45 protein-coding genes, 2 tRNA genes, 2 pseudogenes, 1 riboswitch and 1 other annotated feature (2 of these 51 only partly in view) are annotated in these 57,671 nt (G+C 34.1%); of the genes and pseudogenes, 22 read left to right on the top strand and 27 right to left on the bottom strand.

Going from position 1 to position 57,671, the window contains the following annotated elements; all coding sequences use genetic code 11:
- The 6 genes from walK to KA900_RS10435 all read right to left on the bottom strand — a co-directional run.
- On the bottom strand, positions 1 to 755 hold the beginning of the coding sequence (walK, locus tag KA900_RS10460) for a cell wall metabolism sensor histidine kinase WalK (RefSeq protein WP_103373107.1). The gene continues 1,078 nt to the left of window position 1, outside the view; the window shows 755 of its 1,833 coding nt (coding positions 1–755); the start codon lies at positions 753 to 755; its stop codon lies beyond the left edge, outside the window.
- Between the two features lie 13 nt (positions 756 to 768).
- Positions 769 to 1,470, bottom strand: coding sequence for a response regulator YycF (gene yycF, locus KA900_RS10455; protein WP_210139568.1), 702 nt, complete (start codon positions 1,468 to 1,470; stop codon positions 769 to 771).
- A gap of 343 nt (positions 1,471 to 1,813) precedes the next feature.
- Positions 1,814 to 3,220 (bottom strand): DHA2 family efflux MFS transporter permease subunit, encoded by a 1,407-nt coding sequence (locus KA900_RS10450; protein ID WP_210139567.1) that lies wholly within the window; start codon positions 3,218 to 3,220, stop codon positions 1,814 to 1,816.
- Between the two features lie 392 nt (positions 3,221 to 3,612).
- Positions 3,613 to 4,074 (bottom strand): MarR family winged helix-turn-helix transcriptional regulator, encoded by a 462-nt coding sequence (locus KA900_RS10445; protein ID WP_210139565.1) that lies wholly within the window; start codon positions 4,072 to 4,074, stop codon positions 3,613 to 3,615.
- Positions 4,075 to 4,393: 319 nt separating this feature from the next.
- A tRNA-Asp gene (locus tag KA900_RS10440) sits at positions 4,394 to 4,466 on the bottom strand.
- Positions 4,467 to 4,473: 7 nt separating this feature from the next.
- Positions 4,474 to 4,548, bottom strand: a tRNA-Glu gene (locus KA900_RS10435).
- A gap of 661 nt (positions 4,549 to 5,209) precedes the next feature.
- On the opposite strand from KA900_RS10435, the gene KA900_RS10430 reads away from it, so the two are divergent.
- Positions 5,210 to 6,430: a macrolide family glycosyltransferase gene (locus tag KA900_RS10430; protein WP_096807956.1), complete on the top strand. Its 1,221-nt coding sequence runs from the start codon at positions 5,210 to 5,212 to the stop codon at positions 6,428 to 6,430.
- Between the two features lie 108 nt (positions 6,431 to 6,538).
- Here the strand turns inward: KA900_RS10430 and KA900_RS10425 are convergent, their stop codons facing one another.
- The 10 genes from KA900_RS10425 to hutH all read right to left on the bottom strand — a co-directional run bounded on the left by KA900_RS10425 (position 6,539) and on the right by hutH (position 18,980).
- A complete protein-coding gene (locus KA900_RS10425; protein ID WP_096807955.1) occupies positions 6,539 to 7,822 on the bottom strand; it encodes an adenylosuccinate synthase in 1,284 nt (427 codons plus the stop codon).
- A gap of 291 nt (positions 7,823 to 8,113) precedes the next feature.
- A complete protein-coding gene (dnaB, locus tag KA900_RS10420) occupies positions 8,114 to 9,517 on the bottom strand; it encodes a replicative DNA helicase (protein WP_096807954.1) in 1,404 nt (467 codons plus the stop codon).
- Between the two features lie 30 nt (positions 9,518 to 9,547).
- Positions 9,548 to 9,994, bottom strand: a complete 447-nt coding sequence (gene rplI / locus KA900_RS10415) for a 50S ribosomal protein L9 (protein WP_096807953.1) — start codon at positions 9,992 to 9,994, stop codon at positions 9,548 to 9,550.
- The gene (locus tag KA900_RS10410) at positions 9,991 to 11,958 is read right to left on the bottom strand and encodes a DHH family phosphoesterase (protein WP_096807952.1); all 1,968 of its coding nucleotides are present in this window, start codon (positions 11,956 to 11,958) and stop codon (positions 9,991 to 9,993) included. Before KA900_RS10410 ends, rplI begins: the two co-directional genes overlap by 4 nt.
- Positions 11,959 to 11,972: 14 nt before the next feature.
- Positions 11,973 to 12,884 (bottom strand): DUF2232 domain-containing protein, encoded by a 912-nt coding sequence (locus KA900_RS10405; protein ID WP_103373112.1) that lies wholly within the window; start codon positions 12,882 to 12,884, stop codon positions 11,973 to 11,975.
- 297 nt (positions 12,885 to 13,181) lie between these two features.
- The gene (metX, locus tag KA900_RS10400; RefSeq protein ID WP_103373113.1) at positions 13,182 to 14,150 is read right to left on the bottom strand and encodes a homoserine O-acetyltransferase MetX; all 969 of its coding nucleotides are present in this window, start codon (positions 14,148 to 14,150) and stop codon (positions 13,182 to 13,184) included.
- A gap of 61 nt (positions 14,151 to 14,211) precedes the next feature.
- Positions 14,212 to 14,310, bottom strand: a riboswitch (SAM riboswitch).
- Positions 14,311 to 14,445: 135 nt separating this feature from the next.
- Positions 14,446 to 14,775, bottom strand: coding sequence for an AzlD domain-containing protein (locus KA900_RS10395; protein ID WP_096807949.1), 330 nt, complete (start codon positions 14,773 to 14,775; stop codon positions 14,446 to 14,448).
- On the bottom strand, positions 14,772 to 15,467 hold the full coding sequence (locus tag KA900_RS10390; RefSeq protein WP_107643876.1) for an AzlC family ABC transporter permease: 696 nt from the start codon (positions 15,465 to 15,467) through the stop codon (positions 14,772 to 14,774). Before KA900_RS10390 ends, KA900_RS10395 begins: the two co-directional genes overlap by 4 nt.
- Positions 15,468 to 15,859: 392 nt before the next feature.
- Positions 15,860 to 17,143: a serine--tRNA ligase gene (gene serS, locus KA900_RS10385; protein WP_210139563.1), complete on the bottom strand. Its 1,284-nt coding sequence runs from the start codon at positions 17,141 to 17,143 to the stop codon at positions 15,860 to 15,862.
- Positions 17,144 to 17,208: 65 nt separating this feature from the next.
- Positions 17,209 to 17,410, bottom strand: a binding site (T-box leader).
- 61 nt (positions 17,411 to 17,471) lie between these two features.
- Positions 17,472 to 18,980, bottom strand: coding sequence for a histidine ammonia-lyase (gene hutH, locus KA900_RS10380; protein WP_210139561.1), 1,509 nt, complete (start codon positions 18,978 to 18,980; stop codon positions 17,472 to 17,474).
- A gap of 379 nt (positions 18,981 to 19,359) precedes the next feature.
- On the opposite strand from hutH, the gene KA900_RS10375 reads away from it, so the two are divergent.
- The gene (locus tag KA900_RS10375; RefSeq protein ID WP_318270733.1) at positions 19,360 to 20,175 is read left to right on the top strand and encodes an NAD(P)H-hydrate dehydratase; all 816 of its coding nucleotides are present in this window, start codon (positions 19,360 to 19,362) and stop codon (positions 20,173 to 20,175) included.
- Between the two features lie 186 nt (positions 20,176 to 20,361).
- On the opposite strand, the gene gyrA is transcribed toward KA900_RS10375, so the two are convergent.
- The 6 genes from gyrA to dnaA form a co-directional block, all read right to left on the bottom strand.
- Complete coding sequence (gene gyrA, locus KA900_RS10370) at positions 20,362 to 23,043, bottom strand: DNA gyrase subunit A (protein ID WP_210139559.1); 2,682 nt, start codon at positions 23,041 to 23,043, stop codon at positions 20,362 to 20,364.
- 35 nt (positions 23,044 to 23,078) lie between these two features.
- Positions 23,079 to 25,010 (bottom strand): DNA topoisomerase (ATP-hydrolyzing) subunit B, encoded by a 1,932-nt coding sequence (gene gyrB / locus KA900_RS10365; protein WP_174221775.1) that lies wholly within the window; start codon positions 25,008 to 25,010, stop codon positions 23,079 to 23,081.
- A gap of 12 nt (positions 25,011 to 25,022) precedes the next feature.
- Positions 25,023 to 26,138, bottom strand: a complete 1,116-nt coding sequence (recF, locus tag KA900_RS10360) for a DNA replication/repair protein RecF (RefSeq protein WP_103373116.1) — start codon at positions 26,136 to 26,138, stop codon at positions 25,023 to 25,025.
- Positions 26,135 to 26,368 carry a S4 domain-containing protein YaaA gene (gene yaaA, locus KA900_RS10355; protein WP_174221760.1) on the bottom strand — a complete coding sequence of 78 codons (234 nt, stop codon included), beginning with the start codon at positions 26,366 to 26,368 and terminating at the stop codon, positions 26,135 to 26,137. The genes recF and yaaA overlap by 4 nt, the downstream gene beginning before the upstream one ends.
- Positions 26,369 to 27,023: 655 nt before the next feature.
- Positions 27,024 to 28,154 (bottom strand): DNA polymerase III subunit beta, encoded by a 1,131-nt coding sequence (dnaN, locus tag KA900_RS10350; protein ID WP_096807941.1) that lies wholly within the window; start codon positions 28,152 to 28,154, stop codon positions 27,024 to 27,026.
- A 242-nt stretch (positions 28,155 to 28,396) separates the two neighbouring features.
- The gene (gene dnaA, locus KA900_RS10345; RefSeq protein ID WP_096807940.1) at positions 28,397 to 29,764 is read right to left on the bottom strand and encodes a chromosomal replication initiator protein DnaA; all 1,368 of its coding nucleotides are present in this window, start codon (positions 29,762 to 29,764) and stop codon (positions 28,397 to 28,399) included.
- Positions 29,765 to 30,483: 719 nt separating this feature from the next.
- Here dnaA and rpmH point away from each other — a divergent pair.
- The 15 genes and pseudogenes from rpmH to KA900_RS10270 all read left to right on the top strand — a co-directional run bounded on the left by rpmH (position 30,484) and on the right by KA900_RS10270 (position 47,130).
- Positions 30,484 to 30,621: a 50S ribosomal protein L34 gene (gene rpmH, locus KA900_RS10340; protein ID WP_000240855.1), complete on the top strand. Its 138-nt coding sequence runs from the start codon at positions 30,484 to 30,486 to the stop codon at positions 30,619 to 30,621.
- 151 nt (positions 30,622 to 30,772) lie between these two features.
- Positions 30,773 to 31,117: a ribonuclease P protein component gene (gene rnpA / locus KA900_RS10335; RefSeq protein ID WP_096811182.1), complete on the top strand. Its 345-nt coding sequence runs from the start codon at positions 30,773 to 30,775 to the stop codon at positions 31,115 to 31,117.
- Positions 31,118 to 31,276: 159 nt separating this feature from the next.
- The gene (gene mnmE, locus KA900_RS10330; RefSeq protein ID WP_096823969.1) at positions 31,277 to 32,656 is read left to right on the top strand and encodes a tRNA uridine-5-carboxymethylaminomethyl(34) synthesis GTPase MnmE; all 1,380 of its coding nucleotides are present in this window, start codon (positions 31,277 to 31,279) and stop codon (positions 32,654 to 32,656) included.
- A gap of 15 nt (positions 32,657 to 32,671) precedes the next feature.
- Complete coding sequence (gene mnmG / locus KA900_RS10325; protein ID WP_096811181.1) at positions 32,672 to 34,549, top strand: tRNA uridine-5-carboxymethylaminomethyl(34) synthesis enzyme MnmG; 1,878 nt, start codon at positions 32,672 to 32,674, stop codon at positions 34,547 to 34,549.
- 1 nt (position 34,550) lies between these two features.
- Entirely contained in the window at positions 34,551 to 35,276 is a 726-nt protein-coding gene (gene rsmG, locus KA900_RS10320; protein ID WP_096811180.1) for a 16S rRNA (guanine(527)-N(7))-methyltransferase RsmG, read from the top strand.
- 35 nt (positions 35,277 to 35,311) lie between these two features.
- Positions 35,312 to 36,151 carry a ParB/RepB/Spo0J family partition protein gene (locus KA900_RS10315; RefSeq protein WP_210139557.1) on the top strand — a complete coding sequence of 280 codons (840 nt, stop codon included), beginning with the start codon at positions 35,312 to 35,314 and terminating at the stop codon, positions 36,149 to 36,151.
- 245 nt (positions 36,152 to 36,396) lie between these two features.
- Positions 36,397 to 37,851, top strand: a complete 1,455-nt coding sequence (locus KA900_RS10310) for a carbon starvation CstA family protein (RefSeq protein WP_096811178.1) — start codon at positions 36,397 to 36,399, stop codon at positions 37,849 to 37,851.
- Positions 37,852 to 38,125: 274 nt separating this feature from the next.
- Positions 38,126 to 38,694, top strand: a pseudogene (locus KA900_RS10305) (helix-turn-helix transcriptional regulator).
- A 262-nt stretch (positions 38,695 to 38,956) separates the two neighbouring features.
- Positions 38,957 to 40,315, top strand: a complete 1,359-nt coding sequence (glpT, locus tag KA900_RS10300; protein ID WP_096811177.1) for a glycerol-3-phosphate transporter — start codon at positions 38,957 to 38,959, stop codon at positions 40,313 to 40,315.
- A 268-nt stretch (positions 40,316 to 40,583) separates the two neighbouring features.
- Positions 40,584 to 41,564 (top strand): tripartite tricarboxylate transporter substrate binding protein, encoded by a 981-nt coding sequence (locus tag KA900_RS10295; RefSeq protein ID WP_096811176.1) that lies wholly within the window; start codon positions 40,584 to 40,586, stop codon positions 41,562 to 41,564.
- 13 nt (positions 41,565 to 41,577) lie between these two features.
- Positions 41,578 to 42,021 (top strand): tripartite tricarboxylate transporter TctB family protein, encoded by a 444-nt coding sequence (locus tag KA900_RS10290; RefSeq protein WP_096811175.1) that lies wholly within the window; start codon positions 41,578 to 41,580, stop codon positions 42,019 to 42,021.
- Between the two features lie 12 nt (positions 42,022 to 42,033).
- Complete coding sequence (locus KA900_RS10285) at positions 42,034 to 43,533, top strand: tripartite tricarboxylate transporter permease (protein ID WP_174221774.1); 1,500 nt, start codon at positions 42,034 to 42,036, stop codon at positions 43,531 to 43,533.
- Positions 43,534 to 43,841: 308 nt separating this feature from the next.
- On the top strand, positions 43,842 to 44,516 hold the full coding sequence (locus KA900_RS10280) for an MgtC/SapB family protein (RefSeq protein ID WP_096811174.1): 675 nt from the start codon (positions 43,842 to 43,844) through the stop codon (positions 44,514 to 44,516).
- Between the two features lie 265 nt (positions 44,517 to 44,781).
- Complete coding sequence (locus tag KA900_RS10275) at positions 44,782 to 45,213, top strand: universal stress protein (protein WP_096811173.1); 432 nt, start codon at positions 44,782 to 44,784, stop codon at positions 45,211 to 45,213.
- Between the two features lie 321 nt (positions 45,214 to 45,534).
- Positions 45,535 to 47,130, top strand: a complete 1,596-nt coding sequence (locus tag KA900_RS10270; protein WP_411756584.1) for a BCCT family transporter — start codon at positions 45,535 to 45,537, stop codon at positions 47,128 to 47,130.
- A gap of 214 nt (positions 47,131 to 47,344) precedes the next feature.
- Here KA900_RS10270 and KA900_RS10265 read toward each other — a convergent pair whose 3' ends face one another.
- From KA900_RS10265 to KA900_RS10255, 3 genes and pseudogenes are all read right to left on the bottom strand, one after another.
- Positions 47,345 to 47,494, bottom strand: coding sequence for a FeoB-associated Cys-rich membrane protein (locus KA900_RS10265; RefSeq protein ID WP_096811171.1), 150 nt, complete (start codon positions 47,492 to 47,494; stop codon positions 47,345 to 47,347).
- Between the two features lie 12 nt (positions 47,495 to 47,506).
- Positions 47,507 to 49,497: pseudogene (feoB, locus tag KA900_RS10260) on the bottom strand (ferrous iron transport protein B).
- Positions 49,490 to 49,726, bottom strand: coding sequence for a FeoA family protein (locus KA900_RS10255; RefSeq protein WP_096811169.1), 237 nt, complete (start codon positions 49,724 to 49,726; stop codon positions 49,490 to 49,492). The pseudogene feoB and the gene KA900_RS10255 overlap by 8 nt, the downstream one beginning before the upstream one ends.
- Positions 49,727 to 50,096: 370 nt before the next feature.
- Between KA900_RS10255 and KA900_RS10250 the strand changes: the two genes are divergently transcribed.
- The 3 genes from KA900_RS10250 to KA900_RS10240 all read left to right on the top strand — a co-directional run bounded on the left by KA900_RS10250 (position 50,097) and on the right by KA900_RS10240 (position 52,652).
- Positions 50,097 to 50,393 carry a hypothetical protein gene (locus tag KA900_RS10250; protein ID WP_096811168.1) on the top strand — a complete coding sequence of 99 codons (297 nt, stop codon included), beginning with the start codon at positions 50,097 to 50,099 and terminating at the stop codon, positions 50,391 to 50,393.
- A 613-nt stretch (positions 50,394 to 51,006) separates the two neighbouring features.
- Entirely contained in the window at positions 51,007 to 52,428 is a 1,422-nt protein-coding gene (locus tag KA900_RS10245; protein ID WP_096823964.1) for an APC family permease, read from the top strand.
- A gap of 59 nt (positions 52,429 to 52,487) precedes the next feature.
- A complete protein-coding gene (locus tag KA900_RS10240; protein WP_182478059.1) occupies positions 52,488 to 52,652 on the top strand; it encodes a hypothetical protein in 165 nt (54 codons plus the stop codon).
- A gap of 409 nt (positions 52,653 to 53,061) precedes the next feature.
- On the opposite strand, the gene KA900_RS10235 is transcribed toward KA900_RS10240, so the two are convergent.
- Entirely contained in the window at positions 53,062 to 53,649 is a 588-nt protein-coding gene (locus KA900_RS10235) for an undecaprenyl-diphosphatase (protein ID WP_096823963.1), read from the bottom strand.
- Between the two features lie 388 nt (positions 53,650 to 54,037).
- Here KA900_RS10235 and mgtE point away from each other — a divergent pair, with 388 nt between their 5' ends.
- Positions 54,038 to 55,384 (top strand): magnesium transporter, encoded by a 1,347-nt coding sequence (mgtE, locus tag KA900_RS10230; RefSeq protein ID WP_481906338.1) that lies wholly within the window; start codon positions 54,038 to 54,040, stop codon positions 55,382 to 55,384.
- Positions 55,385 to 55,607: 223 nt separating this feature from the next.
- Positions 55,608 to 56,348: an SDR family NAD(P)-dependent oxidoreductase gene (locus tag KA900_RS10225; RefSeq protein ID WP_210139553.1), complete on the top strand. Its 741-nt coding sequence runs from the start codon at positions 55,608 to 55,610 to the stop codon at positions 56,346 to 56,348.
- Between the two features lie 216 nt (positions 56,349 to 56,564).
- On the opposite strand, the gene KA900_RS10220 is transcribed toward KA900_RS10225, so the two are convergent.
- Positions 56,565 to 57,671: the 3' portion of a TcaA NTF2-like domain-containing protein gene (locus tag KA900_RS10220; RefSeq protein ID WP_096811163.1), read on the bottom strand. Its footprint extends 225 nt past the window's final position; only the last 1,107 of its 1,332 coding nucleotides appear in the window; its start codon lies off the right edge, out of view; its stop codon occupies positions 56,565 to 56,567.

Below are 57,671 nucleotides of genomic sequence, written 5' to 3'. Positions count from 1 at the left end.
ACTCGTTTTGAAAGGTTATTGAAGGCTAGCGCGAGTTCACCAATTTCGTCATTACCATATATTTTAACACGTTGCGTATAATTACCTTTAGACATTTCCACCGTTTGGTTACGCATATCTGTAATTGGTTTGGTAATTGTGCGCGCAATAAAGAAACCTAATATAACTGTGATTAAAAGAGAGATACCTGTCCCAACAATAAATATCTGATTGATATTACTTAATTGGTTATAAACATCGTTTATATCTGCTTCAATATAAACATTACCAATCGTGCCGTCGTTTGATGTCTTCACTGGTAAATTGTAGACCCACACACGCTGTTTACCGTTACCATAGTCTTTTAATACCGTATGGCTATTAATTTCCCCTAAAGATAAGGCTTTTTGTATAGAACTATCATTAGCTTTTTGATTAATTAGACTACGCGTAGACTGCTTCGAGGTAGCCATAATAATTTGGTCTTTATCAATAAAACGGATTTCTTCTATTTCTTGTCTATTCGCATACTCATTTAATAAGTTTTGTACTTCTTTTTGAGCATTAACTGAGTTATCTTCGTCATAGACTTTTTCAATATTTATTTCTATTTGTTTCGCGTACTGCGAAATATTATTTTTAAATGTTTGCGTTAATTCTTTTTCTAGACTATTGGTAAAGTATAAACCGATTATCTGCATTCCGATTACGATTAACAATACATAGACAATAACAAGTTTCGTGTGTAACGATTGAAAATGTTTAAGCCATTTCATTTAACACTATCCCCTAATCATGTTGTTGGAGGAAATATCCAACACCGCGGCGTGTCACTATATATTCTGGATGAGATGGATCATCTTCAATTTTTTCACGCAAGCGGCGAATTGTTACGTCTACTGTACGTACGTCACCAAAATAGTCATAGCCCCAAACCGTTTGTAATAAATGTTCGCGTGTCATTACCTGACCCATATGTTTAGATAAATAATGGAATAACTCAAATTCACGGTGTGTTAATTCGATATCTGCACCGCGTTTTTTAATAGAATACGCATCTGGGTAGATAATAATATCTTTGATTGTAATTTCATTAGACGCATCATTCACTTCTTGTGCTGGTTGTGAATAATGGCGGCGTAAATTTGCTTTTACACGTGCGATTAATTCACGCGTACTAAATGGTTTCGTTACGTAGTCATCAGCCCCAAGCTCTAGCCCTAAAACTTTATCAATTTCAGAATCTTTTGCTGTTAACATGATAATTGGCATTTCGTATTTTTTGCGGACTTCGCGACATACTTCCATACCATCACGGCCAGGTAACATAATATCTAATAAGACAATATCTGGTTCTTCATCGTATATTAAATCTACTGCGTCGTTTCCGTCGTATGCACAGTATACTTCATAGCCTTCTTTTTTTAAGTTGAATTCTAAAATATCAGCAATTGGTTTTTCGTCATCTACTACCACAACTTTTCTAGCCATATTTATAAACCTCATTTCTAAATTGTAGTACATTTACATAAATTTCTACGCATTTCTCCATAATATAATTTACCATTTATAGCGTGCTAATTCTATTTTTCTATACAAAAAATAAAATTGGTATATTGTAAAATTATAACATTTTTTACTATTAAATGGGTAATTATCATAAATTATAGTCATATTCAGTCTATATAAAATGATATCATTGTTCGACCTTATTGCCTATAGCGCAAAAATAAAGTGATACATATCAGAGAAGACGTATGTTTTGTCATTCTAATGCTTTTAGTTATGACTGAAACATGACGGCCTCGATCCTGTATATGCATCACTGATAGAGTTATATTTTTTTAGTTTTTTTAACGAACAGCGATAAGATAAATCCGATAACTGTCAATCCAACAATAAAGAAGCATGCGTATTGAATACCGTACGCCAGTACGACTTCTTGTTTAGCATTGGGATGGTTTGTACCAAATGCATGCATCGCAGTCGTATAAATGGTAATCGCGATGGCAGTACCAGCTGAACCTGCCACTTGAATTAAAGTCGTAATCGTCGCCGAACCGTCTGCGTAAAGGTGATGAGGTAATTGATTTAAAGCATTTGTCTGTGCTGGCATCATCACCATAGATATACCAAAGAAAAGCACCATAAATGCTAAAATAATAGCCCAAACAGGGGTAGAAACTGAAATCATCAATGCAAAGGCCATCGCTGCAATAAACATCAGTAAAAATCCAATAATGCCAAAATATCTTGCGCCGAATCGATCGAATAAAGACCCTACCACAGGTGATAATACTAAATTGATAGCATTACCTGGCAATAAGATTAAACCGGCTATAATGGAATTAAATAGCAAAGCGCCCTTTAAATAAAGTGGGAGTAAGATACCCATAGAAAGTACGCATAAAATAGTTACAAAAACCATTACAGCACCTAAAACAAACATGGGATATTTGAACACATTTAAATTTAACATGGGCGAATCGATTTTAAATTGACGTGTAATAAAGATTGCCAATGCAACGACGCCTATAAGTAGTGGTAGCCATACTATGATATTTGTAAAAGAGGCTTCTGCTAAAGAACTTAATGCAAAAATTAACCCTGCGAACCCTACCGTAGATAAAGCAATAGAAATGATATCGATTTTGGGTTTTGTAATTTCGCCTACATTTTCTACCTTCGAAATAGCTAATAATAATACAATAATATATAAAATAGCACTAATCCAAAAAATAAAATGCCAACTTGAAGCAAAAATAATAACACCTGAAAGCGTTGGTCCAAGAGCTGGTCCAGCAGTAATAACCAGTCCCATGATCCCCATTACGGCGCCCCGTTTTTCTATAGGAAATATAAGCATTAATACTGTTACCATGATTGGTAATAAAATCCCTGTACCGAGTGCTTGTACGATACGTCCTAATAAAAGGAATCCGAAACTCGGTGCGAGTGCACCAATAATGACACCTAATAATGATAACAGAATACCAGTAATAATCAGTTGTTTGGTATTAAACCATTTAATTAAATAAGATGATGCGGGGACTAAGCAAGCCATTACGAGCAAGTACCCCGTCGTAAGCCATTGCACGACTGCAGCTGAAACTTGGAAATCTGTCATAATATCTGTTAAAGCCATATTTAACGCTGTTTCACTAAACAGACCCATAAATCCACCAATCATAAGTACGAGTGCGTACATTTTTGGATTTTTTACTTTTACTTGTGTAGCCATTTAATATACTCCTTTTAATGGTCAAATGAAGTATAAGTATCATTGAGAGACTTAAGAATGCTTAATATGTATACGTAATGCATTGGTACACGATATGACTAGTAATCATTCTTTTTAAAAACCTCTATGTTCATAACTTATTCCTATATTACCATTCAAATTTATTTGTATGATTGAACATTCACAATTTGAATTTTGAAATTTATACATTGCCATTTTCATTGGTATGTATAGATATTTTAGTTGCTTCAAAGCAATGTCCTTGAATAATCAACTTACTTACTGTAGCAAAATTTTATAATTATTGTCAACTAAGTTGACGATAATAAATTTTAAAATAAAAGTATTGAAACCACATTTTATGAAATGGCTCAATACTTCATTCGTTTCATTTATTTAGGGTCATTCTCTTTTAAGTCTTTGAGTTGCCAATCTTGTTGTAAAATCATTTTAAAACTCTGGAATTGCTCGGGACCTATCATCGCTTCAATATGTGTTTCAATTGATTGTTTATAAGTCATATAGTGTTCTATACATTTGATGCCTTGATATGTCAGTGACACACATTTTTCTTTTTTATTATGGGTCATATTTTTAACTTTAACCAATTCTTTTTCTTCTAATTGTTTAATTGATTTATGAATAGCTTGTCTCGTTAAATTCACAGCTTGTGTTACTTCTACAAATGTTAATGTGCTTTCATATAGTTTAGCCATGATATACCATTCAGAACTAGAATTGTGTATGCCATTGATGTCGTTTGCTTTAGTTTCTATAATATTTCGTAATTCACCGTGTCGTTCACTGATGGTATCTAGCATATCTAAACCCTTTAATTTTGGATCTACAGTCATCGTCTCACCTCACGTTTATCCCACTTATTACTTTCTAGTTTAACCTTTTTGATTTTAATTGTATAAAAAAGCGTTATAGCAAGATGGTAACCAAGTAAAATATATTTCACTAAAATGAGTGCGTTGGTCTGTCTTGGCAAACACTATCAAAATTCATAAAAAATGGCATGAGCTTAAGCACGTAATAAGTGTCGCTTTTCGAAAGCTTGTTATAAGCGTATTTTTATCTCAGTCGTTTACTTCCCATATCAGGTTCAAGTTTGACATGTTTTATGTTCAAACCACATAAAAAAATGCCCATCCTATTGGATGGGCAATACGGTCTCGACGGGAATCGAACCCGCGATCTCCTGCGTGACAGGCAGGCGTGTTAACCGCTACACTACGAGACCTAAAAAATGGTGACTCCTACGGGACTCGAACCCGTGTTACCGCCGTGAAAGGGCGGTGTCTTAACCGCTTGACCAAGGAGCCTCTCTTAAGCACAAGATAAATTATATCAACTCTTATTAAGGATGACAAGCTATTTTTAAAATTTATTTAGTATAATTTTCTAACATTAATGTATAAAGTAAGAAAACAACATTAAATACTGACAAAATAGTATTTATCCGCCTTATTTATCTTTTTAAAACGGATGTTATTTCGGTTATAAACCTCATTTCATCTTTATTTAAAAATCATTTATATTTTAAAATCTAAATAATAAATACAAAATCTTTTTGTTTTAAATATCTTTTGCTAAAATTATATCAGAGCAGGGCAAAAGTCACATTTTCTAAAATGATGATGCCGCCCCGCCAAGGCTAGATGACTAAGACGTGTTACAAAAGATGAATCGCTTATATAAGTATTACTCGTCTTTATAGAAGACTATACGAGCTCAAGGTTATGTATACGTTTTGCTATGGCTAAAAGATGACATAGGCATAAGTATCAATCGCTAAAGCATAAAAGGGGATATAAGTGCTAAGGTGCTTACATAAGTTCTACTCCTCTTCGTAAGTAAGTGATTCATGAGCCAAACTCGTGTATAAAAAGTGCGCTTTATCATCTACTACCTATATCATATTGATGTCGAGATACCGAGACTTTATTGAGGTCACGGCCTCACAACATACAAGGAGGCGCAACATTGGCAAAAATATTATTTGTTAACCCAGGTTCTGCTGGGCATGTTAATCCAACCATTGCAGTTGTTAAAGAATTAGTGAAACGTGGCGAAGAAGTCGTTTATTATGCAAGTGATTTGTACAAAGATAAATTAAGTGAAACAGGCGCTGAAATTAGAACATTACCTACAGAAGCTATGATGAGTGCATTCACTCATCATGAAAATCATCACTTATTTAATGTCATTAATGGCTTATTGAGAACAGTAGATATTATTGTTCCACGCATTTTAAGAGAAACTAAAAATGAACATTTTGATTATATGATTCATGATTCTATGTTTAGTTGTGGCTATATACTTGCACAGAAATTAAATTTACCATCTGTTTCATCTGTTTCGTCTTTCGCACATACAAAAGCAACATTTGATACATTTATAAATCATTTAACTTCTACCGTGAATGCTGAGGAAATCCAACAAGCTGACGAAACATTTGAAGTATTAAAAAATCACGTAGAGAGCACATATAATGTCATTGTTCCTTCACGTTTTGAAGTCATGAATAACCCGGGAAATATTAACATTGCTTATGTGATGAAAGGTTTCCAAATCAATTATGATACTTTTGATCCAAATGATTATAAATTTGTTGGTCCTTCAGTACTTAAACCTAATGTTTCTGGATTTATGGACCAAATCGATACAACGCGTCCAGTCATTTATATTTCCCTCGGGACAGTTTTCAACCAAAATGCTACTTTTTTCAATCATTGCTTTAAGGCGTTAGCAGATATTGATGCTTCATTCGTCGTTTCAATTGGTTATCGTAATCAACTCGAAGATTTTGATATGATACCATCTAACTTTACCGTTGCACAGTACGTTCCTCAAACAGAGTTATTACAACATACTGCCTTATTCTTAACCCATGCAGGCATGAATAGTACAAACGAAGCTATGTTGATGGACGTGCCGATGTTAGCTTTTCCGCAAAGTGCCGACCAACCTGTTGTCGCCCAGCAGATTGAAAAGTTAAATATTGGTCGTCAATTAAATACAGAAGATATAACGCCAGAGCAATTAAAACAAACTGTGCTGGACATGCTAGCAGCATTACCATATTATCAACAAAATATTAAAAAAGTTAAATCTGTACAATCTAGTGATAAAACAGGTTATCAATTAGCAGTTGATCATATTCTAAACTTTCGTGATCAACACTTAACACAATCTAATATTTAAACAAAAAGCCCCTTGCAGATATGCTAATTTGAAATAGCCTTTGCAAGGGGTTTGTATATTTAAAATTTTATTTTTAATTCTAAAGGTTTGGGCATCTAACTAAGTAGCTTACCATAATGATTTCAATAAGTTTGTTTGGTTACGGTCGGGCCCTACAGAGAAGATAGAAATTTGAACATCACATAATTCAGAAATGCGTTCTAAATATCTGCGTGCGTTCATTGGCAATTCTTCTAATGAACGGCAACTTGTAATATCTTCTGTCCAACCTGGTAATGTTTCAAAGATTGGTTTGCAACGTTGTAAATCTTTCAAGTTCGCAGGGTATTCTGTGATTTCTTTACCATCTAATTCGTATGCTGTACAAATTTTCACTTCTTTAAGACCTGTTAACACGTCGATAGAGTTAATAGAAAGGTCTGTAATACCGCTTGCACGACGAGAGTGACGTAACACGACTGAGTCAAACCAACCAACACGACGTGGACGTCCTGTAGTTGTACCGTATTCACGGCCAACTTCACGAATATGGTCTCCATCTTCATCAAATAATTCTGTTGGGAATGGGCCATCACCAACACGTGAGGTATATGCTTTACATACGCCAATAACTTTCGATACAAATGTTGGTCCTACACCGCCACCAACAGTGACATTACCTGCAACAGGATTACTTGAAGTAACAAATGGATACGTACCATGATCGATATCTAACATTACCCCTTGTGCGCCTTCAAATAATACTTTTTCTTCAGCTACAAATGCGTCATCTAAAACTTTTGCAGTGTCTGTAACAAACTCTGCTAAGCGTTGACCTGCAGCATAATAAGTTTCGAAAATTTCTTCAAATGATGGACATACTTTATCAAACATGCCTTTGAAGTAGGCTGATTTGTATTCAATATTTTCTTTTAATAATTTTTCAAAAGTTTCTTTATCTAATAAATCAGCAACACGGATGCCAATACGTTGTGCTTTATCTACATAAGCAGGTCCGATGCCTTTTTTCGTAGTGCCAATTTTATTATCTCCACGGCGTTCTTCTTCATATTCATCTTGTTTTATGTGATAAGGTAAAATAACTTGAGCGCGATTAGAAATACGTAAATTATCTGTAGAAATACCTCTTTCATTTAAACCGTCTAACTCTTTCAATAATGCGACTGGGTCGATAACGACGCCATTACCAATCACTGCTAATTTTTCTTTATAAAAAATACCAGATGGTACTAAGTGCAATTTATATGTTTCTCCACCAAATTTAATTGTGTGGCCTGCATTGTTACCGCCTGAAAAACGTGCAATAACATCTGCTTGTTCAGCTAAGAAATCTGTGATTTTACCTTTACCTTCGTCTCCCCATTGTGTCCCAACGACTACGATTGATGACATATGAGCACCTCCAAGTTTTTCTCAATTAACCATTAAGTATTCTACCAATACCAAACCGATATTGCAAACAAAAATCGAACATTGATTTTTTACGTTTTTTTAGTTTTTGGTAAATATCCAAATTTCACTCAACACACTATAAACTGACTGTTATCAAGGTTTTCAAAGACTTTTCTTTCAAATGCTAATACATACTTCATAAAATAATAAAGAATCAAACACAAACAAAAACCGTACAATAAATAAACCTGGTTATTTATTGTACGGAAAAAATAATTTTATTTCTTTTTCTTAACCCATATCTGCATGTGCATAATCGATGTCTGTAAATTTATTATATTGTTTCATAAAGTGTAGTTTCACAGTACCTGTTGGGCCATTACGTTGTTTGGCAATAATAATTTCAATCTCGCCGTTATCGTCATTGGTTTGAGGTTCATAGTTCGTATCTCCATCGTCGTCTTCCTCATCTTCGCCACGATTATAATAGTCATCACGGTATAGGAAGGCAACGATATCGGCGTCTTGCTCAATTGATCCCGATTCACGAATATCGCTCATCATTGGTCGCTTATCTTGACGTTGTTCTACGCCACGTGATAACTGACTTAGTGCAATGACAGGACATTCCATCTCTCTCGCAATCGCTTTGAGCGTACGCGAAATTTCAGATACTTCTTGTTGTCGGTTATCTGAAAATCTCGAGCCGCTACCTGATATTAATTGAAGATAGTCTATAACGACCATATCCAAGCCATGTTCTTGTTTTAAACGGCGGCATTTTGAACGGATATCTGTAATTCGAATGCCAGGTGTATCGTCAATAAATATCTTCGTTCTAGATAATTTACCTACTGCAATCGTAAAACGATTCCAGTCTTCTTCGGTCATCATACCTGTTCTTAAACGGTTGGAATCGACGTTCCCCGAACTACAAATCATACGTGTTGCTAATTGGTCAGCACCCATCTCAAGTGAGAAAATACCTACTGAAAAATGGTCTTCATGCGTAGCTACTTTCTGAGCAATATTAAGTGCGAAGGCAGTCTTACCAACAGAGGGTCTAGCCGCTAAAATAATTAAATCATTGCGGTTAAAACCAGCTGTCATTTGATCCAAATCTCGATAACCAGTTGGAATACCCGGCGTTTGACCACTATTTTGGTCAAGCAATTCTGCGTTTTCATATACTTCTCCAAGTACGTCTCTAATATCTTTAAAGCCGTCGCTTTCTCTTGTCGACGATAATTCTAAGATACGACGTTCGGCATCGTTTAGTATTGTATCTAATTCTAATTCGTCATTATAACCGTCGTTCGCAATACTATCAGCAGTTTGTATTAATTTACGTTTTGTTGCGTGTTTAAAAACGATATCTGTATAGTATTGAACGTTTCGTGTTGTTGGTACATTACTAGATAATTCTGCTAGATATTGTGGGCCACCCGCTTCATTTAGTCGTCCTTCGTACGACAACTGATCCATAATTGTAACCACGTCAATATCTTTATTATCTTCGTTGAGGTTCATCATGGCTCTAAAGATGTGTTGATGTGCGCCTCTATAAAAGGACTCAGGAAGTAAAACTTCCTGAGTTCTGTTTATCAGTTCCGGATCTATGATAATGGCACCTAAGACAGATTGTTCAGCCTCATTACTGTGGGGCATTTGATTTTGTTCATACATTCCATCCATTATGATTACACCTCATATCTCAATCCGTTTTTATTGTTCAACTGTGTGTACACGAATTGTACCTTCTACTTCTTTATCTAATTTAACTGGCACATTTGTGTAACCTAACGCATGGATACCATTTGGTAAATCCATTTTACGTTTATCTAATTTAATATCGTGTTGTTGTTGTAAAGCTTGAGCGATTTGTTTTGTGCTTACAGAGCCAAATAATTTTCCACCTTCACCTGTTTTAGCAGATACTTCAACTTCAATATTACTTAACGTTTCTTTTAATTTTTTAGCATCTTCAATTTCTTGTTGACGCTCAGCTTCAGCAGCTTCGTGTTGTTTTTCTAATTGTTTTAAATTACCTGGCGTCGCTTCAACTGCATAGTTTTTCTTCAATAAGAAATTATTTGCATAGCCTACAGGTACGTCTTTAACTTCGCCTTTTTTACCTTTGCCTTTAACATCTTGTGTAAATATTACTTTCATGTATTTTCACTCCTACTCATTTGTTCTGTTATTGCTTGTTGTAATTGTTCTATTGCTTCTTCGACAGTTACATCTTTTAATTGGGTCGCTGCGTTAGTCAGGTGACCACCGCCGCCGAGTGCTTCCATTGTCAGTTGAACATTAACTGCACCAAGCGAACGGGCAGACATACCGACTAGGTTATCTTCTCTTCTAGCAATTACATAAGAAGCCTCTACACCATCTAAACTTAACAGTTCATCAGCAGCTTGTGCAACTGTGACAGGATGGTAGATTTTTTCATCTGAACCGTGCGCAATGGCTACACCGTGATCTTGTAACTTCACTGTTTGAATTAATTCTGTACGATTAATATACGTATCTAAGTCGTCTTTCAAGAAATGTTGCGTCAAGATTGTATCAGCACCATGTGCCCGTAAATAACTTGCCGCATCAAATGTTCTTGAGCCTGTACGTAATGTGAAATTACGTGTATCTACGATAATACCTGCAAACATAATCGTCGATTCTAAACGTGTTAATCTTTGTTCTGTCGGTTGATATTCTAGTAATTCTGTCACTAGCTCTGCGGTAGAACTTGCATATGGTTCCATATAGACGAGTAATGGGCTAGAAATAAAACTTTCGCCACGTCTGTGATGATCAATCACAACTTTACGATTTGCTTTATTTAAAATATTTTCATCAATGACCATTTCTGGTTTATGTGTGTCTACAACCACTAAAGTTGTCTTAGATGTCATAATATCCCATGCTTCATCTGATGTTATGAAACGATCTTTGAGTTCTGGTTTTTCATCTACAGCATCCATTACACGGCGTAATGTCGGATCAATATCCGAATCATTTAACACAATGTAAGCATCTAGATTATTCATCATAGCGAAGCGTGATACACCAATCGCTGCGCCTATAGCATCTAAATCTGGACGTGTATGTCCCATAATAATGACTTTATCGCCTTCCATTAAAATATCTTTTAATGCGTGGGAGATAACACGTGCTCTGACACGAGTACGTTTTTCCATTGGGTCAGTCTTACCGCCATAGAAACGCACATTCCCATTCATGTTCTTAATCGCAACTTGGTCCCCACCACGCCCTAGCGCTAAATCGAGTCCAGATTGTGACAATTCTCCTAAGTCGATTAAATTCTCAGAACCTTCACCTACGCCAATACTTAACGTCAATTGTGCACGGTAACCCACGCTTTTTTCGCGTAATTGACTTAGTATACTAAAGTTAGACGCTTCAACTTCATCTAAAATATGTTGATTTAAATAAGCAACAAATTGATCAGAACTATACCGTTTGAAATAGATATTATATTCTGTCGCCCATCTACTTATCACACGCGTAACCATTGAGTTAATCTCTGATCGTTGTGTGTCATTCATATTTTGAGTGATTTCATCGTAGTTATCTAAAAATAGTGTGGCAATGATTGGTTTAGATGCTTCGTATAATGCTTGTGTGTGTACTTCTTCTGTTATATCGAAGAAATAAAGTACGTGTTCTTTTTCTGAATATCTTACACGGTAGTGATATTCATTTTCTTGAATTTCAACTTCTTGTGTCTTTTCTAATTGCTTTAAGATGTTAGGATATACTTCGTTGACTGGATCAGAAATAACATTTCGATCCAAACGCTCTGACATAAATTGGTTCATCCACTCTATGTTTTCATTTTCATCTAAGATAATCATACCAATCGGTAGCTTTTTAATAGCAGTGTTGCTACTTGCTGAAATTATTCCGCTTAGACTATCTACATAGCTATCCAGTTTTTGTAAAGCTTGTCTTACCATCAGTGCTGTCCCTATAATAATCACAAGTAAAACAACGGTGGCTATACCTGCAATCAATTGATTAAAAATAAACCAAACGACTACAAGCGCTATCGCTGTCAATACCATGATTATAAATGGTAAAATCAACGCTTTTTTAGTGGATTGACGGTTCATTCTCCCACCTCAAATCATTTTTTAATGATACGTTTTAAATTGATGCATAAATCTACAAAACCCAGGAGACTTACAATATGTGTTAATGGTGTTAAAATTGTCCCCACCACCATTAGAATGATAGTAAGTGCTGGCGGCATTGATTTTGCCTTTCCGAAAAAGTGAATCACACTTAACCCCTGAATATACATACATAATGATAACACAGTTTGAAAGTTTAATACGATAGTTTGAAATGCGCTTGGCTCGGTTGAAAACATAACACATATTAATACAATAATATATATCCATAATACAGAACGCTTCATTTGCCAAGCGTATAATGGTTTGAATATGGGCGTAGCGATTTTGAATTTACGCAAGATTGGAAAAGTAATAATTAAATTGATTAATATTAATAGAAAAACGCCAATAATAATATAACTTGGTAATTGAACTGATGATTGGCGGAATGTTTCTTCAAACATTTGTTTATAATCTGCGCTTACAGAAGCGTTAGCAATCACACTATACATCTGGTCTTTAAATGGTTTAATTAATGATGTAGCGTTTGGTATTTTTTTTAATGCTTGTAACATCATAAATGCAATTAACGCAATAATACTAATATACGTTGTTGTTATATAAAGTATACGTTCTTTAGATGTACGTTCTTTTAATAATTGACCCACTACAAAACTCACTACAAGCAAGAGGATCATAATGCTTAACACGAATATATTACCCAGCAATGTTGTTAACACAACTGTAACCACCGCTGTAAAAGCAAATGATTCTACAGATTTATGCCATAAAATAATACCTGGAATTGTTGCAAATAAGCCTAACAGCAACCCAAGTGGTGGTAATATATGTAAAGCTAAAGCCACTATAATTAACGTAATCACACTAAGTATAGTGGCTTTAGTATCTATTTTAGAAAACAAGTTCGCCACTCCTATACTAATTTTGTCTATGTTTATTATTTTAACCTCTTTAAAACTTTTATACAATTATTGACAATCCTTTTTAATAGAAGTTCCACTCAAACTATAAAATTCAAAAATAGACTAATACTTCAAAATGTACTTTTACGCATTAATTTGACCAAAATGCCTCATTTATTTCTGATGTTATGCCATAAAAATAAGACGTCCTGGTAAGGCAATCACTTCACTCTTTTAATCAACTAGAAAGCCATCTTCCAGACGTCTTATTTTTCCACGTACATCGTAATCATATATTTATTTTCTTTTGAATTTGGATACTTTTAAGAAATGATATAAATTGGGCGCCCAATCATTAAAATTAAGTAAAAAGCCATCATGTCCTACATTGTCCGGTACAAAGAAGTGTTTATGGTATTTAAAGCGAGCACCAGTCGCATATACCAAATCATCTGGATATAATAAATCATCTGTAAATCCCATCGTCATGACTTTAGTATCAAGACGTCCAAATACTTCATCTACATCTTTGCGATCTCTATCTATATCATGGCTATCTAAGACATCCAGTAGTGTTAAATAGCTCAATGGGTCAAAGTTTTTCTTGAATTTGTTACCTTGGTGTTTTTGATAATTCACAACTTGGTCCGGCGTAAAGCGTCTATCATAACTCTTAGACGAACGATAAGTTAAAAAGCCAAGTTGTCTTGCTATACTCATACCCTCGCTGTGATCTAATTGAATTGCTTGTCTAGCAATTTCATTAAATGCACGACTATATGAAGATGTTTTGTCTGTAGCAGCTAAAATAACTGCCTTATCGACCTCAAATTTATGGTTGTATAATAATTCTAATGCTTGCATGCCACCTAAAGAGCCTCCAATTAAAATATTAATTCGATCAAACCCTAACGTTTTAATACCTAATTCAATTGCATGTACAATATCTCGTAAAGTTAAATGTTTAGGAAAGTCTGCATCTGTATGTGCCGAACTAGAACCATATGGGCTCCCAATGACATTGAATGTTAAAAATTGATAGTCATGAATAGGCATATAACCACCATCTATAATGCCTCTCCACCACCCTGGATTATCATCCGTGCCATACGTCAAATGATTACCTGTTAATGCGTGGCATACCAGCACTAATGGTTGCCCTTGATACCCAACATGCTCATAACGTAATTTCAAATTTAAAATCGTTTCACCTGATTCTGTTGTAAATGGCCCTAATTCCAATGTATCAACTGTATAATTTGTCATCATTTACCTCCTACCTAGTAAAAAAACTTCTCACCTATTTATAATAAGTAAGAAGTTAAAATACTTATTATTCGACGAGTCGTTGGTATTAGCACCGTGCTTTAAAAGCCGGTTGCTGAAGCTTCATCGGGCCAAGTCCCTCTGCTTCTCGAAATAAGATTTAGTTTTAATTGTTAAAAAAAACGACGTATATAAAAGTGATTTACTTCATCAATGACGCACGCGTACTTCAAATTTCATAATTTTCTAATTATTGTCATTCTAACGGATTTTGGGATGTACTTCAATCATATATTTAAAATACCCATCTTAAAATAGCCATGAGCAAGATGCCGCCAACAATTGTCATCGTTAGACTTCGTGTAATGACTGCGATAATAATTGTTGGCACCATAGTAACTAAAAAAGGGATATTAATACTATAGATCATTGTTCCTTCATGTTGCTCTAACACACCATCTATAATTAATGCCGTAAACAGTGTGATTGGAATAAAGGATAACCATTTTACGATTGTTTCCGATAATCTAATTTTAGTTATTAATATAAAGGGTATGATGCGTGTTAACCAAGTAATCACACCGCATAACACGATGATTAATAACATGTGTAGGGTCGTTGTCATTTATCAATCACCACCCCTAAAGCAGCAGTAAAGACGGATGCTAATATAATGGCTACATATGAAGGCATGAAAAAGCTTAAAACAAACATTAGTATAATCACGCAAACGATTAATACTAGATAAGTCCTAATTTGTGATTGTTTAATAGTATCAAACTGCGATACAGCTAAAAATATAAACATCGCGGTAATCGCAAAGTCCAAACCAAAAGCATCGGGGTTAGTTATGTATTTACCAAAGACAGCGCCAACGATACTTGCAAATGTCCAAAATAGGTATGCTGTGATATTTAAACCATGTAGCCAGCGATCATTAATTTTTTCTCCTTTTAAATGTGGCGTGATAGCAACACCGAATGTTTCATCAGTAATGAGTGTAGACATCCCGATACGATTCCAAAAACCATAATCTTTATAACTTGGTGCAAGTGTCATACTTAATAAAAACATCCTTGAATTAACAATAAACGTAGTTAATGCGATTGCAGAAATGGGTGTCCCAGCAATGACTAACGCACATATAATAAATTGTGCAGCACCTGCGTAAACGAGTAAACATAACAAAATAATCTCGAGTAAATTAAAACCCGAAGCTACTGCTACAATACCAAATGAAAGTCCAACACCTGCATAACCTAACAATGTAGGCACACATTCTTTGACACCTTGCCTAAAAGTTAAATGTGTTTCCATAACGCCACCTCCTAAAGTTTTTGTAATAAGAAAATAATATGACTATTTTAATACGACTCGTAAAATATATTCAATGCTTTTATACATCCGCTTGCCTTACGTTAGACTAACCGAAGTGTTAAAACGCTGTTTTTATAATGTTTTTAATTTCAGAATTTTTAAATCATTATTTTAGACGTCCCTCTTATAGTTAAGTAAAATGCTGTTTTTCTGTATTATTATCTATGATTAACCATTTAAATTGAGCCCTCCCTACCCTTTCTCCAAATTAAAAAAGCAGGAATAGTAATCTCGCAAAGATTACAATCCTGCTTTTTTAAAGCTAGATGATGCTAAGCTCATTTTAAACATTCACGTAGTTTATCATGATATTTAAACTTTAATTCATCTTTCTATTTAACTGGACGTATAACTGTTTTACCGCCCATATAAGGCACTAATGCATCTGGAATTGTTACTGATCCATCTTCATTTTGATAGTTTTCTACAATTGCAGCAAATGTACGACCTACTGCTAAGCCACTGCCATTGAGCGTATGCACTAATTCCGGTTTTGCTGTTTTATCACGTTTAAAACGAATGTTAGAACGACGCGCTTGGAAATCAGTAATATTTGAACAAGAACTGATTTCTTTGTATTCGTTATAACTTGGTAACCAAACTTCTAAGTCATATGTTTTACTTGAACCAAAACCGATATCTCCTGTACATAAAATAACTCTACGATAAGGTAATCCTAACTCCTCTAAAATTGATTCTGCATGTTGTGTCATTTCTTCTAATGCGTTCCAAGAGTCTTCTGGTTTTTCAAAGCGCACCATTTCTACTTTATCGAATTGATGTAATCGAATTAAGCCTCTTGTATCTCTACCTGCAGAACCCGCTTCACTACGATAACAAGCTGATTGGGCAGTGAATTTAGCAGGCAACACATCTGGCTCAATAATTTCATTACGATAATAATTCGTTAATGGCACCTCTGCAGTTGGAATTGTATAAAGTCCTTCTTTTTCAATTTTGAATAAATCTTCTTCGAATTTTGGCAATTGTCCTGTACCATACATAGAATCGGCGTTCACTAATTGCGGCACCATCATTTCAGTGTAACCGTGCTGTGTCGTATGTTTCGTTACCATATAGTTCATCAATGCTCTTTCTAATTGAGCACCTTCCCCAGTTAAGAAGACAAATCTAGCGCCAGAAACTTTTGCGCCTCGTTCGAAATTAGCCATTTGTAATGATTCAACTAAATCCCAATGTGCTTTTTCTTCAAAGTCAAATGCTCTTGGCGTACCCCAACGTTTTAATTCTACATTCTCTTCATCAGAATCGCCTTCAGGCACATCATCATGAATGATATTTGGGATACGTGATAATAAATCTTCTAATTCTTTATCTACTTTATTTAAATCTGCATCTAATTGTTTGATATCCTCGCCTAATTTACGCATTTCTACAATAACGTCATCTGCATTTTCTTTATTACGTTTTTTCTCAGCGATTTCGCCACTCACTTTATTACGTTTCGCTTTCATTTCCTCAGCACTGCGAATAAGTTCACGACGCTTATCATCAAGTGCTAATACATCATCCACTACTTTTGCGTCCATACCACGTTTTGAAACTTTGTCTTTTAGTAACGTTGGTTCGTTACGAAATCGTTTAATGTCTAACATATCACTTTCCATCCTTTCAAATGTAAATATTTTCAGAGTGAACACAAAAAAGACCACATCCCTATACAAGGGACGTGGTCTTTACGCGTTGCCACCCTATTTAACAGTCAAAAAAGACTGCACTTTCACAAAAATAACGGTTAAATCCGATTGTTCTTCTTTATAGTAGGTAGATTCATATTGACACTGATTGCTTGTTCTCACCAACCACAAGCTCTCTGAAATCAGACGATTCAACACTACTTATCCTACGAACAATAACTTTATTGAGTTGTTTTAAATATAGCAAATAACGCACCATTTTTCAAGACTGATGACATTGAAACAATTAAATTTCATTTGAATAAGCATGATCTAGTAAATATTGTGCAACAGCTTCGATATCTTTATGAAATTGTCGATCTTGTGTTATAGAGTGTACTACCTTGCGTAAAGCTTGATATTTTTCATACGTTTTAGGTGATAATTTTTCAATATCTTTATATTCTACTGCTTGAAGTGCAATAATAGCTTCTATTGCTAGCACACGCCGTGCATTTTCAATCATTTGATAGCCATGGCGAGAGGCAATTGTTCCCATAGACACATGATCTTCTTGGTTAGCTGATGATGGAATGGAATCTACACTCGCTGGATGTGCAAGTGTCTTATTTTCTGAAACCAAACTCGCTGCTGCGTATTGCATAATCATCGCACCGCTTTGTAGTCCTGGTTGTGGGCTTAAGAATGCTGGCAAGCCATTGTTTAATTGCGGATTAACAAGTCTTTCTAGTCTTCTTTCTGAAACATTAGCTAATTCGCTAACACCCAGTTTTAAGAAATCCAGTGCAAAAGCAATTGGTTGTCCGTGAAAGTTCCCGCCAGAAATAACGAACGTTTCATCATCTTCATCAAATATTAATGGGTTATCATTAGCTGCATTCATTTCAAATTCAAGTTTTTCTTTCACATAATTAAATACCTGGAAGCTTGCGCCATGTATTTGTGGGATACAACGCAATGTATAAGCGTCTTGTACACGAATGTCTCCTTGTGATGTAGTTAATTTTGAACCTTCAAGCCAATCTAACATACGTGCTGCAACATCGATTTGTTCTTTGAAATGACGTACTTTATGTACGTTTTCATGGTATGCGTCTGTTATACCATTTAATGCTTGATGTGTGAGTGCAGCAATCCATTCTGCTTGATAACCTATATATTCCGCTTCTATATAATTAATCACACCTTGAGCAGTCATGGCTTGCGTGCCATTAATTAAAGCTAACCCTTCTTTAGCCTGTAATCTTAAAGGGGTACGATTTAATAGATTTAAGACATACCGGCTGTCTACTTCCTCGTTTTTATAATATACGCTGCCTTCTCCGATTAGCGCTAAAGCTAGATGTGAAAGTGGCGCTAAATCTCCAGAAGCACCCAGTGATCCTTGTTGAGGAATAACAGGAATGATTCTATTGTTAATAAAGTATATGAGTTGATCTACTAAATCGACGGTCACACCAGAATGACCTTTAAGTAATGTATTTAGACGTAATACCATCATCACTAATGCAACGTCTTGTGAAAAAGGTTTTCCTATCCCACAAGCATGCGAACGAATTAAATTCACTTGTAATTGATTGTATTCTCCTTGATCAACTCGTACGTCACTGAATAACCCGAACCCTGTCGTTATACCATAAATCGTTTCTTTATTCTCTATAATCTTCTCTACGGTTGCTCGGCTTTGTTTTACACGCTGGTATGCATCATCCGTCACACTAACTTCATCGCTTTGATATAGTAATTCCTTTATTTTATTAATCGTTAAACTTTCTCCATTAAGTTGCAATGTCATATTTTCATCTCCTTGCTTTTAATGTGTTTCAATTAATTTGAGTATACGCTTACAAAATTTTAAGGACAATAGGTTAACGCATATCCGTAACATGGTATTAAATTAGTATTTTAATAAGGCAAAGTAAGTGATTTTATATTTTCTAAAAACAAATCCACGCTTAATACTTCTAACTATTGACTAAAATGCAAACCAGGTATAATATTTTCTATTGTATTTATAAAATAAGTAACTAGGGTAAATATAAGAATAGACTACACTTTGATAATGCTTAAAATCACGTATTATTTTATCGAAAATAATAAACTTACTCATAAAAAAATCAAATCATTAAAATAAGCTAAATTGATCATAATTTATATCTCTAAAGGAGGTTTCAATGTTGGAAACAATTTCATCCGTAAGTATTCCTAAGCGTAAAGACGAGACACATAAAGGGGATTATGGCAAAATTCTGTTAATCGGAGGCAACGCAAACTTAGGTGGGGCAATTATGCTTGCTGCACGTGCTTGTGTGTACAGTGGTAGTGGTTTAATCACAGTAGCTACACATCCAACCAACCATGCAGCGTTACATTCACGTTGCCCTGAAGCAATGGTCATTGACATCAATGATACAAAAATGCTCACTAAAATGATTGAAAACACAGATTGTATCTTGATTGGGCCTGGGTTAGGATGTGATTTTAAAGGAAACAATGCCATCACGTTCTTATTACAAAATATCCAACCACATCAAACACTTATCGTGGACGGAGATGCAATCACTATATTTAGTAAATTGAAGCCAGATATTCCAACCTGTAAAGTTATTTTTACGCCCCATCAAAAAGAGTGGGAACGTTTAAGTGGTATTCCAATAGAAGAACAAACTCACGAACGTAATCGTGAAGCGGTTGATAACATTGGCGCAACAATTGTGTTAAAAATGCACGGCACTGAAATCTATTTTAAAGATAGTGAATGCAAGCTTCCAATTGGTACGCCAGCAATGGCTACAGGTGGCATGGGCGATACACTTGCTGGTATGATTACAAGCTTTGTGGGACAATTTAATGACCTCAAAGAAGCAGTCACAAGTGCAACTTATACGCATAGTTATATTGGTGAAACATTGTCTGATAAAATGTATGTTGTACCGCCATCTCAACTGATAAGTGAAATTCCATATGCAATGAAATCATTAGAAAATTAAATAATACAAAAAGAGTGAGACAAAAATCTATTTTTCTAAAAAGAATGCATTCTCTCGCTCCTTACTAAAATGACTAGGGTTGAAAATATATATTTTCAACCCTAGTCATATGCTACCAATATTATATGAGCCTGAGACATTTCAATATATGCCTCAGGCTCATTTCTTGGATTACATCATTTAAATTTACGTTTCATCATTATCTTCGTTATCAATGTCTTCGTTGATACGGTCCATAAAGTCTTCTCTTACTTCTTGGCGACCGTCTTCATCTGTTTCATCCTCATCTTCTGTTTCTGTGTGGACAATATCCTCTGATAAATGATCATTCACTACTGATTCTGATTGTTGATTTTCACTTGCCTTATTAGTACTTTCAATTACTTCATCATCTGTTTCTTGTAGCTCGTTTTCTTCAGCTTCTTTTTCTTCTTCATCTACTTTAGCTACCGTAGAAACAAATTGATCTTCGTTTAATTTAATCAATCTCACACCTTGTGCAGCACGGCCATTTTGTGAAATATCTTCTACGCCTATACGGATAATGACGCCTGCATTTGTAACAATCATCAAGTCTTCTTTACCTTCAACTGAAGTAATACATACTACTTTACCATTACGTTCTGTGATTGTTGCAGTTTTAATTCCTTTACCGCCACGGTTTGATAAACGATATTCACTTACTGGCGTACGTTTACCGTAACCATTTTCTGTTACTACAAGGATTTCGTCATCTGTTTCTGCTTTAGTAACGTCTAGTCCTACGACACTATCGCCATCTCTGAGCGTAACACCTTTAACACCTGCAGCTGTACGCCCTAATGGACGTAATGCTGTTTCATTAAAGCGGATGAGCGAACCATGCGATGTACCGATGAGAATATCTTCATCCCCGTCTGTTAATCGTACTGCTATCAATTCATCGTCCTCTTTGAAACCAATAGCAATCTTACCGTTTTTGTTAATATGTGAGAAGTTACTCAACGCTGAACGTTTAACAATACCATTCAATGTTGCAAACACTAAATAATCTTCTTCACTTTCTAAATCTTTAACAGCAATCATTGTGCTAATTGTTTCGTCATTATCGAGTTCTATTGCATTGACTACTGGAATACCTTTAGACTGACGCGAGAGTTCAGGAACTTCGTATCCTTTTAGTTTATAAACTCTGCCTTTATTTGTGAAGAATAGGACATGATCATGGGTACTCAATGTTACAAGCTGACTTACAAAGTCTTCTTCTAGCGTTTGCATACCTTGTACGCCACGACCACCACGATGTTGTGCTCTATATGTTGAAACTGGTAGACGCTTAATATAGTTATTGTGGCTTAACGTAATAACAATTTGTTCTTCTGGTATAAGGTCTTCATCTTCAATGTTATCTAGACCACCCAATTGGATTTCCGTCTTACGTTCATCACCGAAACGTTCACGTACATCAATTAATTCGTCACGTACAAGTTGTAATAATTTTTCTTCATCTGCAAGAATTGCTTTTAACTCGTCTATATAAGCAATTAATTCGTTATATTCAGATTCAATTTTATCTCTTTCTAAACCTGTTAAACGTCTTAAACGCATATCTAGTATTGCTTGCGCTTGTCGTTCAGTTAATTTGAATTGTTCTTGTAAGTTTGCCATTGCAACCTTATCAGTGTCAGATTCACGAATCACACGAATAATTTCATCAATATGATCTAAAGCGATTCTCAAACCTTCTAAGATATGAGCTCGGTCTTGTGCTTTTTTCAAGTTGTATTCTGTTCTTCTTCTAACGACTACTTTTTGATGTTCAAGATATTCAACTAATGCTTCTTTAAGGTTAATTAATCTTGGCCTACCATTCACTAAAGCAATCATATTCACGCCAAAGGACGTTTGTAATGGCGTTTGTTTATACAAGTTATTTAATACAACACTCGCGTTTGCATCTTTACGTATATCAATAACCACACGTACACCAGTACGTAAACTTGTTTCATCACGTAAATCTGTAATGCCTTCAATTTTCTTATCACGTGCTAATTCAGCGATTTTTTCAATCATACGTGCTTTATTGACTTGGTAAGGCACCTCAGTCACAACGATACGTTGACGGCCGCCACCACGTTCTTCAATCTCAGCTCTTGCACGCATTTGGACTGAACCACGTCCAGTTTCAAACGCCCGACGTACGCCACTTCTACCAAGAATGATACCTGCTGTAGGGAAATCCGGTCCTTGAATATCTTCCATTAACTCTGCAATAGTAATATCCGGATTATAACTTAAGCTTAATACACCATTTATAACTTCAGTTAAATTATGTGGTGGGATATTAGTAGCCATACCAACCGCGATACCTGAAGCACCGTTTACTAGTAAGTTAGGGAACCTGGATGGTAAGACTGACGGCTCTCTTTCATTACCATCGTAGTTATCAACAAAATCAATCGTATCTTTATTTATATCTCTCAGCATTTCAAGTGTGATTTTAGACATGCGCGCTTCAGTGTAACGCATTGCCGCTGCTCCATCTCCATCCATGGAACCAAAGTTACCTTGGCCATCAATTAAAGGGTATCGATAGCTGAAGTCCTGTGCCATTCTTACCATGGCTTCGTATATTGATGAGTCTCCGTGAGGGTGATATTTACCCATGACGTCCCCAACAATACGTGCAGATTTCTTATATGATTTATCAGGTGTCATACCTTGCTCGTGTAAGCCGTAAAGTATACGTCGATGTACTGGTTTCAAACCATCTCTAACATCTGGTAGCGCACGTGAGACGATAACGCTCATCGCATAATCTAGGAACGACTCACGCATCTCATTTGTTATATTTCGTTCATTAATTCTTGATTCAGGTAATTCAGCCATCAAGATATCCTCCTTCAAAAATTCAGTTCATTGTCTTAGAAATCTAAGTTTGCATAGACTGCATTATCTTCAATAAACTGTCTACGATTCTCAACAACATCGCCCATTAACATCTCGAAAACTTGGTCAGCTTCTATAGCATCATCTAACGATACTTGCAGCATCGCTCTATTCTCAGGGTTCATTGTAGTCTCCCATAATTGATCGGCGTTCATTTCACCAAGACCTTTGTAACGTGCAATAGACCATTTTGGACTTGGGTCTAATTGCCCTTTAAGTTTTTCTAACTCACGTTCATTAAACACATAGTATTTTTGTTTTCCTTGTGTCAACTTGAATAATGGTGGTTGTGCGATATAAACGTATCCTGCTTCAATTAATGGTCTCATAAAGCGATAGAAGAATGTTAATAACAATGTTCTAATATGCGCACCGTCTACGTCAGCATCCGTCATCAAGATAATTTTATGGTAACGTGCTTTACTGAGATCAAATTCTCCACCAATACCAGTACCAAAAGCAGTAATCATAGAACGAATTTCATTATTGTTTAAAATTCTATCTAATCGTGCTTTTTCAACGTTTAATATCTTACCACGTAACGGTAAAATTGCCTGTGTTTCCGAGTCACGTCCAGACTTAGTAGACCCCCCGGCAGAATCACCCTCGACAATAAATATTTCACTGCGAGAAGGGTCTTTACTAGAACAATCGGCTAGTTTACCAGGTAAACTAGAGACTTCTAAAGCAGACTTACGGCGTGTCACTTCACGCGCTTTTTTAGCTGCAAGGCGCGCTTGGGATGCCATAATGCCTTTTTCTATTATTGTGCGACCCACTTGCGGGTTTTCGTATAAGAAGCGTTCAAAAAGTTCAGAAAATATACGGTCTACGACTTGACGTACTTCAGAGTTACCAAGTTTTGTTTTAGTTTGTCCTTCAAATTGTGGGTCACTGTGTTTAATTGAAACAACAGCTGTTAAACCTTCACGTGTATCTTCACCTGAAAGTCTTTCTTTATCTTCTTTCATAATTTTACTATTAATCCCATAGTTATTTAATACTCGAGAAAGCGCACGTTTAAAACCTTCTTCATGCGTACCACCTTCATACGTGTGGATGTTATTAGCGTATGTTAAAAGGTTTGTAGCGTAGCCTTTGTTATATTGAAGTGCAATTTCAACTTCAATATCGTCTTTTGATTGATGTACATAAATAGGCGCTTCATGGATAGGTTCTTTATTTTCATTTAACATTTCAACGTAAGATCTAATACCACCTTCATAGTGATATGTGTCTTCGCGGGTTTCCTCTTCACGTTCATCTCTTAATGTGATTGAGATACCTTTGTTTAAAAATGCAAGCTCTCTAATACGCTGTTGCAATATTTCATAGTTGTATGTCGTTGTTTCAGTGAATATCTCAGGATCAGCTTTAAAACGAATTGTCGTACCAGTGTTTTCATCTGTTTCTCCGATGACTTTCAAGTCAAACTGAGGTATACCTTTTTTATATGCTTGATGATATATATTTTCATCTTTGTAAACATACACTTCTAAATCTTCAGACAACGCGTTTACTACAGAAGAACCTACACCGTGGAGACCGCCGGAAACTTTATAACCGCCACCACCGAATTTACCACCAGCGTGTAATACAGTTAAAATAACTTCAACAGCAGGACGTCCCATTTTCTCTTGTATGCCTACAGGGATACCACGACCGTTGTCTGTTACTTTAATCCAATTGTCTTTTTCAATAACGACGTCAATTTGGTCAGCATACCCTGCAAGTGCTTCATCAATACTATTGTCGACTACTTCCCATACTAAGTGATGTAGCCCTCTCTCTGAAGTTGAGCCTATATACATACCTGGTCTTTTACGAACCGCTTCAAGACCTTCTAATACCTGAATCTGACCAGCACCATAATCTTCCGTGTTGTTCACATCTGACAATGCTTCCACCTTCACTTTCTGTTACTTTATAATTTCGCCTTTATTAATGCGATAAAGTTTAGCGTTTTTCATAATTTCATGATCAATGCCATCAACCGATGTTGTAGTCACAAATGTCTGCACTTTATGTTGAATTGTGCTCAATAAATGAGACTGACGTGAATCATCTAATTCACTTAATACATCGTCTAGCAATAGAATGGGATACTCGCCTACTTCAATATTCATCAACTCAATTTCCGCAAGCTTGATAGATAAAGCAGTCGTTCTTTGTTGCCCTTGTGAGCCGTAAGTTTGTGCATCCATACCATTTACATTAAAACCTAAATCATCTCTGTGAGGCCCAAATAAACATATACCTCTATCTTTTTCACGATCTTTATTATCATCTAGTAAAGTTAAGACTTCCTCTAAGCGTTCTGTCTCACTTTTTTCTTCACCATCTAGCTTGATGCTAGGTAAATACTCCAATGACAGTGTTTCGTTTTCGTCAGTAATACCAGAATGGATAGGCTTTGCTAATGATTCAAGTTCCTTAATAAAATGTTCACGTCTGAGTGTAACTTTGAGTGCATATTCTGCAAATTGTTGGTTTAAGACATCAAGCATAGTGCTATCTGTCTTTTGCCCGTATTGCAATTGCTTCAAATAATTATTTTTTTGTTTTAAAATTCTTTGGTACTGAGACAAATCATTTAAATAGACTGCTGAGATTTGCCCAAGTTCCATATCTATAAATCTGCGTCTTATTTGAGGTGCCCCTTTGACAATGTTCAAATCTTCAGGTGCAAACAAGACAACATTTAAGTGACCAATATATTGTGTCAGTCTACTTTGCTCTAAGTGATTGATTTTTACTTGTTTACCCTTTTTAGTTATAAACATTGTTAAAGGCATCTCACCATACCTATAACTAAGTTCACCCTCTATTTTAGCATAGTCACTATCAAAACGTATCAATTCCTTGTCATTTGACGTTCTATGGCTTTTTGCCAATGCTAAAGTATATATAGATTCTAATAAATTTGTCTTTCCCTGAGCGTTTTCACCAATCAATATATTGACTTCAGGATGACAATTTAAGGTGATTGACTCATAGTTACGGTAATTGTCTAACTGGAGTGTCTTTAATTTCATTCTTCACCTTGGTGTATAATCAAAAATGAACCGACTTCTGGTATTTCGATGTTATCTTGATGGTTTAACTTCTTACCACGACGCGTTTCACGCTCACCATTGATCATTACTTCAAAATCTTGCAAGAACCATTTCGCTTGTCCGCCAGACTCAATAATACCTTCTGTCTTTAGAAATTGCCCTAAAGTAATGTCTCCATCAACAATTACTTCTTCAACCAAATCAATCACTCCATTCCTTTTAAACTCATCTATATATTATACCTTTTTTTTAGAAAAATTTCATGTAAAATACAGTTAGAAAGCGTTTTCTTGTGTGTTATTTTTACTTATTTCTGAAATTTATTTACAAAGGTGTTTAGAATAACGTATTACTCATATATTATAACAAACTTTTATTCATATTATTCGATTTCTTTAGAAAAATATTCTAACTTTAAAATTAATTATTAACAATTTTATTAACTATATATTAAATCATCACTTTTAAGTGTAACGATAGCAAACTGTTACAGTAATCTATCATTTTGCATTTTAAAGCGTTTCTAAGCTCATTTATTAATTTAAGGCATCTAAGTTCGTAATAGACTGCTAAATGCTTATATTAAAGCTCTAAATAGCTTGTAGATAGTTAAATATATTTAATGCACTAAAATATGCTTTGTTAATATACACGGTTTATTTTGGTGAATTACTTCTAAAAATTATAAAACTCACTTAACTCAAGCTTCTTCATATAAAAAAGAGACCCATCTGGGTCTCTTTTTGCCTATCATACATTGCCTCTATAGGATTAATTCTTGATAATTCTTTTTTTAGCCATTCTCGTTGATGTACAAAAAGAATTTTTTAGAAAAGTATAATACTTACGCTTTCTTATAAGATTTTAATATGTTCTGATCGGTAAAATTAATTGCGTAACAGAGTCATCGTCTTTTGGTTTTAAGATAAATGGTTTCATCGTGCCAAAGAACTCAACTTCTACTTCATCATTATCGATCGCTTTTAAAGCATCCATCATATATTTAGAGTTGAATGAAATTTTTAAGTTACCGCCATCAACATTATTAGCTTTCACTTCTTCTTTTACAGTACCTATTTCTGGAGATGTTGAAGATAATTCAACTAATTCACTACCTGTGCTTAATTTAATAACATTATTTCCACCTTCACGTGCTAATAAAGATGCACGATCAATCGCATGGTAAAATTCGCCATTATCTATACCAATTTTGATTTCATAGTTTTCTGGGAATAAACGTGAAGTATCTGGATAATGACCTTCTAATAGACGTGAAATAAAGTTTACATTACCCACTTTAAATAAAACTTGGTTTGATGCGAAGAAAATATCTATTTCTTCTTCATTGTCTGACATAATTTTATTTAATTCAGATAAGGCTTTACCTGGAATGATGACATTTTTGTTTTCAGATGCATCTTCTAAAGCGACTTTTCGCACAGCCAAACGGTGTGAGTCAGTAGCAGTGCATATTAATTCATTATCCTGTATAAGCCAGTTAACCCCCGTTAATACCGGGCGTGTTTCTGAGGTGGACACAGCGAAATTAGTTTGTGCAATCACGTTTTTTAAGACTTTCACAGATAATTGAATTGCATCATCGCGTGAAACTTGTGGTAATAACGGGTATTGATCTGGGTCTAAACCACTTAAGTTAAATTCTGAATGTCCAGAAGTGATTAAAGTTTGGAATTGTTCATTCGTTGATAATTTAACTTCTTTTCCTGGTAGTTTTTTAATAATATCTACAAAGAAACGACCAGGGAGTACAACTGAACCAGTTTCAGCAACTTCAATGATATCTTCTCCGTCAACTTGTTTAGGAATAGTGATTTCAATTGAGATTTCTGAATCTGAACCAGTGAGTATCACTTCATTGCTTTTAACTTCAATTTTTATACCAGTGAGTATAGGTAATGTTGTTCTTGGTGAGATTGCTTTTAGTGTATCATTTAATTGATTTATAAAATAATCTCTTCTAATTGTAAATTCCATTTTTTAAACTCCTTCCAGTCGTTTATATAATAATTATATAGGTTTTAAACCCGTAGTAATAGTAGTAGGGCTTGTGGATTAGGGGATAACTCAAATTATTTCACGTATGCCATCAGCTGATAACTGTGGATAACTTGTGCACAGTGTGTATTACTTTTACACATTGTCCACAAATCAGAGCAATACGTCAATTTGTTATATCTCCCAATTTATTCGTTTAATCTGTTATAGTACAGTCGATTTTATTGGTTTCTAATCTCTTTTTCTAAATTTTCAACTTCTTGTTTAAAGGTTGGATCATTATTGATATCTTTCACAATTTTTTCATGAGCATGAATCACTGTCGTATGGTCACGGCCACCAAATTCTTCCCCAATTTTAGGCAAGGAGAAATCAGTTAATTCACGTGATAAGTACATAGCAATTTGGCGCGGATAGGCAATTGATTTTGTACGTTTTTTCGCGCTAAAGTCTTCAATTCTTACACTATAATATTCGCCAACAACTTTTTGAATATCTTGAATGGTGATTTTTTTAGATTTAGGTGCTTGAATAATATCTTTTAAAGCAGCAGCAGTTAATTCAGTTGTGATTGGTTGTCCTTGTAATTTTGAAAATGCTAATACACGTGTAAGCGCACCCTCGAGTTCACGAATGTTAGATTGTATTTGATTTGCAATATACGTAAGCGCTTCAGTAGGAATATTAATATTTTCTTCGCCAATTTTTTTCTGCAAAATTGCCATTCTTGTTTCATAATCAGGTGGCGTTATGTCCACAATTAGCCCCCATTCAAAACGAGAACGTAAACGATCTTCTAATTTAGCAATTTCTTTTGGAGGTCTATCACTAGAAATAACAATTTGCTTATTAGCTTGATGTAAGTCATTAAAAGTATGGAAAAATTCTTCTTGAGTTTGTTCTTTGTTTTGAATAAATTGTATATCATCTATTAATAGCACATCGATGTTTCGGTATTTTTCTCTAAAACGTTCAGTTTTATTATCACGAATTGATTTAATAAACTCATTCGTAAATTTTTCACTTGATGTATAAATAACTTTAGCATTCGGGTTATTATCTAAAACATAATGACCAATAGCATGCATTAGATGCGTTTTTCCTAACCCTACACCCCCATATATAAAAAGTGGATTATACGCTTGCGCAGGTGCTTCTGCTACGGCTAAACTTGCAGCATGGGGGAATCTGTTGCCAGGCCCAATGACAAATGTTTCAAAGGTATTGTTTGTATTAAATTGTTCATCGCCGATTCTTGCTACATCGACTGTATCAAAGTCTATTTCATTTTCATTAGATTTTTGATTGCTATTTTGTTTCTCTTCAGATTTTAAACTTTCTAATTCATCTTCAGAGTAAAAAACTGGCATGATTTCATGCCCAATAGCTTCATATAATGCAGATTGTACTATTTCAACGTAATGTGTTTTCAACCAATTAGCTACAAAAGGATCATCAATCACTATGATAGCTTCATCATTTTGTAATGAATAAAGTTTTGTATCTTTTAGGAAAGTTTGATAGCTAGGATAGCTGACTTTCTCTTGAGCCAATGTTAAAACTTTTTCCCAAATTTCTTGTTCTGACATAATAACAAACTCCAACTTTCTAAATTTTAAAAGTTATACACAAAAATAACATGTGTGAATAAGTATAATCACAAGCTGTTAATAATTATCCACAACTTACACACAATCAGTGGATAACTTTATCATATACATAAGTTACTCACAGGGTTTTTGTATATTTTTTAATAAAATAACCTTTTATTTATCAATATTTAGATAACTTATCCACATAATTATACTTTTTAACAATCACCTCTGTCAAATAGGTGTGAATATGTTGCTAAATCGTAAATAACTCTGTGAATAGGATACAAATTATCCACAAAAACAATCATCTTATATGTGTATAAGTGGATAACTTACAAGAATTCATAGTATACCAAAAAATAACCGTTTTGTACGGTTGGGAAATAATTTATATAAAATGTATGAAAATTGTATAACTGAAACTGCGTATGCGTAGTTAAGTGAAAAAACAGGGAGAAGGGTTGCAAAACTTCTATATAATAGATAATTTAGAATGTAGTGTGATTAGGGAAGTATCAAAATTACATTAAATGAGGTAATAAAGTGCTTGAAATTGATACTTGCTTTATAAAAAAGATTTTGTTATATTGTAGTAGTTGCTTGAATTATGACTAGAAATTAATAATATTAAATCAAGACTTGAAGCAAAAAGCTTATATTAATTTATCTATTATAATGTTTAGATAACCGAATACAGATGGAGGTGTTTTTGCATGGTAAAACGTACTTATCAACCAAATAAACGTAAACATAGTAAAGTTCATGGTTTCAGAAAACGCATGAGCACAAAAAACGGTCGTAAAGTTTTAGCGCGTCGTCGTCGTAAAGGCCGCAAAGTATTATCAGCATAAGATCACTGACTCATCAGTGGTCTTTTTTTTGGTTTAAAATTCAGTGAATTAGTATGGATTTATTGTTATTATTTGAAAAAGTTTAAAGTACATGCTATAGATTGAAATATTTAACAGTAAATGTAATGAAATGATAAGTGAGTGATGTTTCTTGGAGAAGGCATACCGAATTAAAAAAAATAGTGATTTTCAATTTATATATAAAAAAGGGAAATCTGTTGCAAATCGACAATTTGTAGTTTACACAAAAGCCAATAAAGAATTAGAACATTTTAGACTAGGTATTAGTGTTTCTAAAAAATTGGGTAATGCTGTTGTAAGAAATAAAATCAAACGTGCTATCCGTGAAAATTTCAAGGTACATAAAGAAGATATAATACCAATGGAAATTATTGTGATAGCAAGACAGCCAGCTAAAGATATGAACACACTACAAATCCAGGCGAGTTTAGAACACGTGTTGAAAATAGCGAAGGTTTTTAATAAACGAATATAAGTAGAGTAGGGGAGTTATTTTAGTGGTAGCGCAGTCTTACCTCAGACAACCCTAAGGCTGACATTTAGAATTTTTCAGTTAAGATATTAGCTTTTTAGCTTAAAACTATTTACAATATTATAATGATAAATTTTAGAATAAAAGGAGGCGAGATGGATGATGGATTTAGATACGATAACGAGTATATCCACACCTATGGGCGAAGGTGCAATTGGTATTGTACGTTTATCAGGTGTTGATGCCGTAAGTATTGCAGATAAATTATATAAAGGAAAGGAATCATTAGATTGTGTGCCGTCTCATACAATTAATTACGGGCACGTCGTTGATCCTGAGACAAATGAAGTTGTCGAAGAGGTTATGGTTTCAGTTTTACGTGCACCAAAGACTTTTACTAGAGAAGACATCGTTGAAATTAACTGCCACGGCGGTATTTTAACAATCAATAGAATTTTAGAGCTAACAATGACACACGGAGCACGAATGGCTGATCCTGGTGAATATACAAAACGTGCATTCTTAAATGGACGTATCGATTTATCTCAAGCTGAAGCAGTGATGGATTTTATTCGTTCTAAAACCGATCGTGCATCTAAAGTTGCAATGAATCAAATTGAAGGTCGTTTAAGTGATATGATTAAACGACAGCGACAGTCCATTCTCGAGATCCTTGCGCAAGTCGAAGTTAATATAGATTATCCTGAATACGATGATGTGGAAGATGCCACAACTGAAGTTTTATTAGAAAAATCAAACCAAATCAAAACAGAAATTAATAAACTATTAGATACAGGCACACAAGGGAAAATTATGAGGGAAGGCTTAGCTACTGTCATAGTTGGTAAACCAAATGTTGGCAAATCGTCAATGTTAAATAACCTTATCCAAGACAATAAGGCAATTGTTACAGAAGTGCCTGGTACTACAAGGGATACATTAGAAGAGTACGTGAATGTTCGCGGTGTGCCATTAAGACTAGTAGATACAGCGGGCATACGTGAAACAGAGGACATTGTTGAACGTATAGGCGTAGAACGTTCTCGTAAAGCACTAAGTGAAGCAGATTTAATTTTATTCGTTTTAAATTATAACGAGTCTTTAACAGAAGAAGATCGTAAATTGTATGAAGTCATTAAAAATGAAGATGCAATCGTTATAATTAATAAGATGGATTTAGATAAGCAATTAGATATTTCAGAAGTTGAGTCAATGGTTGGCGACATGCCGATTATCCAAACGTCTATGCTAAAACAAGAAGGCATTGATCAGTTAGAGACTCAGATTAGAGATTTATTCTTTGGTGGAGACGTCCAAAATCAAGATATGACATATGTTTCTAACTCAAGACACATCTCATTATTAAAACAAGCAAGAAACTCTATTCAAGATGCAATAGATGCTGCTGAAGCAGGTGTGCCAATGGATATGGTTCAAATAGATTTGACGCGAACTTGGGAAATTTTAGGTGAAATTATTGGAGAATCCGCAAGCGAAGAATTGATTAACCAATTATTTAGTCAATTCTGTCTCGGAAAATAAAAGGGAGGAAAAAATATGGCTCAAGAATATGACGTAGTAGTAATAGGAGCCGGACATGCTGGTATTGAAGCAGGGCTCGCTTCAGCACGACGTGGCGCTAAAACATTAATGCTGACAATTAATTTAGATAACATTGCATTTATGCCGTGTAACCCATCAGTGGGTGGGCCGGCAAAAGGAATTGTAGTACGTGAGATAGATGCTTTGGGTGGTCAAATGGCGAAAACAATCGACAAGACGCATATCCAAATGCGTATGCTCAATACTGGTAAAGGACCAGCAGTAAGAGCGCTTCGTGCACAAGCAGATAAAACGTTATACCAACAAGAAATGAAAAAAGTAATTGAAGATGAAGAAAATCTTGATATCATGCAAGGCATGGTGGATGACTTAATTATAGAAGACGAAATAATCAAAGGCGTACGTACGAATATTGGTACAGAATATTGGGCAGATGCAGTTGTTATTACAACTGGTACGTTTTTACGTGGTGAAATTATATTAGGTAATATGAAATATTCAAGTGGTCCAAACCATCAATTACCATCTATTTCGCTTGCTGATAATTTAAGAAATCTTGGATTTGAAGTAGTGAGATTTAAAACAGGTACGCCACCACGTGTTAACGCGAAGACCATCGATTATTCAAAAACAGAAATACAACCAGGTGACGATGTAGGTAGAGCATTCAGCTTTGAAACGACTGAATATATTCTAGATCAGCTACCATGTTGGTTAACATATACAAACGGTAATACACACCAAGTCATAGATGATAACTTACATTTATCTGCTATGTATTCTGGAATGATCAAAGGTACTGGCCCTAGATATTGTCCTTCCATCGAAGATAAATTTGTAAGATTCAATGACAAACCAAGACATCAACTTTTCTTAGAACCAGAAGGTAGAAATACAAATGAAGTTTATGTACAAGGTTTATCAACGAGTCTTCCAGAACACGTCCAACGCCAAATGTTAGAAACAATTCCTGGCTTAGAAAAAGCAGATATGATGCGTGCAGGCTATGCTATCGAATACGATGCACTTGTGCCAACCCAGTTATGGCCAACATTAGAAACTAAAAAAATTAAAAATTTATATACAGCAGGGCAAATTAATGGTACTTCAGGTTATGAAGAAGCGGCAGGCCAAGGTATTATGGCTGGAATTAATGCAGCTTCTAGAGTATTAGGAGAAGAAGAAGTTATTTTAAGCCGTTCAGATGCTTATATTGGTGTTTTAATTGATGACCTTATTACTAAAGGTACAAATGAACCTTATCGTCTATTAACATCCCGTGCTGAATATCGCTTATTATTAAGACATGACAATGCAGACTTACGTTTAACAGATTTAGGTCATAAACTTGGCATGATTTCTGAAGAACGCTATGCAAGTTTTAATAAAAAACGCCAAATGATTAAAGACGAACAAGCACGCTTGAATGGAATTAGAATTAAACCTCACGAACGTGTACAAGAAATTATTGAAGCACAAGGCGGATCACGTTTGAAAGATGGTATATTAGCCTTAGAATTATTACGTCGACCTGAAATGACTTATGACTTAATTCTAGAAATTTTAGAAGAAGCACATCAATTACCTGATGATGTAGAAGAACAAGTTGAAATTCAAACGAAATATGAAGGCTATATCAATAAATCATTACAACAAGTTGAAAAAGTAAAACGTATGGAAGAAAAGAAAATACCAGAAGACTTAGATTACAGTAAAGTTGAAAGTTTAGCGACTGAAGCACGAGAAAAATTAGCGGAAGTTAAACCGTTAAATATTGCTCAAGCGTCTCGTATTTCTGGTGTAAACCCAGCAGATATTTCAATCTTATTAGTATTTTTAGAACAAGGTAAAATTCAAAGGGTGGAAAGTTAAGATGAGTGTAGAATGGTTAACTGAGCGACTCAGCACACAAGGTATAGCACTTACAAAGAAACAACAACAACAATTTCAAACGTATTACCAAATGCTCGTTGAATGGAACGAAAAGATGAATTTAACTAGTATTACTGAAGAACATGAAGTGTATTTGAAACATTTTTACGATTCAATTGCGCTGAGTTTTTATACGGACTTGAGACAAGCATTAACAATTTGTGACATTGGTGCTGGTGCTGGTTTTCCAAGTATTCCATTAAAAATAATTTATCCTCATTTAAAAGTTACAATTGTAGATTCATTAAACAAGCGAATACATTTTTTAAATCAATTAGCAGATGCATTAGATTTGGAAAATGTGAGCTTCGTACATGATCGCGCAGAAATTTACGGAAAGGGAGACTACAGGGCGTCTTATGATATCGTAACTGCGCGCGCAGTTGCTAGACTTTCCGTATTAAGTGAGTTATGTTTACCGCTAGTTAAAAAGGGTGGACAATTCATTGCTTTAAAATCAGCTAAAGGCGAAGAAGAATTAGAAGAAGCGCGTTTTGGTATAGGAGTCCTCGGAGGTAAAGTTCAGGATGTCATTTCATATGAATTACCGGAAGACGCTGGTGAGAGGCAAATGATAAAAATAGGTAAACGAAGTGAGACACCTAAAAAATATCCTAGAAAGCCAGGAACGCCCAATAAGTCTCCGTTACTTGAAAAAGAAAAGTAATTCAATACAACTAATTTAGAGGGAGCGCATAGACTATGAAGAAACCTTTTTCTAAATTATTTGGTTTAAAAAATAAAGATGACATTGTTGGTTATATTGAAGAGGATCATAATAATGGTGTTGAATCTATTCATACTGAACGTATTGTGCCCAACCGTTACCAACCAAGACAAGTATTTGAGCCAAATAAGATTAAAGAACTCGCAGAATCTATAGATGAGCATGGATTGTTACAACCGATTGTAGTACGTCCTATAGAAGAGGGCATGTTTGAAATCATTGCAGGAGAGCGTAGATTCAGAGCTTTACAATCGTTAAACAAAACGCATGCAGACGTTATCATAAGAGACTTAGGTGACGAAGAAACAGCAGTTGTCGCATTAATAGAAAATATCCAACGTGAGAATTTATCTGTCGTTGAAGAAGCAGAAGCTTACAAAAAACTTTTAGAACTTGGAGAAACGACACAAAGCGAATTAGCTAGAAGTGTAGGTAAAAGTCAAAGTTTTATAGCAAACAAATTGCGATTGCTAAAATTAGCGCCTAAGGTCATTGAACGTTTACGTGAAGGTAAAGTTACGGAGCGTCATGCGCGTGCAATGTTGAGTTTGTCAGATACTGAACAAGAAGCTTTAGTTGAAACGATTATTAGTCAGAAATTAAATGTGAAACAAACTGAAGCTAGAGTAAAACAAAAAGTGGGCCCTGAAAAAGTGAAAGCACAAAGATTCGCATTTGAAAAAGATCTTACTGATGCACGTGAAGCTGTAGGCAAAAGCTTAGAAGAAATAGAAAAAAGCGGCGTGAAGTACGAGCATCAAGCGAAAGACCACGATGACTATTATGAAATAAAAATCAAACTATATAAAAGGTAGTATTTAGCGTTTACGCATATATCTATTGCCTCACAAAGTACAACACCGTTTAAAGGTCAGAACGGCGTTGTACTTTTTTATTATCATTTTTCATACTATTGAGTTTAAGTTATTTAGAAAAAGATATGTAACACTATTTTATAAAAACAAAAAGCCTATAAAATTCTTTAAGTAGCATTGTAGAAAAGCAAAATATGTGATTAAATTAAGAAAACGCTTACATATATACAAAGGGGGACTATAATATGATTACGTTTATTGTATCTATTATTTTATTAGTTATAGGTTATTTCACCTATGGGAAATATATCGATAAAATGTTTGGAACTAAAGAAGAAAGACCAACACCAGCTTATCATCAACGCGATAATGTTGATTACTTGCCTATGAAAACATCATCCAACTCATTGATCCAATTGCTGAATATTGCAGGAGTAGGGCCTATATTCGGACCAATCATGGGGGCGCTATATGGACCCGTGGCATTTATTTGGATTGTTGTAGGCTGTATATTTGCGGGAGCAGTACATGATTATCTGACTGGAATGATTTCAATTAGAAACAAAGGGGCACACTTACCTGAACTGGCCGGGAAGTTTTTAGGTCAAGTCATGAAACACTTTGTCAATATCTTCTCTATTTTATTATTACTACTTACGGGTACTGTTTTTGTAACAAGTCCAGCACTGTTATTACATAATTTATTAGATGGACGAATTGCATTAGGTATTATTATCTTTGTTATTTTTGTTTATTATATTTTATCTACGGTTTTACCTATAGATAAAATCATTGGACGCGTTTATCCAATTTTCGGCGCATTGTTATTAATTAGTGCAGTAGGTATAGGATTCCGTCTTATTCAAACAGGTGCACCGATACCTGAAATTAACCTGAAAAATATGCATCCAGATGGCGCGCCAATCTTTCCATTGCTCTTCTTTACGATTACTTGTGGTGCTTTATCTGGTTTCCATGCTACACAAACGCCTATTATCTCAAGAACGACAAATAAAGAGAAAAATGGGCGTTTTATTTTCTATGGTATGATGATTGCTGAAGGTATTATAGCGATGATTTGGGCAGCAGCAGGTATGAGTTTATTTAATGGTTATAATGGCTTGAACGAGATCTTAGCTCGTGGTGAAGCGGCGCTTGTTGTCAGCGAAGCCTCACATCTTCTATTAGGTTCTGTATTTGGTACGATCGCAGTACTAGGCGTTATTATTTTACCAATCACAAGCGGTGACACATCCTTCCGTAGTGCGCGTATGATTATTGCTGATTATTTAAATTATGGCCAACGTAGTATGTTAAAACGTGTAATAGTAGCCATACCTTTATTTATTGTGAGCTTTGGTTTAACTCAAGTAGACTTTACAGTACTTTGGCGCTATTTCTCATGGGCAAACCAAACAACAGCGGTAGTTGCTTTATGGGTAGGCGCGATGTATTTACTCATTGCAAAAAAGAATTTTTGGGTCGCAGCTATTCCTGCTGTATTTATGACTTGGAATATTTTCACGTACATTTTAAGTCAGAAAATTGGATTGGGGCTGGATCTTAATTTAAGTTATTTCATAGCATTTGGTTTAACAATATTGTGGATTGGTTATTTTGCTTATCAATATAAAAAATTAACTGCAGGCGCTACATTTGAATTAGACCATCCGATTCAATACCAACAACAAACAGTATAAAATATTGAATTTTAAATTATAATCATAATTATATCTGAAATGTGCGATAGCATGATACGAGCAATCTAATCCATTTTTGGAGTGGTATACGCGATTAAATGAATTGTTTTAATTGCTATTCTACTCCTTTTATGTATGTCTAAGGTGAGTCTTAAAATGCTGCTATATCAATGTGTCAAAGGATTTTGTCACTATAAAAAGTGCGCATGTTGAAAGATTTTGATAGTCTAAAATAAAGTACCATTATACTCTCTATATTGAAGGAGCTAAACAAATGAACCTAGGCCATCAAATTAAGTATTTCAGATAACGTGATCATTTATCATAAGAAGATTTAGCTGAAAAATTATATGTTTCACGTCAAACAATTTCTAATTGGGAAAATGATAAAAGCTATCCTGATGTACATAACTTATTAATGCTTAGTTCTTTGTTTCAAGTTTCTTTAGATGACTTAGTCAAAGGAGACGTGGAGATTATGGAACAAAAATTAAAACAAGCTAAATTTAACGTATGGGCACATTTAATGACATGGCCTATGCTGTTAGTAGCCATTTTAGCAGGCCCAGTTATTTTATATTCGAATCTTTTAGGCGTAGTGGTTGAAATTTCACTTATAGCACTTAGTATGATTGCAGCATTTAAAGTTGATTCGTTAAAAAAATCATATCAAATTCAAACTATGATAGAGTTGTGGCATTTATGAAAGGAAACGACCCTAACGAAGTGCATAGTAGCAAATTACGGAATACTTTAACATTTATTTATAGTTTTGTACTTTATGTAGGTTCGTTTATTATCATTATGCTGCTCAGTATATACATAGTTGGTTTACTCTATTAAGTTATGATTAAGACGCCTTATAATATGAACTGTACGTTTATTATAAGGTGTTTTTATTTAATATTTGGCTATGACATCTACAAAAGATAACTATTCTATCAGTAGTATACATATTAAATTAGTAATAAATTTTTTCTAGGAGAAGAATTTTAAAATATGAAACTTAGTATTGCTTTACCTATCAAGAGTGATTAATATAAAGTTAATAAATTATTAATAAAATATTAGAAGAAATGATTAAAAGTGAGATAGGAGTGATTGTATGTTTAACTTTTTAAAACCAGCAAAACATGTTGATCCATTGCCATCTGAGCAAGTAGATGATACCTATAAAAAACTTCGTTTACAAGTCTTCTTAGGTATTTTTATCGGCTATGCGGGTTATTATTTATTGAGAAAAAACTTTTCACTAGCGATGCCTTCATTAATTGAGGACGGGTTTAGCAAAGGAGAACTTGGTATCGCACTTTCAGCGATTTCGATAGCCTATGGTTTTAGTAAATTTGTTATGGGAACTGTAAGTGATCGAAGTAATGCGCGTATCTTTTTAACGTTAGGCTTGATACTTACAGCAATAGTAAACTTATTATTAGGGTTTGTCCCATTTTTCACTTCTAGTATAACAATCATGTTTATCATGCTATTTTTAAATGGATGGTTTCAAGGTATGGGATGGCCACCCTCTGGGCGTATACTTGTACATTGGTATAGTGTAAGCGAACGTGGTAGCAAAACATCTATTTGGAACGTGGCACACAATGTGGGCGGAGGTCTTATGGCGCCCATCGCAACTTGGGGTATCTCTATGACAGCAATGTATAATTTTGGTTATTTAAAAGGCTTTGAAGGCGTGTTTATTTATCCAGCATTGCTTGCTATCGTTATCGCAATTATTTCGTATTGTTTAATTCGAGATACACCTCAATCACAAGGTTTACCACCGATTGAACAATATAATAACGACTATTCAACATCTTCACGTGAAACGCTTGAAACAGAATTAACAACAAAAGAGATATTATTTAAATATGTATTAAATAACAAATGGGTATGGGCCATTGCCTTTGCTAATATCTTTGTATATTTTGTACGCTATGGTGTGTTAGATTGGGCGCCTACTTATTTAAGCGAAGAGAAACAATTCAATTTGAATGAATCTGGTTGGGCTTATTTCTTATATGAATGGGCGGGTATACCAGGAACACTACTGTGCGGTTACCTTTCAGATAAAATATTTAAAGGTCGTCGTGGACCTGCGGGATTCTTCTTTATGTTAGGGGTAACGATCTTCGTACTTATATATTGGTTAAACCCTCCAGGTCATGCTTGGCTTGACAACTTGTCTCTCATTGCAATAGGCTTTTTAATCTATGGTCCAGTGATGTTGATAGGTTTACAAGCATTAGATTATGTACCTAAAAAAGCGGCTGGGACTGCTGCAGGATTAACAGGATTGTTTGGTTATTTATTCGGTGCAGTGATGGCTAATATAGTTTTAGGTTTTGTCGTGCAACATTTTGGTTGGGATTTTGGGTTTGTCTTGTTAACAGGTATTAGTATTCTAGCAATGCTCAGCTTTATCCTAACTTGGAATAAACGTGGGCAAGAACAATTACATTAAGGTTGGAACGATTTATAAAAATTTGAATATCTGCTTAATATTTAGATTATAAATTAAAATGCATTATGGTATGAATAATATAAAAAACTTTTACATTTAAAAAATATCGAAAGGGGCGTAATAGTAATCAATGTTTATTAGTTGATTTCTATCTCGCCCTTTTTTGTATATAAAATAAAAAAATTATATAAGTTTCTATTTAACTTATTAGAATTTTCTGATAATATAAATAACATATGTAATCGCTTTCAGATAAAGGGGGATTTTTATGAAAAAGTGGGGGATATTCATAATCGCACTGTTAATCACGCTTTCTGCTTGTGGAAAGCAGAAAGAATCAAGTGCTGAAAAAGAACAATTTCCTAACGAAACAGTAGAAATTGTTGCACCAGCTTCTCCAGGTGGGGGATGGGATACAACTGCACGTGCTGTTCAAAAAATTATGATTGATAATGACTTAACTGAACAAAATATTAATGTGATTAACAAACCAGGTGGCGGTGGCGAAGTCGGCTGGCAGTACTTAAAATCACGCTCACCTAATACGATTTCAATTAACTCAAGTTTATTGTTATCAAATAAAGAGTTGGGGCTTAGTGATTTAGGTACAGAAGATTTTACGCCAATCGCTATTTTAGCAACAGAATGGATAAGTTTAACCGCTTCTAACCAATCTAACTTAGATTCGGGTAAAGAAGTGATGGAAAAACTTAAAAAAGATCCTAAATCATTAACGATTGGTGTTGCACCTGGATTAGGTAATAACGATCACTTAGCATTTGTCCAAGCGGCTAAAGCGTATGGTGTTGACGTTGATAAACTTGACTTTTTAGTTTATAAAAGTGGCGGTGATTTACAGACTGCATTATTAGGTGGTCATGTTGACGTTGCTTCAACTGCTGTATCAGAAGTTAAAGAACAGCATCAGACTGGTAAATTGAAAATGTTAGCTGTTACGTCAGATAAACCAGTTAAAGGTATTGAAGATGTGCCAACATGGAAAGATCAAGGCATAGATGTTGTATTCCCGCATTGGCGTGGTGTGATGGGTCCTAAAGATATGACACCTGCTGAACGCAAGTACTGGGATGAAACGATGAAGAAAGTCGTTAAGTCAGATAGTTGGCAAGAAATAAGAAAAAATAATGATTGGGAAAATTTTTATAAAGATAGTGAAGAAAGTGAAAAATTCTTAAAATCACAACAAAAGAAATATAAACAACTTGTTAAAGACTCAGGTTTAAAATAAGGGGGGAGAAAGGATGTCACGACTTGTATTTCCAGTATTATTAATTATATTTGGCATCGTTTATATCACGTTGACATTAAATTTACAGAAATCAAATATTGGTGATCCTAATAGTCCAATGTATTTTCCAATGCTTTTAGGTATATTGCTGACGGTGATGAGTTGCATCTATTTTATTCAAGAATATAGAAAAAGGCATTTAACGTTTAAAGCTTTTTCTCAACTATTCGAAAAAGCGACGTTTATTCGTATTATCTTAACGATTATTTTAGCAGTTATATATGCTTTTATATTTGAACGCTTAGGTTTCCTAGTTTCAACGGTTCTCTTTTTAGGCGCTATTATGTTTTTAATCAACGGATATCAAAGATGGCTGCAAAATATTTTAGTGACAGTGATTTTTTCTGGTATTGCATGGTACACATTTTCACAATTATTAGACGTAAGTCTACCATAAGGGGGTAAATAAATGGGGATAGATATCAATAGTTTTATAGATGGATTGTCAACCGCATTACATCCAATGAACCTTCTCTGGGTTTTGATTGGGGGATTTTTAGGCACTGTAGTTGGTATGTTACCTGGATTAGGGCCTGCGACAGCAGTAGCAGTGTTAATACCTGTGACCTTTGGTATGGAACCAGTCAGCGCATTGATTTTAATGGTTTCGATATACTATGGCGCAATGTATGGAGGTTCAAGAAGTTCGATCTTGTTAAATACGCCTGGTGATGGATCAGCAATCGCTGCCACATTTGATGGGTATCCAATGACTAAGAAAGGCGAAGCGGGTAAAGCGCTAACAATCTCAGCCATTGCTTCTTTATTCGGTGGCATTATTGCTGTTATTGGATTTATTATTTTAGCCAAACCGTTGTCTGAATTTGCGTTAAAATTTGGTCCACAAGAATATTTCTTATTATTCTTATTTACGCTTTCCGCTATTGTCACTTTATCTCTAGGGAAAATGGTTAAAGGCTTTATTGCTATGAGTATTGGTTTAATTATTAGTACCGTAGGGGTAGATTTACAAACAAGTATATACAGGTTTACATTCGATTTACCACATTTAAGTGAAGGTATCAACTTTTTAGTAGTTATTATTGGTGTATATGCAGTAGCTGAAGTGCTGTTTAATTATTTAAACTTAGATACATTAAAACCACCTAAAGCTGATTTAGGTTCTATGAAATTAACTAAAAAAGATTGGAAAATGACACGCGGGGCTATGCTTAGACAAAGCCCAGTAGGCTTTTTAATTGGTGTATTACCAGGCGCGGGTGGTTCAATTGCAGCTATGTTAAGTTACTCTACTGAGAAGCAAATATCAAAAAATGGAAAAAAGTTTGGTAAAGGACAAATTGAAGGCGTAGCCGCACCTGAAGCCTCGAATAACGCAGCATCTGTAGGCGCTTTAATACCGTTATTAACAATGGGTGTTCCCGGTTCAGGTACAACAGCGGTTATCTTAGGTGCAGTAGTTATGTTAGGGTTACAGCCAGGTCCCTTACTGTTTGAAAATGAACCAGAGACGATTTGGACTTTAGTAAATAGTATGTTTATTGGTAACATTTTTTTAGTTATTTTAAATATCGCGTTAATTGGGTTATTGTTAAAAATTTTACGTACGCCACCAAAAGTATTATATCCGCTTATTATGGTGCTCGCATTTATCGGTACATATACATTAGGCTATAGCGTGACAGATTTATATATTTTAGTTATTTTTGGCATTTTAGGATTGATAATGAAATTGTTAGCATTTCCTATGGCGCCGTTAATTTTAGCAGCTATTGTTGGTTCGGATATGGAACAAAACTTCCGTAAAAGTTTAATCGTTAGTAATAATAATGTAGGTGATATATTTATTGGTTCGCCAATATGTATTATATTAACATTAATGACCCTACTTGCTTTGTTTTATCCGTTAATATTAAAAGGTGTCAAACGTTTGAAAATAAAAAATTAATACTGTTAAGCGTAGCATAGGATAGAAATGGTCCTTTTCAATATATTTCATATCCTTACTTTAGCAAGATTAGCTAAAGTAAAAGCATACGAGAATTGAAATGCTTTATAGATAATCAGAGACCTAACCGGGTCTCTTTTTTTGTTTTTTAAGGGTTTGATTAACAATTTAATTGTCTTAAATGATTTAGATGATGTAAATAAGGTTAATAAGTATGTAAATGGAAGAAGTGATAATTACTGGAGAGATAGTTTGAATCACTTTGCGAATCCTCGTCAGCGTGGGTGTTTTATAAGAGAAGGGATATTATGTTATTTCAATTAGATTTATTTTTGAGAATTTTCTTGTCTGTTATTTGTGGTTCAATCATCGGGTACGAACGTGCGCAAAGGTTAAAAGCAGCTGGCATAAGAACGCATATCTTAGTTGCAGCGGCGTCAGCGCTTTTTATAATAATTTCTAAATATGGTTTTAATGATATTTTAAATGCACATGATATTATTTTAGATCCTTCAAGAATTGCAGCACAAGTAGTAAGTGGTATCAGTTTTATAGGTGCAGGTACGATATTAATTAAAAATCAAAGTATCGATGGTTTAACAACTGCGGCTGGATTATGGATAACTTCAGGCGTAGGTATGGCTTTAGGTGCAGGACTTTATTTTATTGGTGTGATAACGACAATATTAATCGTAATGATTCAATACTTTTTAAGAAAAAATCACTTATACCAAATGTTTATCAAAAAAGAAACGATTCGTTTTTATATCAAAGCAAATTACTCAAACCATGTTAAACAAGATATTGACAATATACTAAAACAACATGATGTATCAGACATTACTTTTAGTATTAACCGCATTGAACAAGGTACAATATATTTAAATGTTACTGGAAAAGCAATTTCAAAAAAATACAATAGTAATCTATTTATTGAAACATTATTCAAACTAACAGATATTAGTGCAGTCATTAAGCAATGAGTCGATAAAGCAATATATTTCAATAATAATGGTTATTTAATGAATAATTTATATAAAAAGGTGGTAATTAAATAATAAGGATATACTACTAATTTCTATAATAAATATAGCGCATTGGCTAGTTTAATCTATTAAGTAGATAGTTACGTGATTAAAGCGTAATTTAATTTATTAGTAAATGAGTATTGTGGCACCAAAAAATACTTTAACGACAAAACTGATTCATATTGTTTTGATTTCGTTAACTTAAGAAAGGTGATTTATTATGTATAAAAATATTTTACTACCGTACTCTTTTGAGAACGATTTTGATAACATTCCAGAGAATTTAGCTAAATTAGTTGAGGAAACATCTACTGTAGTCATTCATAACGTGATGACTGAAAATGATTTATTAGCAAGTGTACGATATGAAAATAAACATAAAGAAGACATTATAAAAGAAAGAGAAGAAGCACTTGCTCCATTTCTTGAAAAACTAAAAGCATTAGGTATTAATTATAAAGTGGCCATCGAATTTGGCCCTGTCAAAGACACTATTCTTGAGAGAATTCAATTTGGAGATATAGATGTCGGGGAATTTGATTTAGTTGTAATGAGTAACCATCGTGTAAGCATAGATATTAAACATGTACTAGGCGACGTGACGCATAAAGTGGCTAAGAGAAGCCCTATACCAGTGTTAATTGTGAAATAGATTGAATCTGCACAATATAGAATATTAGTAGATGAAATAGCACAAAAAATGACTTTTGATGATGGTTATTTTTAGAGACTAGAGCGTAATCATAGAAATTACGTTACTAGTCTTTTTAATTTTTTAAATTAATTAAAATATCAATGTGTTTTTTTAATAATTATAAAATTTTACAAATTAGGTAGAAACTATTTTTCTTTCAAAACCCCTTTCATGACAGGGTTAATAGACTTTTGTGTTCACAAATTTCCCTTAGCTGCTGTTGTTTTAATACATAAAGTCTGTTATTCTGCTAATGTTCAATTATAAGGGAGGTTACTCATTTTGGAAAATAAACAACATAATGCGAGTGGGAAGAAACTGTCTTCTGTTTTTACTTATAGTATTATTGTTATCGCAATCGTTGTATTATTAGGTGCTATTTTTCCAAATCAGTTTAATGAAATAGGAACAAATATTACTGGTTGGATTACTGAATATTTTGGTTGGTATTATATGGTTATTGTAGCGCTAATGATTTTCTTCTGTGTCTTCTTAATATTTAGCCCAATTGGTAAATTGAAATTGGGTAAACCGGAAGATAAACCAGAATTTAATACAATTTCATGGTTTGCGATGTTATTTAGTGCTGGTATGGGGATAGGTTTAGTATTCTGGGGAGCAGCTGAACCGATCAGTCACTTTGTGTCACCGCCTACTGGTGAACCTCAATCAGCAACTGCTTATAAAGAAGCATTAAGGGGTGCGTTCATGCAATGGGGATTCCACGCATGGGCAGTTTATGGTGTTGTAGCATTAGCACTAGCGTACTTCCAATTTAGAAAAAACGAACCTGCATTAATTTCAAAAACATTGCGTCCAATTTTCGGAAATAAAGTGGATGGCCCACTTGGTACGATTATTGATGTGATTTCTGTCTTTGCTACTATCGGTGGTGTAGCAGTATCTCTAGGTTTAGGGGCAATGCAAATCGCAGGTGGCTTGAACTACTTATTTGGTATACCAAATAATATTGTAACGCAAGGTATTATCATCATTGTCGTGACAATCTTATTCTTAGCTAGTGCGTGGTCAGGCTTAAGTCGCGGCATTCAATATTTAAGTAACGCTAATATTGGTTTTGCAGGCATTATTTTATTATTTATTTTTATCGTAGGACCAACAATTTTAATTTTAAATATGTTAACTAGTTCTACTGGTGAATATTTAAATTCATTACTCTTTAATATGTTTGACACTGCGCCATTAGATCCACAAAAAAATGAATGGATGAAATCTTGGACATTCTTCCAATTAGCATGGTGGATTAGTTGGAGTCCATTCGTTGGTATATTTATTGCACGTGTATCTAAAGGGCGTTCAATTAGAGAATTCGTTTCTGGGGTTATGTTAGCACCAGTACTTGTAAGTTTAGTATGGTTTGCGGCATTTGGTGTTTTAGGTATTGAAACTGCTAAAGACAAACCAAAAATATTTGATATGCCACCAGAAACTGCGCTGTTTGGTGTATTTAATGAAGTACCACTTGGTTTTATCATATCAATTTTAACATTGTTATTAATTGCAACATTCTTTATCACGTCTGCCGATTCAGCGACATTCGTTTTAGGAATGCAAACAACATTTGGTTCATTAAACCCTTCAGTATTTATTAAAGTAATTTGGGGTATTGCACAAGCCTTGATTGCATTTATCTTGCTATTCTCGGGTGGAGATAATGGACTAAATGCACTTCAAAATATGGCGATTATGACAGCCTTGCCGTTCTCAGTCATCATTCTCTGTATGATGGTCAGCTTCTACAAAGATGCGAACAAAGAGCGTAAATTCCTAGGTTTAACACTTTCACCAAACAAACACAGATTAGAGGAATATACGAGAATTGCAGAACAAAGAGCTGAAAATAAAAACGAATAATTGCTATTATAGTTAAACAAAAAAGAGTATCTGGGATATAAATGCCATACTCAAAATAAAAATGCATCTTCATTTAGAATGAAGGTGCATTTTTATATTTAAAAGCTTTTAAATCTGAATCTACATACTTGTGTAGCACATTATTTTATTTTGTAGTCTTTCACTTATACTAGACCTTTTGGATGACAGAAAAGGAAAGCATCATATTCTAATTTTATAACATTTTCTTTTCTGTATTGCATCTGTTTTTAGATCCACAAGAACTGCATTTTCCGTCTTTGGATTTTTTGAAAAAGTGGCATAGTGTGTAACCTGCATAACTAAAGATAGCTAAAAAGATTACCACATTGATAATAACTGACATTTCATCACATCCTTAACTAAATAATAGTCCAACTTGATAAAAGATAAAGGAAAGTAAATAGGCCGTGATTAATGGATATGCTACTGCAAGTACTGTCCATTTTAATGAGTATGTTTCTTTACGAATCGTTGCAACAGTAGATAAACATGGAATATATAATAATATAAAAATCATAAATGAATATGCAGATAGCGGTGTGAATTGACTGTGTATTACGTTAACCAGTCCTGATTCGTCAGATGCATAAATGATAGCCATTGAACTTACAATGACTTCTTTGGCTAAGAATCCAGGTATTAATGTAGCACCTGCTTGCCATGAACCGAACCCTAATGGTGCAACTAACACAGCAAAGAGACTCCCGATTGAGTGTAAAAAGCTATCATCAACATCCACATTAAAACCACTCGGGCCTGTATAATTTAATAACCATATCATTACTGAGCCAGCAAATATAAAAGTCCCGGCCTTTTTAACAAAACCTTTAGCTTTCTCCCAAGTACTTCTCCACAGTGTCTTAATAGATGGCAGTCGGTAAGTAGGCAATTCGATGATAAATATAGAATCATCATTTTTTAGCACAGTTTTAGTTAGTAATACACTTGTTAATAATGCGACAACAATGCCTAGCACATAAAGACTCAGTACGATAAGCGCTTGATGTGCTTCGAAAAATATACCTACAAATAGTGCATAAACTGGTAATCTAGCTGAACAAGACATAAATGGGGCGATTAAAATAGTCGTTAATCGTTCTTTTTCACTTTCAATACTACGTGCGGTCATGATGCTAGGCACATTACAACCAAAACCAATAATCATAGGGATAAAAGATTTACCGCTAAGATCAAAGTATTCCATAATACGGTCCATGAGCGTTGCGATACGTGCCATATAACCAGAGTCTTCTAGAAGTGAAATAAAGAAGAAAAGCACCATTGTGGTACGAATACAAGTACTGCACCTACACCAGCTATAATACCGTCTGTTATTAAATCCTGTAAGAAATCAACGATACCGATTTTATCCATGAGGTTGGATACAGCATCTGTAAATGAGCCACCTAAAAACTCATCTAGCGCATCAGAGACAGGCGTCCCGACCCAAGTAAACGTGATATGAAAAATAAGCCACATAATTCCTAAAAAGATAGGGATGCCTAAATATTTATTTGTTAAAATGCGATCAACGCGATTAGTAAAATATTGTTTATCCTCTTTAGGATATTCAACTGTATCCTTTAACAGATTATCTATATAAATATTTCGAGTATTTTGGATGACATCTCTAATTGAATTATTTAATTTTTCTGACAATTTTCCGCGTAATGGTTTTATTTTTGCCAATACAGCGTCGTCAAGAAAATCGTAAATCTTTGGGTTGTCTAATAAAAATTGTATCGATATGAATCTTAATAATCTTTTTTCAATGGTTGGACAAGTTGCTAAATGTTTTTCAATAGATGAAATTGTAGATTCAACGTTTTCACCATAATTTAATTTCAATGGTTTATTTCTCGATAGTGTATGTCCTTTTAATGCATCTAGTAATTGGTGCGTACCTTTACCGTTTCTAGCAAAAATAGGTAATAAAGGCAGTTTTAATTTTTTCATGAGTGCTTTTTGGTCAATATGAATACCACGTTTAGTAGCTACGTCAATCATATTTAAGCCAATAATTAAAGGTGCACCCAATTCCATAAGTTGGACTGTAAGTAACAAATTACGTTTTAATTGGCTTGCATCTATGATATTAATCATGCCTGAAAAGTCATTGTTTAATAAGTAATCTGTCACTACCGTTTCATCTTTAGATATCGGTGACAATTCATAAATACCTGGTAAATCGACTAAGTTTCCAATATGGGATTTAAGACGTCCTACCTTCTTCTCTACCGTAACTCCGCTCCAGTTCCCTACATATTCATAAGTTCCAGTAAGTGCGTTAAACAAAGATGTTTTACCTACATTTGGGTTTCCTAAAATACAATAGTTGTTACTCATTTAAAGCCTCTAATTCAATCTGACATGCATCATAACCGCGAATACTTAAACACTGTCCATTTACTTCTAAAATACAAGGTCCTTTAAATAAGCATCTTTGTTTAATTTTTAATTTGGTACCATTGGTTAAACCAAGCGCATTTAAACGATGGCGCATATGCTGATTTTTAATTTTAATATTTTTGATTTTGTAGTTCTTTTTTAATGTTCCGCTATTAATACTTAACATCATACTCACTCTTTCTTGAAAGGGAATAATCATTATCGATTATACAATTAAGTTTAATACAATAGAAGTCGATGCAAATATAATTTTGTGAATATTTTGTTAAATATCATTACCTTTTGCATGTGTAATTGTGACGTTTTATTTTTAAAATTTTAATTAAATATAAAGATTTAAGTGAGCAAAGAGATTGCTATTCTTTTGATGTAATATTACACTATATATAATCACTAATGGTAATGAATAAGAGACGTTGCTCCCCTTGTAGTACTCAAATAGTCTGTTAACAAATGTAATTAGATGTATTGGATTATCATGTATTTAAGTATACTTGTAAATAAGTCAATTGCGCATTTAAGTAGGAGGGATTTCAATGGTTATTCGGGATAATAAACGTATTAAAGTAAAGCGTTTAAACGAAACACGTTCAAGTGGTATTTCTGTCATGATTGAAGAAGGTGGTTTGGGAGCTGATCAATATTATCAAATTGAAAAGCAAAATGCGAAAACGTCTGAAGAGCACTTACATCAATTTGAACATGAAGTAAGTAAAAAGAATAACGCAGAACTATTAGATTTATTAATTATAAATGCGCAAGAAAGTACAAATAAAGCATACAGTGAAGCTTTAAAAACCATCCAACAAGAAGTTTTAAATCGAATGAAGTAAAATAATAAGTCTACGCATTGAAATGAAAGTGTTACTAATAAAGCGCTATTGTTTAAGTCATTTAACAGCTTAAACAATAGCTTTTTGTGTTTAAATAAGAGGTAAGACTAACGGGTCTCTAAAAAATTGAAATGATTCCATGCGTTTTACTATTGTGCCTCCGAAAAGATTTAGTATAAGCATGTTGAAAAAATAGTCCAAGTCTAATAAAGCGGTGACAAATTCGTATTTGAAATGTTGAATCCCAGCGGGTTAAAAATTAAGTATTTATGTGATCAAGATGGTTCAACTTGTTTATGAGTTAAGTTTAAACCAAAATATCCGTATTGTATGCCGTTCAACATGATACGATAAAGTCGAAAATTGCTAACGTTTTGTGTTACAAGTTAAACTTATCATACTGTAATAATCATTTCCTTTATGTTTATCATCAATTACATTGATATTTACAATATATAGTTAATATAACCAGCACTATATGGATATTTTATATCTAAATCATTTAAACAATTAGAAGTTCAATAAAATTTTCCTTTTAAATATTATATACATCGTATTTAAAAATCACTATACTGGATTACGTGTTTGTATATTATTAGCAAGGAGAAAAGTAATGAGTATATTTAAACAAATCTTCCAAAAAGAAGATATTTCAAAATTCCAAAATAAGGATGATCACTTAGAGCGTACATTAAGAGTTAGGGACTTTTTAGCTTTAGGCGTCGGGACAATCGTATCTACCGCTATCTTCACATTACCCGGTGTTGTAGCAGCAGACCACACTGGTCCATCGGTTAGTTTATCCTTTTTAGTAGCAGCCATTGTAGCAGCTTTGGTAGCATTTGTTTATGCTGAAATGGCATCTGTAATGCCTTTTGCGGGATCAGCATATACGTGGACTAGTATTTTGTTTGGAGAATTTTTTGGCTGGATTGTAGGTTGGGCATTAATTGCAGAATATTTAATCGCAGTTGCATTTGTAGCATCAGGGTTTTCAGCAAATCTAAGAGGTTTATTAGAGCCGTTTCATATCTCATTACCTGATGCACTGTCTAACTCTCTAGGCACGGATGGCGGCATTTTGGATCTATTAGCGGCTGTTGTCGTAATTATTACTGCCATATTATTATATAGAGGTACATCAGAAGCAGCGCGTGTTCAAAATGCGCTTGTTATCCTTAAGGTATTAGCCATTTTCTTATTCATTGTAGTGGGTTTATCAGTTATAGATATTGGACATTATGTCCCATTTATCCCTGAATATAAAGCAACTACAGCTGGTGCTTTTGGCGGCTGGCAAGGTATATACGCAGGTAGTTCTGTTATTTTTGTTGCTTATATAGGTTTTGATTCTATAGCTTCAAACTCTGGTGAAGCGATTAATCCTGAAAAAACAATGCCGCGTGGTATTTTAGGTTCGTTATTAATTGCAGTAACCTTATTTATTGTAGTGTCACTTGTGTTAGTGGGTATGTTTGATTACGCACAATACAAAGATAATGCTGAACCAGTGGGGTGGGCGTTACGAATGAGCGGACATAGTACTGTTGCAGTCATAGTGCAGGCAGTCTCAGTGATTGGTATGTTTACGGCTTTAATCGGTATGATGATGGCTGGTTCGCGTTTACTCTATTCATTTGGTAGAGATGGTATGCTTCCTTCTTGGTTAGGTCAATTAGACAAGAAAAATCTACCTAATCATGCATTAATTACATTATCTATCGTTGCGATTATTATTGGTTCTGTATTTCCATTTGGCTTTTTAGCGCAATTAATTTCAGCAGGTGCGCTAGTAGCATTTATGTTTGTCACAGTAGGAATTTTTGCATTACGTAAAAGAGAAGGCAAAGATCTTCCTCAACCGGCATTTAAATTACCATTTTATCCGGTAATGCCAATTATTATTTTTATTTGTGTGTTTGCAGTTTTCTGGGGATTAAGTAATCAAGCTAAAATTTACACATTCATTTGGTTCTGTATTGGCATACTATATTATGTATTTTATCTGTTAAAAAATGCTAAAAACAAAGCATAACCATATCAATACGCTAAAGGTTACAATATCTGTTAAAAATACTGAGAATGAGGGATAAAATGAAATTCATTAGCATTATCTTAGGCGTTTTAGTCATCGTTTCATGGCTGTTTGTTCTACGAGATTATAAAAAGGGTAATCAAAATAGTGAAAGTGCCAAAACTGTGGTTTTAATTGCGTGCGTATTGACGTTCATAATGACAGTACTTCAAATTTTAGATTAATAAATGCAGAGAGCATGACATTATGAAGTTTGTTGATAACTTCTGTGGGATTTTATGCATCTCTGGGTTTATCTGTATAATGTTAAACATGCTTAAAAATAAAAAATTGTATACATTATCAAGTGTATTATTTTTAGCCGTTTCGCTAGCATTGTTTATTTCTTAGTTTGACTCGTTAAAATAAAGGAAGCATCTGGACATATATAAATGTTTCAGATGCTTCTTTTATTTATATGGAAACTGAAATGAATGGCATCACAGTTAATTAATATTTGAATATTACTCATTATAAATAAACGCGTTGCTTACCATAAAAATCTTTGCTAATTAAAAATGAAAGTCCATAAATCAACAATTACTTTGCGCTTTTCTGTAAGGCAAGGAAACGTTAAACAAAGATGTCTACTATTTAATTAGTCACTTTATCTATAACATATTGTTCTCCTCTTACATATAGTGCTAATAGTTTATCAATAAAATGAACACGAGGGATAACCCAACATGATAATAATGCTGTAATGGTGCCTAATAGCGCGCCTACTATGACATCTAACGGGTAATGTACACCTACCCAAATACGCGAAATTGCCACAAGTATCGCTAAGGCTAACCAAATATATCTTAAGTTTTTCTTGAAAAATAAAAAAACAATACAAATAGAAAAGAACTGTATGGCATGGTCACTAGGAAAAGAATTATCAATCACGTGATCAATGAGTTTATTAGTATTTTGCAATTCTACAAATGGTTGAAAATTTGAATGAATTTTTCCTAATAATTTACCGAATATTTCAGCAACAATAAATGATATTATTGCGCTTATCACCATTATTCTATTTTCTTTAGTACGAGTAAACCAATAAATAATCACGCCAGCAATTAAAATATACTCCATATATTTAGCTAAAAATATCATTAAAGGATTTAACAATTCTAGTTGATAGCTTAAATGATTGATAGCTTTGAATAGTTCCATATTGATTTCTGATAAATCCATCATAACACCTTCTTATAATTTTTTGATTTTATTAATTGAATATTTATACCGAAACTACTACTATATCAAATTAAAAAATTTAACTAAACCTAATTATTCAATCTTACTATTAATCTGCAATACAAAAATATTATTAACAATAAAATTTAAACTGAAAAAATTATTTAGCTATTGCTATTTGTATATCATTTTGGTTAACTAGAGGTTAAAGTTTTTACGTAACGAAAAAGTGCGGTACTTTAAGGAATTTAACTTTTTGTTTTGATAAACCAAGCGCACGTTAAAAACAAAGATACTAACCAACTATTACTTTTAAGAAAACGCGATTGATTTTTCTATTCGATTTTAGTAATGATGGTTCCACATGAATTTTAAAAGGAGCGGTATTATGATTGAAAACGAAAGTCTTCTTATTCGTTTATTAGAACAAAATGAATATTCACAATTTAGAAGTGCATTTTTAAATATACATCCGTATGAGCAGAGTGAATTTTTTATATCAATAGACAAAGAAAACAGAGCAAAACTTTATGAGTTACTTTCTGCTCGTGAAGTGGCTAATTTTTTAGGTTATTTAGACGTTAACGAAGATGAATATGAAGCTATTTTTGACGAGATACATGTGAATTATGCAAGTGAAATATTACAACATATGTCGGATGACGATGCTGCAGATATATTAAACCAATTGTCCGAAGAGAAACGCATTACGTTATTAACGTTAGTATCGCAGGATAAATCAGCTGTTTTAAAATCATTAATGCATTATTATGAAGAAACTGCTGGAGGCATTATGACCAAAGAGTATGTCTCTGTGTCTACGAAAATGAGTGTAGGTGAAGCGCTTAATCATGTGAAAGTCCAGTCATATCATGCTCAAACTATTTATGCTATTTATGCAGTAGATGATGATCATAAGTTAGTGGGTGTCATGTCTTTAAGAGATATTATTAATGCTGATCCATCCACTTCAGTTAGTGAAATTATGAGTACAAATGTGGTGCATACAGATGTATCAACAGACCAAGAACATATCGCCCGAGATATTAGAGATTATGATTTAATAGCAATCCCAGTCATAGATTACCAAAAGCATTTGTTAGGTATTATTACTGTAGATGATATTATAGATGTCATTGAAGCAGAAGCGAACGAAGATTATTCAAAACTAGCTGGTATTGATGATGCTAAGTATCAAGAAGAGTCTATCTTTAAAACAGCTAAAAAGCGTTTGCCTTGGTTAATATTGCTCACTTTCTTAGGGATGATTACTGCTACAATATTAGGTTCATTTGAAGATACACTTGAAAAAGTAGCACTATTAGCAGCATTTATACCTATTATTAGTGGTATGTCAGGTAATACAGGAACACAATCACTTGCAGTATCAGTGAGAAGTATTTCCACAGGAGATATGAAGCATAAAAATAAATTCAAGCATGCTTTATATGAATCAGGTAGTGGCTTTATTTCAGGATTTGTCTGCAGTTTAATTCTGTTTTTAATTATTGTCATTTTATATGGTCAACCACTGTTAGCTACGATTGTTGCAGTTAGTTTAACTGTTGCGATGACTGTAGGCACAACAATTGGTTCAGTGATTCCATTATTTATGAATAAAATGGGCATAGATCCAGCTGTTGCAAGCGGACCGTTTATCACTACAATAAATGATATTGTGAGTATGTTAATTTATTTTACGTTAGCAACTTCATTTATGAGTTATTTAATATAACTAGATCATACACATAGGTGTAAACAATCATACGATGACTTTATTTTAATGAAGTTTAAAGTATGAATGTTATGAGGTGAAGCAGAAATAAGTAATCAATATGTTTAGCTTGATTGCCTATTTCTGCTTTTTTCGCGATTTATTTTCTATTTTAACCAAGAGGAAGCATTATAATTTACGAAAAAGGGAATACAATGGCTGACATCGTTAAGGAGGTTTTTATATGGACAAATTGAAAGGAAAAGTCGCTGTTGTAGTTGGTGGTACGTCTGGTATCGGGGAAGCGACTGCTAAATTATTTGCAAAAGAAGGAGCCAAAGTTGTTGTCAGTGGTTTAAAAAATGATCAAGGTGAAGCCATTGTGAAATCAATAAAAAATAATGGTGGTACAGCCACATTCATACAAGTTGATGTAACACAGAAAACGTCAGTGGATCAATGTGTAAATAAAGTACTAGATCACTATGGCACGATTGACATTTTATATAATGGTGCGGGTGTCCATGATGCATATAAAGACGTATTAGAAACAGATGAACAAACATTTGATCAATTAATAGCTGTTAACGTCAAAGGCCCTTATTTATTTACTAACGCTGTTTTACCTATTTTCTTAGAAAAAGGAAAAGGTAATATCATTAATATCGGTTCTCAATCTACATTTGTAGCTGGCGCAGGCGGTAACACTTATGTAACAAGCAAACATGCGATGGGCGGTTTTACTAAACAGCTAGCTTATGACTTTGGAGATAAAGGTATTAAAGCAAACTTAGTTGCTCCGGGATTCGTTGAAACACCGATGACAGGAGGTATTGAAGATGAGAGATTAAAAAGCATCCCTGAAGGGCGTGCAGGGAAAACACAAGAAATTGCTAATGTAGCACTATTTTTAGCTTCAGAAGATGCTTCTTATGTACAAGGAGCTGAAATTAAAGTTGATGGCGGTTGGACTACGGGTCGTTAGATTATAAAAATGAGTTTCAAGTATAAAGTAACTTCCTCTAAAATTTTCACTTTTTAGCGTGCAATTTAGAGGAAGTATATTAATTGATATCTTAAATTATTTTAATCTTACCACTCGTAAATTAGTTTGAAAATGTAGTTATCTCAAGGCTGTTGACATAATAAAATTTTATCAGTTTCCTATATCGTAGGCTTTTGTTAAAGGAATGCGGTTATTTTAAATATCAGTGTAGTTTTTGATTTTAAAATCAGATAATAAATCATCATAATCAAGTACGTATTGTGAATGAATTGTATGATTGTCTTTGTCTTGTTTTTCTAATTCAATTGTAATGGTGTCACCTTTTTTGCTATATTTAACGACTTTTGGATCTGAGTAATCAGCTTCGTTACCAGACTTCACTACCTGTTTCATATGGTCAGCTGTATCAGTACCACTCTTTATATAGCTAGAAATATAACTATAGTCTTCTTCTTCGTATGCTTCATTCAAGTCTTCAGTATAATCTTCCATGAAAGATTGCACATCTTCTTTTATATCTTCATTTTCTTGATGTGATTTAATCTTGTCGTTATCAAATGATAAATCAACAGATACAGGATCGTTGCTTTCATCAGATTGAGGTACTTTAACTACATTAGATTTGAATGTTTTATCATCAACATGTGCTTGTGCATATACCTCTATTTTATCGTCGGATTGGTAGGGGCCGTATAAATCATTTTCAAAATCATCTTGAGCTGCCATTTTTTTATTATTAATGTATAAATCTACTGTAGTATCACTATCTAGTTCACTATCATCAATGTTAATATCGAGATATTTTTCATTAAATTGTTCTTGTACTTCATTGTCATCAGACATGTTGATAGCTAGATGACCATCAAATTTTTTATCATCCACCGTTTTTTGTGCTGTTAATTTATAGTTTCCCAAAGGTAAGGTAGCAAAGGTTTTTGAATCATCTTCGGATAATTTAATTTTACGTTTTTTATCATTGTATTTATATGTAACTTTACTGTCAGATTCTGGGTTAATAGAGACTTTTTGCTTCGAGACTTCAAAGTCATAGTTATTAAACATCCCATATTTTCTCCCATTTTTATGAATATTAATCGCTTCAGTATCGTTTACGTCTATTGAAGTAGCATTAACTTTGTCTTCTTTCATATGTTTCGTTTTACTTTCAATATCGTTTGCTATTCTATCTGGGTTATCAGCATCTACAATATATTTATAAAAAGCCTTAGCTTCTTCTTTACTCAAATTTCTATCATTAAATACTAAGTGGTTGGCTAAATTTTTAGTATCACCTTTCTTTAT

Source organism: Staphylococcus sp. GDY8P120P (assembly GCF_017892065.1).
In the GTDB taxonomy this organism is placed as follows: Bacteria; Bacillota; Bacilli; order Staphylococcales; family Staphylococcaceae; genus Staphylococcus; species Staphylococcus nepalensis.
This window is presented reverse-complemented; position numbering and strand designations above follow the sequence as displayed.

Bases quoted from the DNA above. Each gene is read 5' to 3' on its own strand.
- KA900_RS10315 (WP_210139557.1), top strand. From the start codon at position 35,312: ATGAAGAAACCTTTTTCTAAATTATTTGGTTTAAAAAATAAAGATGAC.
- dnaN (WP_096807941.1), bottom strand. From the start codon at position 28,154: ATGGAATTTACAATTAGAAGAGATTATTTTATAAATCAATTAAATGAT.
- KA900_RS10425 (WP_096807955.1), bottom strand. From the start codon at position 7,822: ATGTCATCAATCGTAGTCGTTGGGACACAATGGGGAGACGAAGGTAAA.
- KA900_RS10390 (WP_107643876.1), bottom strand. From the start codon at position 15,467: ATGGAAACACATTTAACTTTTAGGCAAGGTGTCAAAGAATGTGTGCCT.
- KA900_RS10375 (WP_318270733.1), top strand. From the start codon at position 19,360: ATGTTGGAAACAATTTCATCCGTAAGTATTCCTAAGCGTAAAGACGAG.
- rplI (WP_096807953.1), bottom strand. From the start codon at position 9,994: ATGAAAGTAATATTTACACAAGATGTTAAAGGCAAAGGTAAAAAAGGC.
- KA900_RS10245 (WP_096823964.1), top strand. From the start codon at position 51,007: ATGAGTATATTTAAACAAATCTTCCAAAAAGAAGATATTTCAAAATTC.
- mgtE (WP_481906338.1), top strand. From the start codon at position 54,038: ATGATTGAAAACGAAAGTCTTCTTATTCGTTTATTAGAACAAAATGAA.
- KA900_RS10250 (WP_096811168.1), top strand. From the start codon at position 50,097: ATGGTTATTCGGGATAATAAACGTATTAAAGTAAAGCGTTTAAACGAA.
- recF (WP_103373116.1), bottom strand. From the start codon at position 26,138: ATGAAATTAAAGACACTCCAGTTAGACAATTACCGTAACTATGAGTCA.
- KA900_RS10410 (WP_096807952.1), bottom strand. From the start codon at position 11,958: ATGAACCGTCAATCCACTAAAAAAGCGTTGATTTTACCATTTATAATC.
- KA900_RS10265 (WP_096811171.1), bottom strand. From the start codon at position 47,494: ATGTCAGTTATTATCAATGTGGTAATCTTTTTAGCTATCTTTAGTTAT.
- KA900_RS10450 (WP_210139567.1), bottom strand. From the start codon at position 3,220: ATGGCTACACAAGTAAAAGTAAAAAATCCAAAAATGTACGCACTCGTA.
- yycF (WP_210139568.1), bottom strand. From the start codon at position 1,470: ATGGCTAGAAAAGTTGTGGTAGTAGATGACGAAAAACCAATTGCTGAT.
- gyrA (WP_210139559.1), bottom strand. From the start codon at position 23,043: ATGGCTGAATTACCTGAATCAAGAATTAATGAACGAAATATAACAAAT.
- rsmG (WP_096811180.1), top strand. From the start codon at position 34,551: ATGAGTGTAGAATGGTTAACTGAGCGACTCAGCACACAAGGTATAGCA.
- KA900_RS10280 (WP_096811174.1), top strand. From the start codon at position 43,842: ATGTTATTTCAATTAGATTTATTTTTGAGAATTTTCTTGTCTGTTATT.
- glpT (WP_096811177.1), top strand. From the start codon at position 38,957: ATGTTTAACTTTTTAAAACCAGCAAAACATGTTGATCCATTGCCATCT.
- KA900_RS10310 (WP_096811178.1), top strand. From the start codon at position 36,397: ATGATTACGTTTATTGTATCTATTATTTTATTAGTTATAGGTTATTTC.
- dnaB (WP_096807954.1), bottom strand. From the start codon at position 9,517: ATGGATGGAATGTATGAACAAAATCAAATGCCCCACAGTAATGAGGCT.
- mnmG (WP_096811181.1), top strand. From the start codon at position 32,672: ATGGCTCAAGAATATGACGTAGTAGTAATAGGAGCCGGACATGCTGGT.
- mnmE (WP_096823969.1), top strand. From the start codon at position 31,277: ATGGATTTAGATACGATAACGAGTATATCCACACCTATGGGCGAAGGT.
- KA900_RS10240 (WP_182478059.1), top strand. From the start codon at position 52,488: ATGAAATTCATTAGCATTATCTTAGGCGTTTTAGTCATCGTTTCATGG.
- dnaA (WP_096807940.1), bottom strand. From the start codon at position 29,764: ATGTCAGAACAAGAAATTTGGGAAAAAGTTTTAACATTGGCTCAAGAG.
- KA900_RS10285 (WP_174221774.1), top strand. From the start codon at position 42,034: ATGGGGATAGATATCAATAGTTTTATAGATGGATTGTCAACCGCATTA.
- KA900_RS10235 (WP_096823963.1), bottom strand. From the start codon at position 53,649: ATGGATTTATCAGAAATCAATATGGAACTATTCAAAGCTATCAATCAT.
- KA900_RS10290 (WP_096811175.1), top strand. From the start codon at position 41,578: ATGTCACGACTTGTATTTCCAGTATTATTAATTATATTTGGCATCGTT.
- serS (WP_210139563.1), bottom strand. From the start codon at position 17,143: ATGTTAGACATTAAACGATTTCGTAACGAACCAACGTTACTAAAAGAC.
- rpmH (WP_000240855.1), top strand. From the start codon at position 30,484: ATGGTAAAACGTACTTATCAACCAAATAAACGTAAACATAGTAAAGTT.
- KA900_RS10275 (WP_096811173.1), top strand. From the start codon at position 44,782: ATGTATAAAAATATTTTACTACCGTACTCTTTTGAGAACGATTTTGAT.
- KA900_RS10225 (WP_210139553.1), top strand. From the start codon at position 55,608: ATGGACAAATTGAAAGGAAAAGTCGCTGTTGTAGTTGGTGGTACGTCT.
- KA900_RS10395 (WP_096807949.1), bottom strand. From the start codon at position 14,775: ATGACAACGACCCTACACATGTTATTAATCATCGTGTTATGCGGTGTG.
- KA900_RS10295 (WP_096811176.1), top strand. From the start codon at position 40,584: ATGAAAAAGTGGGGGATATTCATAATCGCACTGTTAATCACGCTTTCT.
- KA900_RS10255 (WP_096811169.1), bottom strand. From the start codon at position 49,726: ATGTTAAGTATTAATAGCGGAACATTAAAAAAGAACTACAAAATCAAA.
- hutH (WP_210139561.1), bottom strand. From the start codon at position 18,980: ATGACATTGCAACTTAATGGAGAAAGTTTAACGATTAATAAAATAAAG.
- metX (WP_103373113.1), bottom strand. From the start codon at position 14,150: ATGACAAATTATACAGTTGATACATTGGAATTAGGGCCATTTACAACA.
- KA900_RS10445 (WP_210139565.1), bottom strand. From the start codon at position 4,074: ATGACTGTAGATCCAAAATTAAAGGGTTTAGATATGCTAGATACCATC.